Source organism: Enterobacter sp. HG048 (assembly GCF_024702055.1).
Lineage (GTDB): Bacteria > Pseudomonadota > Gammaproteobacteria > Enterobacterales > Enterobacteriaceae > Enterobacter > Enterobacter dykesii.
On sequence record NZ_JANLIZ010000001.1, the window covers coordinates 1 to 56,145 of the forward strand.

The window sequence follows — 56,145 nt, forward strand, 5'->3', positions numbered from 1 at the left end:
CGCTGGGTGGGCTGGTGAAAGAGGAGATGGGGGCAACCGCCGGGGTGATTGCGCTGGTGGCGACCTTTATGATCATGGTGATCATCCTCGCGGTGCTGGCGATGATCGTGGTGAAAGCGCTGACCCACAGCCCGTGGGGGACCTATACCGTTGCCTTCACCATTCCGCTGGCGCTGTTTATGGGGATCTATATTCGCTACCTGCGCCCGGGCCGCATTGGTGAGGTGTCGGTAATTGGCCTGGTGTTCCTGGTGTTCGCCATTATCTCCGGCGGCTGGGTGGCGGAAAGCCCGACCTGGGCGCCGTTCTTCGACTTTACCGGCGTCCAGCTGACCTGGATGCTGGTGGGCTACGGCTTTGTGGCGGCGGTGCTGCCGGTATGGCTGCTGCTGGCTCCGCGTGACTATCTCTCTACGTTCCTGAAAATCGGCACCATCGTCGGGCTGGCGATCGGCATTCTGATTATGCGCCCGACCCTGACCATGCCTGCGTTAACCAAATTCATCGACGGTACCGGCCCGGTCTGGACCGGAAATCTGTTCCCGTTCCTGTTTATCACCATCGCCTGCGGCGCGGTGTCGGGCTTCCACGCGCTGATCGCCTCCGGGACCACGCCGAAGATGCTGGCGAATGAAAATCAGGCCTGCCTGATCGGCTACGGCGGCATGCTGATGGAATCCTTTGTCGCCATCATGGCGCTGGTCTCTGCCTGTATCATCGACCCGGGCGTGTATTTCGCGATGAACAGCCCGATGGCGGTACTGGCACCGGCTGGCACCGTTGACGTGGTGGCGTCCGCCGCGCAGGTGGTGAGCGGCTGGGGCTTTGCGATTACTCCTGATACGTTGACGAGCATCGCCAGTGAAGTGGGCGAGCAGTCGATTATCTCCCGTGCGGGCGGGGCGCCGACGCTGGCGGTCGGCATGGCGTATATTCTTCACGGCGCGCTGGGCGGGCTGATGGACGTGTCGTTCTGGTATCACTTCGCCATCCTGTTCGAGGCGCTGTTTATCCTGACGGCGGTGGATGCGGGAACCCGTGCGGCGCGCTTTATGCTGCAGGACCTGCTGGGGGTGATCTCCCCGAACCTGAAGCGTACCGATTCGCTCCCGGCTAACCTGCTGGCGACGGCGCTGTGCGTGCTGGCGTGGGGCTATTTCCTGCACCAGGGCGTGGTCGATCCGCTGGGCGGAATTAACACCCTGTGGCCGCTGTTTGGTATCGCCAACCAGATGCTGGCGGGCATGGCGCTGATGCTCTGCGCGGTGGTGCTGTTCAAGATGAAGCGCCAGCGTTACGCCTGGGTGGCACTGGTGCCAACCGCGTGGCTGCTGATCTGTACCCTGACGGCGGGCTGGCAGAAAGCCTTCAGCCCGGACAACAAGGTGGGCTTCCTGGCGATCGCCAACAAGTTCCAGGCGATGATCGACAGCGGTAAGATCCCGGCGCAGTACACCGAGTCGCAGCTGTCGCAGCTGGTGTTTAACAACCGTCTGGATGCCGGGCTGACCATCTTCTTTATGGTGGTGGTCGTGGTGCTGGCGTTGTATTCTCTCAAGACCGCGCTGGCGGCGTTGAAAAACGATAAGCCAACGGCGAAAGAGACGCCGTACGAGCCGATGCCTGAAAACCTGGAAGAGATTGTGACCCAGGCGAAAGGGGCGCATTAACCTGTGTGCCGGGTGGCGGCTTCGCCTTACCCGGCCTGCATTTCTTCTCGGCCCTCTCCCTCCGGGAGAGGGCCGGAAACAAAAGAGAAACTGATTATGTTCGACACCCTTTCCAAAGCAGGTAAGTACCTGGGCCAGGCCGCCAAAATGATGATTGGCGTGCCGGACTACGACAACTACGTCGAGCATATGCGCGTCAATCATCCGGACCAGACGCCAATGACCTACGAAGAATTTTTCCGCGACCGCCAGGATGCCCGCTACGGCGGCAAGGGCGGAGCGAAGTGCTGTTAACCCTCTTTCGGTAAATAGAGGCTGATCTGCTCCTGCTTGCAGCCGTAGATAGCCGCCAGCTTTTCACGGGTGCGCTTTTGCGGACGGGAGTCCAGCGCTTCCAGCTGTGACACGGCGGACTGGGTGATGCCGAGTTTTTCAGCTACCTCCTGCTGGGATAATCCGCGCAGGATACGCCACGCGGCCTGCAGGCTGACGTTCTGCCATGTCATGATGCTGCATACTTCTCCCGGCAATTCCACGTCATCCAGACTATCGTGTTCGACTTCAATATCCTCCAGATCGTCGTCGGTTTCGTCGTCAATTTCTGCCATCTGTAAGAGCATACGAAAATATTCGTGATAGGGAATAACGACGTACTGCGTTTTCCCGTTATCGTCCTTGATTAGCTGTACAGCCATAGTTGGCACTCTCCTCATGCAGGTAAGTCGTTGAAGTTCTGCGCTTGACGGCCAAAACATAACAATGGTCATCGGGATCGTCCCGAAGCGTATAGACGATACGGTAATCGCCTACGCGAAGCCGGAAATGATTTTCTGTCGTCGATATTTTTTTGATATCGGGCCGGGGAGCCGAGCGGTCATCCAGCTCAGCAAGCTTTACCTCAATGCGACGCTGATACCGCTCGTCAATCTTTGAAAACGCCTTCTTTGCACCATTTGACCAGACAATCTTCATCCGTACCTCCACTGTACGCCCACACAAAGTATAAGAAAATAATAAGGCTATTAGATAAATTCCGAATTTCTAATGGGGTACTGTAGAGCGGTGAAATAACCGGAGAAAGCGGCAAAACGCGAACCGTCGAGGGCGATCGGAAACGCCTCTGCCAGGCGACAGAGGCTTGCAGTGAGATTGCGATCAGGCGTTCAAACCGCCGTCCACGTCCAGACCGGTACCGGAGATCTGCCCGGCCGCCGGGCTGGCAAGGAAGGTTACCGCCGCCGCGACGTCTTCCGGCTGACCGTAATGACCCAACGCAATAAGCTGACGCTGAGAGTCAGCCTGTTCCCCGTCTTCCGGGTTCATATCGCTGTTGGTGGGCCCGGGATGTACCAGGTTAACGGTAATGCCGCGCGGCCCTAAATCACGGGCCAGCCCGCGGGTGAGGGAGTTCAGCGCCGATTTGGTCATCGAGTAAACGGCAATGCCCGGCTGCGCCACGCGGTTTGCCAGGCAGCTGCCTATATTGATGATGCGCCCGCCGTCGGACATGTGGACCAGCGCTTCCTGAATGGCGATCACCACGCCGCGGATGTTGACGTTGATAAGGGCGTCAATATCCGCCAGCGTCATGGACTCCAGCGGGCCGCCGCGCGCGATCCCGGCGTTGTTGACCAGAATGTCCAAGCCGCCAAGGGAACGCGCCGCATGGGTAACGGCATCCTGAATCGCCTGCGCGCTGGCGCTGTCGGCCTGCACGGCTTCGCCGTGTCGCCCCAGCGCCTTAATCTCATCGGCGACCGCCTGGGCCTTATCGGCAGATTTTTCATACGTAATAATCACATCCGCACCGGCGCGCGCCAGCGACAGGGCAATCGCACGACCCAACCCGCGGCTGGCACCGGTAACCAGCGCCTTTTTACCTGTTAAATCGATCTGCATGATGACCTCGTTACGAGAGTGGTAAGAATCATCATTAGGTATAGTCGGTCAGGGCAATTAACGGCTGAAGGATTCCACCTTCTCAAACGCGGCGCGCAGAACGTCAGGCGTTAACGTAACAGGTAAATAGTGAATCGACTCCACCGGGCGCAGGGTGTGGGCGATGACCCGATCCAGCTCGTCGCGGTTATTGATGTCGACGTCCAGCTCGCGAAGCGTGGTCGGCAGGTTAAAACGCTGGTACGCCGCGACCAGCTGTGCCAGCACGTCGTCCTGGCCGAGCAGGGCGCTTTGCACCAGAATGCCGTAGGCCACCTTGGTGCCGTGCAGGTATTTTTCCGTCTGCGGCAGCACGGTTAAGCCGTTGTGCACCGCATGCGCCGCCGCCACGCGGGTATAGCGTTCGCCCAGGCCACCGACCATCCCGCCGCCGGCGATAATCGCATCCACCACGTCCCGGAACGCCTGCGTCTGTTCGCCGCGCTGCTGGTCGGCCAGCGCCTCTTCGCTGCGCGCCAGCAGCACGTCGCGGATCGCCAGCGCGCCGTTGATGCCCAGCCGCACGGTCAGCGGCAGGTTCTCCGGCTCAGGTGCCAATACCACGGCTTCGTACCACTTCGCCAGCGTATCGCCGATGCCCGCCAGCAGATATTCCGCCGGGGCGTTAAGGACGATCTGCGGCTCCACCAGCACCAGGAAGTTGGCGTCGTCGAAGATCTCAAAATGCAGCGCCTGACCGGCATCGTTGTACCAGACGGAGAGCGGGGTCCACGCCGCACAGGTAGCGGCAATAGTGGGGATGCCCACGAACGGCACCCCTAAGCGGCGCGCCACGGCCTTGACGGTGTCCATCACCGCGCCGCCGCCGACGCCAATCACCAGGCTGGCGTCGCTGCCGGATTCATTCACCAGATGGGTGACGTCGCGCTCGCTGCAGTGGCCTTTAAACAGCAGGCGTTTCGCCCCCGGCGCGTTAAAGCTCTCCGGCAGGAAAGGGCGCGCGCCTTCGATAGCGCGCTCGCCGTAAATCCACACCGCGCGGGAAAGCTGCTCCGGGGTAAAGAAGTTATCCAGCTGCGCAAGGCTTCCGGGATGAGAGAAGTAGTTCGCCGGGCCGGGCACGACGCGGATATCGGTGTTGCTCATGATGGTGTCCTTTTTGCGGAAGCGCTAACCCGATGTTATGTCTGGACATCCGGATGGCTAATAATATTTCGCTTTAACTTATGCCTTTTCCGTCGTTGTCAGTCAACCGGAGCTGTGAAAAATTCGATAAATCAGAAGAGTAATGAAGGATTTACGCGGATGGTTTCCAGTCGCCTTGAGATGCGCGGTATCAGCCTGGCCTTTTCCGGCTTTCAGGCGCTGTCGCGCGTGAATTTCACCTTAACCGGCGGGTCCGTACACGCGCTGACCGGCGCCAACGGCGCGGGGAAATCGACCCTGATGGCGGTGCTGTGCGGCACGCACGACCACTATGAGGGCGAGATCAGCATTAACAACCAGCCGGTGAGCATCCGTGAACCGCTCGATGCCAAACGGCTGGGGATCCACCTTGTGCAACAGGAAGTGGACGTAGCGCTGATCCCGGGGTTAAGCATCGCTGAGAACATCATGCTCGACCAGCTGGCGCAGCCGGGGCATCGCTTCAGCTGGCGCGCGATCCGCCAGCAGGCGAGACAGGCGCTGGCGCAGCTCGACGTGACGCTGGACGTTCGCCGTTCCATCGACGGCTGTTCGCTGGCCGAAAAGCAGCAGATTTTGCTGGCGCGGGCGCTGTCCCACCACTGCCGTTTTTTGATTCTTGATGAACCTACCGCGCCGCTGGACGCGCATGAGAGCGAGCGCCTGTTTGCGGTAGTGAGACGTTTAAAGCAGCAGGGCATCGGCGTGGTGTTTATCTCCCACCGCATTCACGAGCTGAAGGCCATCTGCGACACCCTGACGGTGCTGCGCGACGGCAAGCTGATCGAGTCCGGCCCGATGGCCGATCTCAGCGGTGAAGCGATCGTCGAGAAGATGCTCGGACACGTGCTGAGCGATATCTATCCGCCCGCGCGTCCGCCGCACGGCGACGAGACGCTGCTGCGGGTGGAAGGTCTGCACGATGACGCGCTGCTGAAAGATATCTCCCTGCACCTGCGCAAAGGCGAAATTCTCGGGATTGCCGGGCTGGCGGGCGCGGGAAAAACTGAACTCTGCAAGGCGCTTTTTGGCGCCAGCAAAAGCCGCGTGGCGCGCGGTGAGCTGAATCATCAATCCTGGCAGCCGCGCGATCCGGTGGATTCCGTGCTGCGCGGTCTGGCGCTGGTGCCGGAGGAGCGGCGCAAAGAGGGCATTTTTATCGACGAGCCGGTGAGCATGAACCTGGCGGTCACGGCAGATAACAGCTTTTCGCGCTGGAGCCTGTTCGGCCATCGTCAGGCGTGGCGCTGGGCGGAAGAGGTGATTGCCCGCGTCGGCGTGCGTACGCGCGGGCCAGGGCAGGTGCTGCGCCGTCTGTCTGGCGGCAACCAGCAGAAGGTCGCCATCGGCAAATGGCTGCGCAATGACGCCAGCGTGCTGATATTCGACGAGCCGACCAAAGGCGTGGACGTGAAGGCCAAAACCGATCTGTTCCAGCTGATTGACGGCCTGGCGCGCGAGGGCAAAGGGGTGATTTACGCCTCGGGCGAGTTTGCCGAGCTGGTCGGGCTATGCGACCGCATCTGCGTGCTGTGGGACGGGCGCATCGTGGCGGAAATCGCCGGGGCCGAGGCCCGCGAAGAGACACTACTTTATTATTCAACCGGAGGAACGGCGTCGTGAGCAAGGCCCTTTCAGTGAACGCGGCGGCGTCTGGCCGCCAGCAGATTTTCGATTTTCTCTACAGGTGGGGCATGCTGTTAACCGTCGTCGCGCTGGTGGCCGTCTTTGGCCTGGCGTCGGACAGCTTCCTCGATCCGAACAACATCATCAATATTCTGCGCTCGATTGCCATCGTGACGGTGATTGCCATTGGCGTGTCGATTTCGTTGACCATCGGCGGGTTCGATCTGTCGGTCGGATCGACCGCCTCGCTGGCGAACGCGCTGGTGATTTCGCTTTTCGTCTGGCACGGCTTTGGTACCACCGAGTCGATTCTGATCACCCTCGCGCTCTGCACGCTGGTGGGGCTGTTTAACGCTTTTCTGATCGTCATCCTGCGTATTCCGGACATGCTGGCGACGCTTGCCAGCCTGTTTGTGATCCAGGGCGTGGCGATGACTTACAGCTACGGCGGGTCGATTACCGAGAATATGGTGCTGCCGAGCGGCGACATGGCGGAAGGGACCATTCCGGCGGCGTTCAGCCTGCTGGGGCAGGTGCCGACCATCGTGATCGTCATGCTGGTGGTGACCGTTCTGGCGCAGCTGGGGCTGTCGCTGACCACGCACGGGCGCCGGATGTACGCGATCGGCGGCAACCCCGAAGCCGCGCGTCTCTCCGGCATTCGCACCACGCGCTACAAGGTGGCGGCCTACGTGATTGCCTCTCTGCTGGCGGGACTGGGCGGGATTTTGCTGGCTTCGCGCATCGGTTCGTCGCAGGTGAATGCGGGCGGCGGCTACCTGATGGATGCGGTGGCGGCGGCGTGGATTGGCTTCTCGCTGGCCGGATCCGGCAAGCCGAACGCGCTGGGAACCCTGGTCGGGGCGGTGATTCTCGGCGTGCTGTCGAACGGGCTGGTGATGCTCTCCGTGCCGTATTACGCCATGGACATTATAAAAGGGCTGGTGCTCGCGGTAGCGCTGGCGATTACCTACATACAAAAACGCTGACAACACAACGGGATAAAAAATGAAAAAGATTGCACTCTCTTTGGTGGCATTAGGGTTATTCACTGCTCTGCCTGGCTTCGCGGCTACGCCCGCACCGCTTCCGGCGGCCATTGCGAACCATGACGGCCCGATCCGCATCGCGGTGATCCGTAACCTCGGCTCAGACGACAACACCACGCAGTTTATTGCCGGGGCAATTCAGGAAGGGAAAAAGCTCGGCTTTAAGGTCAGCACCTTTTTAAGCAACGGGGACGACGCCAAATTCCAGGACTTTGTGAACCAGGCGATCAGCCAGAAGTATGACGGGATTATCCTGTCCCAGGGGCGCGATCCTTACTCCACCGCGCTGGTAAAGAAAGCGGTGGATGCCGGTATCAAAGTCTCCGTCTTTGATACCGCGGTTAACGGCGAGATCCCGGGCGTGACCGTCACGCAGCAGGACGATGCCTCCCTGACGAACCTCTCCTTCGGCCAGCTGGCGAAAGATTTCAACGGCAAGGCCAATATCGTCAAGCTGTGGGTGGCGGGCTTCCCGCCGATGGAGCGTCGTCAGGCGGCCTATAAAGAGCTGCAAAAGCAGTATCCGGACATCAAAGAGCTGGAGTCTATCGGCGCCGTCTCCTCTGACGTGCAGGGCGATACCGCCAACAAGGTGGGCGCGATCCTGGCGAAATACCCGAAAGGCAAAATCGACGCCATCTGGGGAACCTGGGACGCCTTCAGCCAGGGCGCGTATAAGGCTCTGAAAGAGAACGGCCGCACCGAGATCAAGCTCTACAGCATCGACATTTCCAACCAGGATCTGCAGCTGATGCGCGAGCCGGGCAGCGCGTGGAAGGTGAGCGTGGCGGTGGATCCGAAGCTGATTGGCGCGACGAACGTGCGTCTGGTGGCGAACAAGATTGCCGGGGAAGCGACGCCTGCGACCTACGATTTTAAGGCGGCGGCTATTCCTCAGGCGCTGCTGACCGCCCAGCCGGGCCCGGTGAACGTGGCGTCGCTGGGGAAAATCATTCCGGGCTGGGGCCAGACGGAAGATTTTATCGCGCCGTGGTTTGCGACGCTGGAAGCGAAAAATAAATGAGCGTGCTCCCTACGCCTGAATACAGCCGCAACATGCGGCTGATTGGCCATAGCGATCAGGGCGGTCGCCCGGATGGCGTGCAGTTGATGGTGCATCGCGGTTTCGCCTGGATCGGCCATATGGTGTCGCAGGGCTTTTCGATTGTGGACGTGCGCGACCCGAAAAACCCGAAAGCGGCGGGCTACGTGCCCGCGCCGCCCGGCACCTGGAACGTGCACCTGCAGGCGCATGACGACCTGCTGCTGGTAATTAACGCTCGGGATCTGTTTGCCGATGCCCGCTTTGCCGACGAGAAGGTCTATTACACCCGCCAGGTGGGGGAGACCGTCAGCGACGTGCAGGACAAAGGCTGGAGCGCCGGACTTCGCGTGTTTGATATTTCCACGCCCGACAGGCCGCGCGAAATCGGCTTTCTGTCGCTGAGCGGCATCGGCATTCACCGCATCTGGTACGTCGGCGGACGCTGGGCCTACGTTTCAGCGCTGATTGACGGCTTTACCGACTACATCTTCCTGACCATCGATCTGGCCGATCCGCGTAAGCCCGAAGTGGCGGGGCGCTGGTGGCTGCCGGGGATGAACCAGGCCGAAGGGGAGAAGCCGAACTGGCCGGAAGGGAAACGCTACGCGCTGCACCACGCGATTATCGCGGGCGATACCGCCTACGGCAGCTGGCGCGACGGCGGCCTGACGCTGCTGGACGTGAAGGACCGCACCCGGCCGAAGCTGATTAGCCACCGCAACTGGAGTCCACCGTTTGGCGGCGGGACGCACACCGCGCTGCCGCTGCCGGACCGCGATCTGCTGGTGGTGCTGGACGAAGCGGTGCTGGATAACCAGGAGGACGGCGTAAAGCTGATCTGGCTGTTTGATATCCGCGAGCCGTCGAACCCGGTCAGCATCTCGACCTTCCCGCAGCCGGATGAAACCGACTACGTGGCGAAAGGGGCGCATTTTGGCCCGCATAACCTGCACGAGAACCGGCCGGGGAGCTTTGTCAGCTCGACGCTGATTTTTGCGACCTATCAGAACGCGGGCGTGCGGGCGTATGACATTTCCAATCCGTATCGACCGGTGGAAACCGGGGCACTGGTGCCCGCCGCGCCGGAGAGAATGATGGACACGCGGCCGAATCGCCCGCAGGTGATCCAGTCGTGCGACGTGTTTGTGGATGCGCAGGGGATTATTTACAGCACGGATTATAACGGCGGGCTGTCGGTGATTGAGTATCTGGGGTGAGTGCGGTTTTCTCCCTCTCCCACGGGGAGAGGGAGAAAACCAAATGCACTCAGCTGTACTGACGCACCCGTGCCACCAGATCTTCGGCGCTGTCGATGCGGTCGGCAATGACAATCAGCGCTTTGCCGAGCGTTATTGCGTGGCGCAGGCACTCGTGGCGCATCGCCTCGTCCTGTATGGTGTCGATATCCGCGACGTGGGAAAGCCCGACGCTGCGGCGAATGAGCTCGGTGCCGCAGAAGCCGATGGCGTCATGCCAGACCTTTTTCAGGAACGCGGAGGCATAGCCCGGCGCGCCGAGCGCGGCGTCGCGCGCTTTCTCGTTTGCCAGCGCCTGGAAGCGTTCCGCGAAGGTGTTCCATAGCTCCTGAATATCGGTCAGGCGCTGCTCGCGCGCGGCAGCGGCATCGCGAATGCCCAGGTGCCCCGGCAGGCCGCAGAAGTTCAGCAGCAGGTTGCCGATGGCGGTGCCGACGTCAAAGCCAATCGGGCCAAAGTAGCCGAACTCGGCGTCGATGGCCTTCAGGCTGCCGTCGGCCACAAAAATCGAGCCGCTGTGAATATCGCCGTGCAGGAGCGCTTCGGCGTGCGAGAAGAAGCGGTGCTTCAGGGAGGCCACGGCAATTTTTAGCTGGGCGTCGTCGCGCAGGGCCGCGACTTCACTTTCCAGCTCGGCCGGGTAGCTGTTGCGCTCGTGGATCTGGTACGGATCGTTGAAGAACAGATCTTCGGTGATCTCGCACATCTCCGGGTTGATGAATTTCGCTACCTGCGCTTTTTTGGCGTGCGGGTGTAGATAGAAATCGCTGGTGTGGAACAGCGCGTGCGCGAGGTATTCGCCCAGCTGCTGCGCCGCCTGCGGGTAGTAGATGTTGTTGATCAGCTCGCCGCGCCAGATGCGATGGCTGGAGAGATCTTCCATCACCATCACCGCCAGCTCCGGGTCAAAGTGGTGGATTTTCACGGTGTGCTGCGGGCTGTGCTGGTAGTGCTCGACCAGTGTTTGCGCTTCAAGGCGGGCGCGGTCCAGCGTCAGCGGCCAGGATTCGCCGACGCAGCGGACGTAGGGCAGCGCCTGCTTAACGACGATGCGGCTTACGCCCGCGCTGTCGAAAATTTTAAAGACCAGATTGAGGTTGCCGTCGCCTACTTCCTGCGCCTCTACCAGCGATGAAGGATCGTCAAGTCCGCCAAACTGCCTGGCATACTCCACGGCGTCCTGAGCGGTAAAGGTACGGTATTGCGACATGGCCAGCTCCTCACGAGTTTTCTAATTAAGACATGTAGACGTCTATACATCTGGATTTCATCCTGACACAATGTGCTACAACAACGCAACAGGGAATTAACGACATGCAGACATTACAGACGACCAGCCTGCGGGTGGCGGATAATCAGCTCTTTATTCTCGATCAGCAGGCGCTTCCGCAGGAGAAATGCTGGCTGGATGCCTCGACGGTCGAGGCGCTGGTCGGGCATATCCACGCCCTGCGCGTGCGCGGCGCGCCGCTGATTGGTCTCTCTGCAAGCCTGCTGCTGGCGCTGCTGGCGGAAAACGGCAAAAGCCGCGACGAGCTGGCGGCGGCGCTGGAAACCCTGCGCGCCTCCCGCCCGACGGCGGTGAACCTGATGAACAATCTCGACCGCATGAAGATTGCGCTGTGGCAGGAAGAGTATGTTCCGGCGCTGGTGGCCGAAGCGCTGCGCCTGATTGACGAAGACAAACGGCTTTGCGACGCGATTGCCAAAGCCGGCAGCGCGCTGGTGAAGCCCGGCAGCCGCCTGCTGACCCACTGCAATACCGGCGGGCTGGCAACGGCGGGCGTCGGCACCGCATTGGGCGTGATTGCCCGCGCGCATCAGGAGGGTAACGTCAGCAACGTCTGGGTGGATGAAACCCGTCCGCTGCTGCAGGGCGGCAGATTGACCGCGTGGGAGCTTGGCGAGCTGGGCGTGCCGTATCAGCTGATTACCGATTCCATGGCCGCCAGCCTGATGGCAAAAGGGCAGGTGGACGCCGTGTGGGTGGGCGCAGATCGTATTGCCGCCAACGGCGACGTGGCGAACAAGATCGGCACCTATTCTCTGGCGGTGCTGGCGAAATTCCACGGCATTCCGTTCTACGTGGCCGCGCCGCAAACGACCCTCGATCCGGACTGCCCGAACGGTGACGCGATCCCGATTGAGCAGCGCGCCGCCAGCGAGGTGACGGGCGTGGCCGGAAGCTTTGGCGCGGTGCAGTGGGCGCCGGAAAACGCGCAGGTTTATAACCCGGCGTTTGACGTTACGCCTGCCTCACTCATTAGCGGCTGGGTGCTGGATACGGGCGTGGTCACGCCGGAAGCGGTGGCAAACGGGAAATTCGCCTGAGTCCGGCTATCCTTTAATGGGTTCCCTTAAGAGGACACTATCGTGACGCTGGATCCTGAAACTGACTTAAAACTGGAGCGCGTGGTGGATGCCCCGCGCGACCTGCTGTGGCTGTGCTGGACCACGCCGGAACACATCAAAAACTTCTTCATTCCTGCTCCCCACAAGGTGACCGAATGCGACCTCAACCTGCGCGTGGGCGGGCGGTTCAACACCGTGTTTGAGGTTGACGGTCAGCGGATGGATAATCGGGGCGTATTTCTTGAAATCGATCCGGGTCAAAAGCTGGTCTTTACCGACGGCTATACCGAAGGCTGGAAACCGGCCGAGAAGCCGTTTATGACGGCGATCCTGCTGCTGGAAGATGTGGGTGAGGGCAAGACCCGCTACACGGCGATTGCGCGTCATCCGACGAAGGAAATCCGCGAGCAGCATGAGCAGATGGGCTTCCACGAAGGGTGGGGGATTGTGCTGGATCAACTGGTGGGGTACGCAAAAGGGCTTAACGCGTAGCGCGCGCTGATGCCCTCACCCTGACCCTCTCCCACAGGGAGAGGGAGAAAAGATTATGCTAACCGTGGATACGCATCCGCGATGGCATCGCCCGTAAACTGCGCCACCCAGCCTTCCGGGTTATCGAAAATACGGATCGCCGTAAAGTTCGGTTCCGAGCCCATATCAAACCAGTGCGGCGTGCCCGCGGGAACGGAAATCAGGTCGTTTTTCTCGCACAGTACCTGAAACACCTCATCGCCAATGTGCAGGCAGAACAGCCCCGCGCCTTCCACGAAGAAGCGCACTTCGTCTTCGCCGTGGGTGTGTTCGTTCAGGAACTTCGCGCGCAGCGCCTCTTTCTGCGGGTTGTCGGCGCGCAGGCTGATCACGTCCCAGCTCTGATAGCCTTTCTCTGCCACCAGTTTGTCGATCGCATGCTGATACGCCTCGATCACGGCTTCAGGTGCGGGATCGTGTCCTAAATCGCGATCCGCAGCCCAGCGTTCAAACCGCACGCCTTTAGCGTTGAGCTGCTGGGCGATCTCGGCGGCATCGGTGCTGTGCCACTGGTGTTGACTGGCGTCTTTATCGGAATAAATGGTCAATGCGCTCATGAAGGGATCTGCTCCGGATTAATCTCGTCAAACTGGTGGACCTGATGGTGATGGCTTGCGCCGTCATCATCACCGCGAATCAGCTGCAGGGTGCGAAAACCTGCCTGTTCAGCCGCGTCCAGCTCCTGATGAATATCGGACAGGAACAGGATCTGCGACGGGGCGATGCCCGTTTGCGCCGCAATGTTCTGATAGGACTGCACCTCGCGCTTGGCGCCGATGTGGGTATCAAAATAGCCGCTGAACAGATGAGTAATATCACCTTCGTCGCTGTAGCCAAATAACAGTTTCTGCGCGGCGACGGAGCCAGAGGAATAAACATAGAGATCAATCCCTTGCGCTTTCCATTTTTCCAGCGCAGGCAGTACGTCCGGGTAGAGGTGGCCGGTAAAGTCGCCGTTCACGTAGCCGTCATGCCAGATGATCCCCTGCAGGGCTTTGAGCGCCGTGGATTTGCGGTCCTCATCCATAAAGGCAAACAGGGCGTCGATAAGCTCGCTGACGCTGGCGTGCGGGTTAGCGATTTCATCACGCAGGTTGTCCAGAATGGATTTGACCGGCTCGGCGTACTGCTGCGCGGTCACGAAGGCCGCCAGCCGCTCACGCGCGTAGGGGAACAAAACATCATGGACAAAACGGATATCGCTGGTGGTCCCTTCAATATCCGTCACAATCGCGCGAATCATACTCTCTCCAGTTGTCGTAAACGCATTTCGCATTCAAATAAGAATTCTAATCCTTCCAGATGACGCCGGGCCTCGGCCACGTCGCGTCCCCAGCAGGTTAAGCCATGACCGCGCAGAAGAAAACCATAATTAAGCGGGCGTTCCTGTGCGTAATGGGCGATTCGGGAGGCGAGGGCGTCGATATCCTGGTCGTTATCAAAGACCGGGATAGCCACCGTATCCAGATGCGTGGTCTGCCCGGTGAGGGATTTTTGCATCTCAAAACCGCTGATGTTGAGCTCGGCTTCTTTGACCAGACGCGACAACACCGTGGCGTTGACGGTATGAACGTGCAGGACGGCGTTGGCTTCCGGGAACAGGCGATAAATCAGCGTGTGAAGACCGGTTTCCGCCGACGGCCTGCGGCCAGACGGCGCGCGGTTGGTGGCAATTTCAACCTGCAGAAAGTCCGCCGTTGTCAGGCTGCCTTTGTCTTTGCCGGATTCGCTGAGCCAGCAGAGGCGTTCGTCCTGACGCACCGACATATTGCCGCCGGTGGCGGGCGCCCAGCCTTTGGCGCCAATCCAGCGGCAGGCGTCGACAAGATGTGTGAGTTGCAGGTTGTCTGTCATTTCCTTTTACCCTCGCGGCCAGGAATATTTATATGGTTTAGACGTCTAAGCGTCTTGATTGCCAAAGACTAACATCGTGTTATAGTGGCAGCAACATAAGTATTACAAGCAGGCACAACACAATGAGCAATAACGCATTGATTCCGAAGAGTAAACTTCCCAATCTTGGTACTACCATCTTTACGCAGATGAGCGCTCTGGCGCAGCAGCACAACGCCATTAACCTTTCTCAGGGCTTTCCGGATTTCGACGGCCCGACCTATCTGCAGGAGCGCCTGGCGTACCACGTGGCGCAGGGAGCGAATCAGTATGCGCCGATGACGGGCGTGCAGGCGCTGCGGGAAGCCATTGCGGATAAAACGGCGGAGCTGTACGGCCATAAGCCCGATGCGAACAGCGATATTACGGTGACGGCAGGGGCGACCGAAGCGCTCTATGCGGCCATCACCGCGCTGGTGCGTACGGGCGATGAAGTCATCTGCTTTGATCCGAGCTACGACAGCTATGCGCCTGCGGTTGAACTCTCCGGCGGCGTGGTGAAGCGCGTGGCGCTTCAGCCGCCGCATTTTCGCCCCGACTGGCAGGCGTTTGCTGCGCTGCTGAGCGATAAAACCCGCCTGGTGATCCTGAATACTCCGCACAACCCGTCGGCGACGGCGTGGCAAAAGGCCGATTTCGCCGCGCTGTGGCAGGCGATTGCGGAACGTGAAATATACGTGTTAAGCGATGAAGTCTACGAGCACATCTGCTTTGCTGAAGAGGGACACGCCAGCGTGCTGGCCCATCCGCAGCTTCGCGAGCGCGCCGTCGCCGTCTCGTCATTCGGTAAGACCTACCATATGACCGGCTGGAAAGTAGGCTACTGCGTCGCACCGGCGGCTATCAGCGCCGAGCTGCGCAAGGTGCACCAGTACCTGACCTTTGCCGTGAACACGCCGGCTCAGCTGGCGCTGGCGGATATGCTGCGCGCCGAGCCGGAGCACTATCGCGAGCTGCCGCACTTCTATCGTGAACGTCGGGATCTGTTTGTGACGGCGCTAAGCAAAAGCCGTCTGGAAATTTTGCCCTCAGAAGGGACCTATTTCCTGCTCGCCGACTACAGCGCGATATCGGATCTGGACGACGTGAGTTTCTGCCAGTGGCTGACGAAAGAGGTGGGCGTGGCCGCCATTCCACTGTCGGTATTCTGCGCCGATCCCTTCCCGCATAAGCTGATTCGTCTTTGCTTTGCGAAGCAGGAATCGACGCTGCTGGCGGCGGCAGAGCGTCTTAACACGCTCTGATTATTTCACCGTCCAGGCTTCTGAGTAACGGCGGTCTGCAAACAGCTCCAGCAGACCGTTGATTTGCTTGAGGCGCAAGACTTCATCGCCGTCCATTCCCAGCTCCTTGCTTATTCTCTCGTCATTCCAGCCGAGCTGCACCAGCTCGCGAACGATCTCCGACATGGCGTTAATTTGGTGTCGACCCCGCGCCCGGTTGTGACGAATAGTGGCAGCCATACGGTCATGTTTATCCTGTCGGTCCTGGCGCAGGAAGGTGACGGGGAGATACCCCTTGAGCTGATGCTTCAACGCCGCCCGATTTTTACCGATTTCATGGCGATGAAAACCATCCACAATTTCGTAGTGTTGCGGTTTACTTTCTGTCACAACGATAGGTTGGGTGAATCCATCGAGCTCCAGCGACTTACTGAGCAGCCGTTTTTCTGGTGGCGCAACGTTATTGGGGTTGTAGTCGTTAGCGGTAATAGCGTCTTGTTTGATCCAGAGGACGCAGTCTATCGGTTGCTCACGAAACGGACTGTGTTGATGGATCGCCTCACGAAAAGCATTTATGGTGTTAATGCGATCCTCTTCGGGAAGTGACTCAAGGTACGTTTCTATCTCGTTGATTAGTCTTTGTCGCATAATATGCCCCACTCCTTGCGTTTCGCCTTCACTCTGTCGCTGTAGCGCTGATAATGTTTGGGTTTGTTTGGGCTGAACGATAGCGCCCTGCACCAGTAGTCGTTATTAAGGAGAACCTTACAAATACGGCGCCATGAGGGAATATCTTTGGCACCGATATCACCGTCCTGGGTATCGGGAATATCCTCCAGGCCTCTCTTCTGATACCAGTGCAGATAAATGGCGATTTTATTGCGGTAATGCTCAGCCGTATGTTGCGGCATGCTGTCGAGGAGCAGCATGGCATATTCCCGCCAGCACAGATGTTCGGGTTTCAGAATTTTTCGGTGACCATAAAAATGGTTATCGTGTCCGGCGTACATCCCCCCGCTGCGCGCACCGCTCACGCGCTCACACATGGCCGCCCAGCGATCGGGTTCAACAACGTGGTAAAGCCATAATCCCTGGCGCTGCTCCGGGCCAAAAGGTTCACAAATACGCATGTAGCGTAGCGGCACGCCAGCCTGAAACATCAGGTCATAGAGCGGGTTATAGCAACATCCCGATTTGGCGAACCAGGTCCATATATCGGCGGTTTTCCAGTCGTAGAGAGGGTAGATATACCAGGCATGTCCTCCCGGAGCGACGGTGGTCCAGGGCTTATCGTCGGCAAACCGCTGCTTGCGCGCCGACGCGATAGCCAGAAAACGGTTGTAAGACTCATCGGCGCGGATGCCAATCAGAACTGCTGCCGGGCGATTGCGAGAGAACCAGTCGGAGAAACTGCGGACAAAGGTTTCAAACGTCATGCCTGGCTGGTAGAAGGGAAAAAAAGCGGGATCGGTTATCGCATCGTCAGGTGGCTGGCGGACCCATCGGTTGCCGGGTTCCCAGCATTGCCATTCCGGCTGGAATTGCGAAAGTGAATTTTGCGTTGTCAGGGGAAGCGCGATCCACCAGAAATGGTCGATGACATCGCTGTACAGCTCGCGCATATGTTCCACATGGGTAATGGTATGGGAAAACTGCGCTTCCCAGTCGATAAAGAGCACATCTATTTTAATGTTCATCAGTCGCGCCTGTCGGGCAACCAGATGCAGCATGACGGTGGAGTCTTTACCACCTGAAAAAGAGACACAGGTTCTGGGTAAATTTTCGAGAGTCCATTTTATTCGCTCCCGGGCAGCAGTAAGTACATCCTGATTTATAGGGTATTTATAAAGTGACATGCTTATTCTCATCCTGAGGGATAAATACCTGACTGTAGCGTCAATACTAGAGAGCGGATTATAACAGTCAATCATTAATTGGATATGTAACGGATATGTCGCGTAATTTTATAACGGTGGTGAATGTTTTAACGGTGTGGTTCCCATTTTTTGCGAGAACCACAGAAATATCTCACGGTAAGGATATTTCTTCAATAAAGCTCGCGAATGCCGAGCTATTGAGCGCGGAACGATTGTACATCAGGTAAATATCAATACTGGGTAATTGAGTATCTGTTTCCACTTTGCGCAGGTTGAGGGCTGGCCCATATTGTTCGAAGGCCGGTGCGGGCACTAATCCTATGAGGTCGGACGAACCGATCGCCGACAGAAGGGATATAAAAGAGTCGCTACGATAGACGATATTTCTTTCGAATAACAGGTTATCGGCCTTTTCCTGATAGCCTTTGAAGTTGTTCTCATCGTTCAGCCAGGCGGTGAAGTTTTCATTCAGAATCTCTTCACGCGTAGGATTTTCGCTGAGACGGGGATGACCCTCCCGACAAACGAGAACGAAAGGAAGCTTATGGTAGAGGCTACAGGCGATAGAGTGACTGTTCGAAGAAGAAAACGAAAATATCAGGTCGGCTCTTCGGTAGGCTAAGAGATCTTCCGCAGAATCAGGAGAAAGAAAAACATCATGCAATTCAATTGAATAGTTATGGTTGTCCATGAGCAGTTTTATAGGGTCAAGCGTTGCTTTCGTACTCATAAAATGCGGGCAATAAATGACAAAGTTCTTCTTCAACCCGCTGCTGTGCATGATATTGATAGTCTGCTCCAGCTGGTTCAGGTTTTGTTCCAGATGATGATGCAAATTGACGCCGACGGTCGTGGGCGTGATCCCTTTACCGGAACGAATAAACAGAGGATCGTTAAGTTGTCCTCTCAGACGTTGCAGTGACTGGCTTACGGCAGAGGGGGTGATATACAGCGTCTCGGCGGCTTTACTGATACTAAGGTGTTGGTAAATGCACTCGAAAATGACTAACAGATTAAGATCGAATTTTTTAAGGTCATAGAGGTTTGCCATGTTTCGTCCTGAGGGTACTGCGTTTGCTGTGGTTATCATATAACTGATAACAATAGTTTGAGGCTAACCATTTATAACTCTTTTGGTTAGCTCTCTTAGTTTTAAATTAAAATCATCTTAATATATCACGGTGGCACATTATTGAAATGGCGCGTCAAAAGCGATTGAGATGATTTTATCTTAGAAAAAGGGTGCGATCATTTTAAATGACAATTGTCATTTATATATTGCGATGGTTTTATAATAAAAATCAATTGATAGCGCTCCGGAATGATGTTCGACACAACCTATCACAGCCATAGGCAGGAATGCCTCTCTTATGGATTGCTCAATCCCTGCGCGGGTGGTGTAATCAAACGGCTGTTACCGCCTTGATATAAAGGGTTGTAGAGCGCAACGCAACGCCAGTTTCGGCTGGCACTGAATGTACCTGCGGGGAATTCAGGTATCAGGGCCGCCCGTTGAGGCGGCCTTTTTACTTTCAGGCTTTCCTGTAAAAGGTTCACCTTGTTGTCTTGTCGACGTTGTAAGGTTTGGCTGATTGATTTGATAAAGCATACGCATTAGCCCCGATGAATAAAGTTGGTTACCTTACATCTCAACGAAAACACGGAGGAAGTACAGATGTCTTTGATTAATACCAAAATTAAACCTTTCAAAAACCAGGCGTTCAAAAACGGTGAGTTCATCGAAGTTACCGAGAAAGATACCGAAGGCCGCTGGAGCGTCTTCTTCTTCTATCCGGCTGACTTTACCTTCGTTTGCCCGACTGAACTGGGTGACGTTGCAGACCATTACGACGAACTGCAGAAGCTGGGCGTAGACGTTTACTCTGTCTCTACCGATACCCACTTCACCCACAAAGCATGGCACAGCAGCTCTGAAACCATCGCGAAAATCAAATACGCGATGATCGGCGACCCGACTGGCGCCCTGACCCGTAACTTCGACAACATGCGTGAAGATGAAGGCCTGGCTGACCGCGCCACCTTCGTTGTTGACCCGCAGGGCATTATCCAGGCTATCGAAGTTACCGCTGAAGGTATCGGCCGTGATGCTTCTGACCTGCTGCGTAAAGTGAAAGCCGCTCAGTACGTGGCTTCTCACCCAGGCGAAGTGTGCCCGGCGAAATGGAAAGAAGGCGAAGCAACGCTGGCTCCATCCTTAGATCTGGTTGGTAAAATCTAAGTTTTGCCCATCCGACAATCAATGGGCGCACCCGCGCCCATTTCATTCCAGCACCATGATGCAAGTTGCATTCAGGCCGCCCGTATAAGGCAGCTTGCATGATGACGTCTTAAGAGAGGGAAGAACAATGCTCGACACTAACATGAAAACCCAGCTCAAGGCCTACCTTGAGAAACTGACCAAACCCGTTGAGCTGATTGCCACGCTGGACGACAGCGCAAAATCGGCAGAGATCAAGGAACTGCTGGCGGAGATCGCCGAGCTGTCGCCGAAAGTGACCTTCAAAGAAGACAACGCGCTGCCGGTCCGTAAGCCCTCTTTCCTGATTACCAATCCAGGCTCCGATCAGGGACCGCGCTTTGCCGGCTCGCCTCTGGGTCACGAATTTACTTCACTGGTGCTGGCACTGCTGTGGACCGGTGGTCATCCGTCAAAAGAAGCGCAGGCGCTGCTGGAGCAGATCCGCGATATCGACGGCGATTTTGAGTTTGAAACCTATTACTCGCTCTCCTGCCACAACTGCCCGGACGTGGTGCAGGCGCTGAACCTGATGTCGGTCCTGAACCCGCGCATCAAGCACACGGCGATTGACGGCGGTACCTTCCAGAATGAAATCACCGATCGCAACGTGATGGGCGTTCCGGCGGTCTACATGAACGGCAAAGAGTTCGGCCAGGGGCGTATGACGCTGACCGAAATCGTTGCCAAAGTGGATACCGGTGCTGAAAAACGTGCGGCGGAAGCGCTGAACAAACGCGATGCCTACGACGTGCTGATCGTCGGTTCCGGCCCTGCGGGTGCGGCGGCAGCGGTGTACTCCGCGCGTAAAGGTATTCGTACCGGCCTGATGGGCGAACGCTTTGGTGGCCAGGTGCTCGATACCGTGGATATCGAAAACTACATCTCCGTACCGAAGACCGAAGGCCAGAAGCTGGCGGGGGCGCTGAAGGCGCACGTCAGCGACTATGACGTAGACGTTATCGACAGCCAGAGCGCCAGCAAGCTGGTTCCGGCCGCAGTAGAGGGTGGTTTACACCAGATTGAAACCGCGTCCGGCGCGGTGCTGAAAGCGCGCAGCATTATCATTGCCACCGGTGCGAAATGGCGCAACATGAACGTCCCGGGCGAAGATCAGTACCGCACCAAAGGCGTGACCTACTGTCCGCACTGCGACGGCCCGCTGTTTAAAGGTAAACGCGTGGCGGTGATCGGCGGCGGTAACTCCGGCGTGGAAGCGGCTATCGACCTGGCGGGGATTGTTGAGCACGTTACCCTTCTGGAGTTCGCTCCAGAGATGAAGGCCGACCAGGTACTGCAGGATAAAGTTCGCAGCCTGAAAAACGTCGATATCGTACTGAACGCGCAGACCACGGAAGTGAAGGGCGACGGCAGCAAAGTGACGGGCCTGGAATACCGCGACCGCGTGAGCGGCGACGTGCACAGCGTTCAGCTGTCTGGGATCTTCGTGCAGATTGGTCTGCTGCCAAATACCACCTGGCTGGAAGGGGCTATTGAGCGCAACCGCATGGGCGAAATCATCATCGATGCGAAGTGTGAAACCAGCGTGAAAGGCGTGTTTGCGGCGGGCGACTGCACCACCGTGCCGTACAAACAGATCATTATCGCCACGGGCGAAGGGGCGAAGGCGTCTCTGAGTTCGTTTGACTATCTGATTCGCACCAAAACCGCATAATAGAAGAAAGTAAGGCTACACCTGCAATAGCGAGAGGCCACCGAAAGGTGGCCTCTTTTTTTATCTTACGACCATCACCGGTATGTGAGTGTGGCGGATCACGCTGGAGGCGTTAGAGCCCAGCAGATGCGTGGTAATGGAAGGGTTGCGCGAACCGATGACCACCACGTCTGCTTTCAGCTCGTTCGCCAGTTCGTTTACCGCATCGCGTACGCTGCCGAATCTGACGTGCGTTTTGATGCGAGAAGGGTCGATGCTGAAGTGGCTGACCATGGTTTGCAGGCGAGTTTCCGCTTCATGCTGCAAATGCTCCTCGAAGCGGCGTACATCGGCGGCAAAGCGGTGCAGGCTCAGGCTGGCTGAGCCCGGCAGTACGTGCAAAAGATGGATAACACCGTCCTGCTGCGCCAGGAACTCCGCATGGCGAACGGCCTTGTCGCTCAGCTCCATCTCAAAAACATCAACCGGCATAATGATTCTCTGATACATACCCGTTTCTCCTTGTTTATAAACGCTGTACTCATTCAACCATAAAAAATAAATGGTTTCTGTAAGCGCTCCGTCAGTTTTCTTATCTCACCAGGATAAATCTCAAAAGCCCCGTATTCCGGGGCAGACCTTCAGGGATAGCTACCCTTATACACTTACCTGGAACCTTTCGGAGGTCGCATGAAAGCACTTACGTATCACGGTCCGCACCATGTTCGCGTCGAGAATGTACCCGATCCCATTATCGAACAGCCCGACGATATCATTCTGCGCGTCACGGCCACGGCTATCTGCGGCTCCGATTTGCATCTCTATCGCGGAAAGATCCCGAAGGTGCAGCACGGCGACATTTTTGGCCATGAGTTTATGGGGGAAATCGTCGAGTGCGGCGCAGAGGTGAAGAATTTGCAAAAAGGCGATCGCGTGGTGATCCCCTTTGTCATCGCCTGCGGAGACTGTTTCTTCTGTCGTCTGCAGCAATACGCAGCCTGTGAGAATACCAATGCCGGGCAGGGCGCCGCGCTTAACAAAAAGCAAATTCCCGCACCGGCCGCGCTGTTTGGCTACAGCCATCTCTACGGCGGCGTGCCGGGGGGACAGGCGGAATATGTCCGCGTGCCGAAGGGGAACGTCGGACCGTTTAAGGTCCCGCAGCTTCTTTCCGATGATAAGGCGCTGTTCCTGTCCGATATTTTGCCCACGGCCTGGCAGGCGGTAAAAAATGCGCAGATTGAAAAAGGCTCAAGCGTTGCGGTTTTCGGCGCCGGGCCGGTGGGGCTACTGACCATTGCCTGCGCGCGGCTGTTAGGGGCTGAGCAGATTTTTGTTATCGATCACCACCCGTACCGTTTGCGATTTGCCGAGGCGCGTTACGGCGCAATTCCCATCAACTTTGATGCTGATAACGACGCGGCGGAAAAAGTCATCGAACAGACCGCTGGCCAGCGCGGCGTTGACGCCGTGATTGATGCGGTAGGGTTCGAAGCGAAAGGTAGCACCACCGAAACGATCCTCAGCAATCTTAAAATTGAAGGCAGTAGCGGCAAAGCGTTGCGGCAGTGCATTGCTGCCGTTCGACGCGGTGGCGTAGTTAGCGTACCCGGCGTGTACGCCGGGTTTATTCATGGCTTCCTGTTTGGCGATGCCTTTGATAAGGGGCTGACGTTCAAAATGGGCCAGACGCACGTCCATGCCTGGCTGGGTGAACTGCTGCCGCTGATCGAAAAAGGGCTGCTTACCCCGGAAGAGATCGTGACCCATTATCTCCCCCTGGCTGATGCGGAACGCGCCTATAAGGTATTCGAAAAACGGGAGGAGGAGTGCCGGAAGGTGATTCTGGTCCCTGGTGCAGAAACACCCGAGGCCGCAGAGCAGAAAGTTAAGGGCCTGGTAAATGCTTTCCCCGGTGGGGTTGCATGAATACTCGCCTAGCTGTGGCGTTCAAGATAAAGCACGGCCATGACGATAATCGCCGCAATAATCAGAAAAATAAGTGTGATAGCCAGTATCTCACTCATGACCGTCCCCACGGCACCAAAACAGATTAAGCGTGGATTAAGGGCTTTTTGCGCGATATAAGAAAATGGGGTGAATTTACGGAAAGAGGATGCGGCTGCATCCTCTGTGCAAAGCGGGGGCGCTTGTTCAGAAGTGGTTAACGCAGGTAATCGCCCGCGGCTTCTGGCTGGTAGAGCAACGCCAGCACTTCAAGATGAGCAGAGGCGCCGCCCGGCAATTCCCAGTGGATGGTATCGCCCGTGCGCAGGCCCAGCAGTGCGGCACCCACAGGCGCAAGAACAGAAAGCTGTGCGCTGCTGTCGGTCATCTGAGCCGGGTAAACCAGCGTTCGGGTCAGCTCTTCACCGGTGGTAAGGTTGCGGAATTTTACCTGGCTGTTCATGGTGACCACGTCATGCGGCATCGTCTCAGGCGTGCACATCTGTGCCCGGTCGAGCTCCTCATTCAGGGCGTCGGCCACGGGAAGTGAGGCAAACTCTGCTTTTTCCAGCAGCCTGTCGATACGTTCTGCGTCGAGCTCATTGATGATAATTGTAGGTCTGGACATTTTTACTCCATGTCGTTAATGCTGCGTGTAACGCAGAAACCAATCCAAAAGAAAACCCTCGCCGTCTGGCAGCGAGGGTTTAACTCTCCCGATGATACTGGCTGAGCACGCAAGTTTGAAGTGATGAAGGTCACATTCATGGTCCATATGAATTTTCGCTGAAATTTATTCAGTCTTCATTCCGGGCGGAATACGTTACGCTGAGTGTCCTGAACCCGGGCGTTGCCCACCAACGAGAGAGAATTATGTACTTCTACCAACCGTCTCAGGGTCACGGCCTGCCGCACGATCCGCTGAACGCCATTATTGGACCGCGTCCGATCGGCTGGATCTCCTCATGCGATAAGGCCGGTCAGCTGAATCTCGCACCGTACAGCTTCTTTAACTGCTTTAACTATCGCCCGCCGATCATCGGTTTTTCCAGCAACGGCTGGAAGGACAGCGTGCGTAATATTAACGAAACAAAAGAGTTTGTCTGGAACCTCGCAACCCGCGATCTTGCCGAAGCCATGAACCAAACCTCTGCCATGCTTCCTCACGATCGGGATGAATTTAGCTTTGCCGGACTCACGCCGGCGGCGAGCCAGCTGGTTAACGCGCCGCGCGTCGCGGAAAGCCCGGTAAACTTTGAGTGCCGCCTGTCGCAGTGCATTCAACTGACCGGTGCCGACGGCACACCGGTTGATACCTGGCTGGTGCTGGGGGAGGTGGTCGGTATCCATATCGCCGAAACGCTGCTGGAAGAGGGGATTTACCAGACGGCGAAAGCGCAGCCCATCCTGCGTGCGGGTGGGCCGACGGCGTATTATGGCATCAGCGATGAAAACCGGTTTGATATGGTGCGCCCGGGTGCGGCTCAGTAGCCGGCTTTATCAATCACAAACTGTTTTCCGCAGTTACCTGGATGTGGCTGCGGGGCAAATGACGCCGCAGAAAGCGGGTTGTTAATGGTGTCCGCCTTAAGCGAAACCTGCATCTCGGTCAGATACGCCGGATTGCCGTTGCAGGTCAGCTTGATCGCTTTGATGTTTTCTTTGCCCCAGCTTTTGGCAACGGCAATGTCAAAGTCGCTGCGATTGACGGTTTTCCCGTAATTATCGGCGAGGAATTTACCAACCGCGCTGTTTTTAACTTCCTGATTCATCCGCACCATCGTGCCGAAATAGGCATCCGGATCGAAACCAAAGCAGACGCCATGTTTGGCATATTCATAACGTTCCAGGCAGGAATTACCGCCCGCGCCCGGCATCACGTCGTTGAGCTTTGCGGCCGCGGAAAGCGACAGTCCGGTTTCGGCTGCATTGCATTTGCGGCTGGCCTTCACTTCCGGCATGTTCGGGATAGGGCGCGTGGCGCAGCCAAAACGCATCCATCGACGCTCATCCACGCCGCGTGCGGCAATAGATTTCGGCAGGCCAGGCCATAGACCGTGAACGGTCAGAAAATCGGCTTTATTATCGCGCTCTTTTTGCAGGCGACATTCGTCAGGTTCATTGCGGTTGCGCTCGACCATGCTCTGGCAAAACCCGGTTTGCCAGGACAGGGCCAGCACATAACGATCGAAATCGCCATACTGTGTTGCCTTCAGCGGTTCCGCCTGAGCGGAGAAGATACAGAGAGCAAGCGCCATTGCGCCAGACGGGATGACGATATCCTTCCTGAACATATGATTTCCTGATCGAATGAGCACGATTTATTTCTGGAAGTTATTAAAGCACAAAAAGCGCCTGCAGGCGCTTTTTGGATATCCATAATTTAGCTTAGGCCGCGCCGGGAACCAGCACTTCGGTGGCGATAATCACGATAATCAGACCAACTATAACGGGCACTGAGGTGCGTTTTACCACTTCGAATGGCGAGATTTTCGCCATCCCGGCAACGGCGACGACCACGCCCGACACAGGCGAAATGGTACGACCCAGGTTTGACGCCTGCAGCATGGGAATGGAGAGGTAGGCCGGGTTAATACCTGAGGAGTGAGCCAGTTTCGGGATCATCTCAACGAAAGCGTAGAAAGGCGCATTACCGGAACCGGTGGTCATGGCTGCCAGCATGGTGAGCACCACCAGAACCAGCATCAGGATAATACTGGCCGAGCCGAACGAGGTGGCGATAGAAATCAGGCTCTGGATAAAGCCGATCGTGCTCAGACCCTGGGCAAAAACGCCCGCTGCAACCAGCAGGATCACCACGCCAGCGAAGGCATCCGCCATACCGCGATACGCAACTTCCAGACCCGAGAAGACTTTTTGCGTGTTAAAACCGCGTACAAACTCCAGCACGGCGGCCAGCAGCATACAGATGACCAGAATGGTGATGATGTGCAGCTGTGGACCCCATTTGCCGTCAAAAATCAGCACTCCGACGATCGGGGTGAACGGCAGAATGGCATAGAACGCGGGAGCCGTCGTGGTGATCTCACTCACGTCCATCATTTCATGGCTGATGTTTTCTTTCTTATCGAGATAGCGCTGCCAGAAGAAATGCGCGATCCCCATGCCCACGATGGCAACAATCGAGATTGGTAACGTGGTTTTAAAGGCGAAGTCGATGAGTGACATCTCCGCCGCCTTTGCCGCCAGCACGACGTCGCCGGAGGTCGGGGAGAGAATAATCGCTGCCGGAGACGCGCAAATTGCCGCGGCCGCGCCACGGCTGATACCGACGTTCACCATAACCGGGAACAGCGTCGCCATGAGCAGTACGCCAAGTCCGGTAGCTGACGAAACGGCCAGCGACATGAGGCAGGCGAGGAAATAGGCGGCGACCATCAGCAGATACGGCGAGTTGATGTATTGCAGGGGCTTGGAGGCAAGCTTAACGACCATGTCGTTGGCGCCGATGTGGGTCATGTAGGCTGCAAAACCGCACAGCATCATGATCATCATACCCAGGTCACCGCCGCGGCTCATGAGCAATATTTTAATGTATTCAACAATATCTGTAGCAGTGTAACCGGTACTGGTCGCGCTGGCAGGTAACACCTGGTGCCCCATTATTGCGCTGATAATCAGCAGCGTTAAACCGCCGACAAATAATACGCCCGTGGCCGAGTAGCCTTTAATGATGTAGCGTGCGACGCCGACAATGACGACGACTCCAATAAGGAGTTCGAATAACGTAAGCATGATTTCCCCTGTATCTCTGCTGCAATGGAGCACAAAAATCAATAAAAAAAGAAGGATGAAAATGTGCCGAATAAATGTTCTGTTCTTGCTGATTAAAATCAATAAACTGACGACTAAAGAACAGAACAACCGTGTTTTTGCCATGGTCCATACATTTATGTCATGAGGTCCTTGACCCTCAGAAACTGCGCAACATGTCATTAATAATGATAACAAATTGTTAATGCTTTGTGTGGTTTTACAAGTTACTGATTAACAATGCCAAATGGTAAAAGTCACACATCTTGTGGGCTTATTTGAACGTATCGTCGGCTTTCTTTAAGAATATTCCCGGGAAGTGGCCGAATAATTAGGAATAACGCCGATGCCGTTAAGCCTTTATTCAACTATGTTGTGGTAAACTTTGCCTCGAATACTAAGAATGGTAATTGCATTGTGATTGTACGTAATACATTTTTCTCTATTTTGTTGTTTATTTTTGGGCAGTTAACGTTTTCTTCTGTTGCACAGGCAGAAGAAACCGCGACGGATAAAGGCTGGTTTTCAACCTTTACGGATAATGTTTCCCAGACCTGGACGGCACCTGAACATTATGATCTCTATGTCCCGGCAATAACGTGGCATGCGCGTTTTGCTTATGACAAAGAGAAAACCGATAAATACAACGAGCGTCCGTGGGGCGCGGGTTTTGGCCAGTCCCGCTGGGATGAAAAGGGAAACTGGCATGGTATCTATCTGATGGCCTTCAAAGACTCGTTTAATAAATGGGAGCCGATTGGGGGATATGGTTGGGAAAAAACCTGGCGCCCGCTAGCGGACGAGAACTTCCATGTCGGTTTGGGCTATACCGCCGGGGTCACTGCACGTGACAACTGGAAATACATTCCAATCCCGGTGCTGCTGCCTTTGGCCTCTATTGGCTATGGTCCCGCAACGTTCCAGATGACCTACATTCCGGGTACGTATAACAACGGTAACGTTTACTTCGCCTGGATGCGTTTTCAGTTTTAACTGACAAAACGTTACATACTGGTGAAAAAACGCGCAGGCGCTGATTCATAAGCGATAAAAATCTGTCAGTGAAAATTAACGCGACTTTAGTCACTTTTTATCAAAGATCCGCTGGACAAAAGGTCCCACAATTGATGTACTGATAACCGACACAGCATTTGTGTCGTTTTTTAATGTAAAGGTAATTTTGATGTCTAAGATTAAAGGTAACGTTAAGTGGTTTAATGAGTCCAAAGGATTCGGTTTCATTACTCCTGAAGATGGCAGCAAAGACGTGTTCGTACACTTCTCTGCAATCCAGTCTAATGGTTTCAAAACTCTGGCTGAAGGTCAGCGTGTAGAGTTCGAAATCACTAACGGTGCCAAAGGCCCTTCTGCTGCTAACGTAATCGCTCTGTAATTCAGACGCGTCAGCAAGAATTTCAAAACCCGCTCACTGAGCGGGTTTTTTTCGTTTTGAATCAGCCTAGCAGATACATTTTCAGGAAGCTTGCAACGATCAGCACGCTCAACAACACCATTCCTGCGCTCATCAGACTCTGTTTCATTCTGTCACCCTCGTTGAGTATTGCATTCAGAGTGACAGAGAAAAATTAAGCCAACATTAACGGTTCGGCTGTTAATGCGCGCTTGCGGAAGAAAAGAGCCAAAATGCGATCCCCGTCATTGCAAAGGATCCGAGCATGTTAATCGCGATATTCATCAGCGCCCACCCGATACGGCCTTCCTGAAACAGAAAAACCGTTTCCGCAGAAAAGGTTGAGAAGGTGGTCAAACCGCCGCAGAATCCGGTGGTAATCAATACCTTCCATATTGGGTCGATGTGCGTCATTCGATTAAACCAGGCCAGCCCCATACCAATGATGAAAGCACCAATCAGGTTTGCGGCAAGCGTCCCCATGGGAATCGCCTGATGCAGGGGATTAAACCGCATACTCAAAAACCATCGCGCAACGCTACCCGTTCCCCCACCAATAAAAACGGCTAAAAGTAGTTGTAACACGCTTAATACCTGCTATTTGATGTGTAAGAGTAGCGAGTTTAACGCCGTTTATGATGAGGGGACAAATATGTATGTAGCGGTAGGGCAGTTTGCCGTCACGCCTGACTGGCATGTGAATGCGAAAACATGCGTCAACCTGATGATGCAGGCCCGACAGAAAGGCGCGTCGTTGTTGGTTCTCCCCGAGGCGCTGCTGGCCAGAGCTGATAACGACCCGGATTTGTCCGTGAAGTCCGCGCAGCCGCTGGATGGCGAATTCTTACAGCAATTGCTCGGCCAAAGCGCAGGCAATACGATGACGACGATCTTAACGATCCATGTTCCCTCCACGCCGGGTCGCGCGGTGAATACGCTGGTGGCGATTCGTGACGGGACCATCGTCGCACGCTACGCCAAGCTTCACCTCTATGATGCGTTCAGCATCCAGGAGTCGCGACGCGTTGACCCCGGAGACAATATCCCACCGCTGCTGGAGATTGACGGATTCAGGATCGGGCTGATGACCTGCTATGACCTGCGTTTTCCCGAGCTGGCGCTGCATCTGGCGCTGCAGGGGGCGGACGTACTGGTGCTGCCTGCCGCGTGGGTCAGAGGGCCGTTAAAAGAGCACCACTGGGCAACGCTGCTTGCGGCGCGCGCGCTGGATACCACCTGTTATGTCGTTGCCGCAGGAGAATGTGGCACGAAAAACATTGGGCAAAGCAGGGTAGTTGATCCGCTGGGGGTGACGATCGCCGCTGCCGCTGAAGCCCCGGATTTGCTGGTGGCGGAGATAAACTTAGAGAGAATTGCGCTTGCGCGTCAGCAATTACCCGTTCTTCGCAATCGTCGGTTTGCGCCACCGCAATTATTGTGATGTTTTTTTCAACAATGCTTGATTCACCTTGTTACAGATTGCTATTGTGTGCACGCGCTAAATGACCGTTAATACAGTCAGGTTTTGGCGCTGAATGCAGCCTGTTTTAAGTAAAGAAGGTATCTATGGGTGAGATTAGTATTACCAAACTGCTGGTGGTTGCCGCACTGGTCGTCCTGCTGTTTGGTACCAAGAAGTTACGCACGCTGGGCGGTGACCTGGGGGCTGCCATCAAAGGCTTTAAGAAAGCGATGAACGATGATGATGCAGCAGCGAAGAAAAGCGCCGAGGATGACGTCCCGGCAGACAAGCTTTCTCACAAAGAGTGACGGCAACGCCTGAGGGCTTGCGAAAAAAAACCGGCTCATGAGGCCGGTTTTTTTGTATTACTGTAAATGAATATTACAGCATTATTTAACTTCTTCGCCTTTAGCCTGCATATCGGCATGGTATGAGGAGCGAACGAATGGGCCGCAGGCAGCGTGGGTGAAGCCCATCGCCATCGCTTCGGCTTTCATTTCATCGAATTCGTCAGGGCTCACGTAGCGCTGTACCGGCAGGTGGTGACGGCTTGGCTGCAGATACTGGCCCAGGGTCAACATGGTCACACCGTGGCGGCGAAGATCGCGCATCACCTCGATGATTTCATCATTGGTTTCACCCAGACCCACCATCAGACCAGACTTGGTCGGAATATGCGGATGCGCTTCTTTGAAACGCTCCAGCAGCTTCAGGGACCAGTTATAGTCAGCGCCCGGACGCACCTGACGGTAGATACGCGGCACGTTCTCCAGGTTGTGGTTAAACACATCTGGCGGCGTTGCGGTGAGGATATCCAGCGCGCGGTCCATACGGCCGCGGAAATCAGGCACCAGCGTCTCGATTTTGATGTTAGGGCTTTTCTCGCGAATGGCCGTAATACAGTCGGCGAAGTGCTGAGCACCACCATCACGCAGGTCGTCACGGTCAACTGACGTGATAACCACATAACGCAGCGCCATGTCGGCGATGGTCTGCGCCAGTTTTTGGGGTTCGTTAGCATCAGGAGCGACTGGACGGCCATGAGCAACATCGCAGAACGGGCAGCGGCGGGTACAGATAGCACCCAGAATCATAAACGTCGCGGTACCGTGATTGAAACATTCAGCAAGGTTCGGGCAAGAGGCTTCTTCACAGACGGAGTGAAGGCCATTCTTGCGCATCGCCGCTTTGATCCCCTGGATACGCGAAGAGTCGGCCGGAAGTTTGATTTTCATCCATTCCGGTTTTCTTAACAGCGCCTCGCGCTCTGTAGCCACGTTTTTAACCGGGATAAGGGCCATTTTATCGGCATCGCGGTATTTAACACCGCGTTCCATCACAATGGGTTTACTCATAGCGTGCGTGTTCCAGTTGCGAATATCGAAGGAAAGCGTTTCAATTCAAGGGAATGTTGTATTTATCAACTATTTTTGAACGAACGACAGGCAGTATATCATTGAAACGGTCGTTAAAGCAGCCTGCCAGATCGCCAATTTGTAAAATAGTTGTTGTTTTGTGCCTTTTGCCCTGCGGGTTGCAGGGACTTGTGCTGGCTAAACCTGTCAGAAGGCCTGACGGATAATGCGGATGACGTTTTCCAGGACCGGATCGCGCAAACTCAGCTTGTTGTAATGCAGTGAAATCTCGATGGATTCCGCATTAAGCTGACTGAGCGGGATGCTTTCCAGCGGCCAGCATTTTTGTAGCAGGCTGTACAGGCGTGATGGCATAACGCACAGCATGTCGCTGCTGCCGATCAGGGATGCGGTGGTAAACATATTGTAACTGCTGAAGCTGATCTGACGTTCCGGGAAAATTTCATCAATACGCTGACGAAGTGCATGATTAGATTGTCCTTCGGTCATGAAAGATGAGTGGTCGTAGTTGCGCAGGTTTTCGATGGTTAACGGCTCGCTAAGAGCAGGATGCTGCTGGCGGCAAACCAGTACCAGGTTATCCGCATAAAGCACATTTTGCCCCAGAGCTCTGGCACTGAAGCTGCCGCTTTCAATAATCAGGTCCGTCTGGAACTGGGCAAGCTGAATGTCAGGTTCATTGAGAGGCACATTGCGTAGCAGAAGCTGCGGCGCATGCTCTTTAACGGCCTTAAAGATCGCAGGCATGACCAGCACCCCTACAGAAGGGGAACAGCCGATGGTGATGGTTCGCTGCTTATCATAGCTTCCGGTTAAATCAAGTGCGCCCAGAATCGACTCAAGCCCCTGGCTGATGTACTCATGAAGATGGGTAGCGTAAGCCGTCGGCGTTACCCCCTGGCCCTTACGGATAAATAACGGATCAGGAAATATAGCGCGAAGCTTTTGGATTGACTGACTTATTGCTGATGGCGTGAGATTAAGAATTTTCGCAGCGTTAACGATACCCTTATGGACATATACTGCCTCAAAAATAGTCAGTAAATTGAGATCAATATTACGTAAAGTCCGAAAAATTTGCGGCTTGTCTTCGCCACCGGGTTCATTCAGTCGTTTGGCCGGTAAATTATTATACTCCACGCTTTCACTCCGTATACATTCACAATATGAATGATAGTTGAATTTATTTATTATGCTTGTAGAGATTCGTAAAGTGTTGGTTTTGTTTCACTTGTTTATCAAAAACAAACAGTTGTGTGATAATTGCTCACATTACTTATGCCGTGTTTGCCATGCTTGCTGGAGGCTAAATAATATGTAGCGATAATATTCGGGCGCTTCGAAAATATAGAATCCGCGGATTATTGTAAAGCGCAAAAGCGGTAAATAAACAGCGGCCCGTCAAATTAGCGAGCCCTGTAGTATGATATATTAAGCAGGGATATATTCGTGCGGGGGATTGTTAAGTAGTGCTAACATATGCTTTAAAAGCACGGGACGAATATGTTCTGGCGTAGCGGTTTCAACCCACTGACACATTTGCGTCATTTCCATGCCGGCGTAGCCGCAGGGGTTTATGCGCTGGAAAGGCGCGAGATCCATATTAATATTCAAGGCCAGGCCATGGAATGAGCAGCCTTTACGAATACGCAGCCCCAGAGAACAAATCTTCATTTCCCCAACGTAGACGCCCGGCGCATCGGCGCGCGGATGCGCGTCAATACCATATTCTGCCAGGGTGTTGACGACAGTGTTTTCAAGTAAGGTCACCAGTTCACGCACGCCCAGCTTTCTACGCTTCAGATTGAGCAGGACGTACATCACCTGCTGCCCGGGCCCATGATACGTGACCTGACCGCCGCGATCGCTCTGAATAACCGGGATATCTCCCGTCATTAGCAAATGCTCTGCTTTACCCGCCTGGCCCTGCGTAAATACCGGCAGGTGTTCGACCAGCCAGATTTCATCTGGGGTGCTGTCATCGCGTGAATCGGTGAAGTCATGCATGGCCTGGGAGACAGGCTCATAAGGTTGCAGCCCGAGGTGACGGACCAGAATTTTATCCTGATACAAAACTGCGTCTCCGAAGACGAGGGACAAAAGGTGTGGGGGAGTATATCACAGCGGGGGAGAGGGGTTACCCGGCAAACCGGGTAACCGCAAAGGGACTACAGCACCATACGAACAATTTCGATATTGCCGAGCTCTTCGTACAGCGTTTCCACCTGCTCAATGTGTGTCGCAGTGATGGTAATAGAAACCGAGTGGTAGTTGCCCTTGCTGCTTGGTTTTACTGACGGAGAGTAGTCACCCGGCGCATGGCGCTGTACCACTTCAACCACCTGATCAACCAGCTCAGGTTTCGCCAGACCCATTACTTTGTAGGTAAATGAGGTAGGGAATTCAAGCAGTTCGTTAAGTTTGGTTTTCATGTCAGCTCCGGCGTAACGTCAAAAAATAATAACTCCCACGTCAGGTGGGAGTTATCAGGATACTTAGTATATGGGGATCAAAATCACACTTTCAAGTGTTCAATTTTTAACCAAACCAGTGATGGAACATCAATTTAATGTAATCAATGATTTTGCCGAAGAAATTGCCTTCAGGAATTTCCTGCAGGACAACCAGCGGACGCTGATCGATCGTTTTTCCATCCAGCTGGAAGTTAATCGTGCCCACAACCTGGTTTTTCTGCAGCGGGGCGTGCAGTTCGGTGCTGTTCAGAACGTAGCTGGCTTTCAGATCCTTCATACGACCGCGTGGAATGGTCAGGTAGAGGTCTTTATCAACGCCGAGTGAAGCACGGTCGTTGTCGCCGAACCAGACGGGTTCAGACGCAAACTCTTTGCCTGCTTTCAGTGGGTTCACGGTTTCGAAGAAGCGGAAGCCCCAGGTCAGCAGTTTTTTGCTTTCGGTTTCACGACCTTTAAAGGTACGGCCGCCCATCACGGCAGAGATCAGACGCATCTGACCTTCAGTGGCAGAAGCCACCAGGTTGTAGCCCGCTTTGTCGGTGTGGCCAGTTTTGATGCCGTCAACGTTCAGGCTGTTATCCCACAGCAGGCCGTTACGGTTGGTCTGACGAATACCGTTGAAGGTGAACTCTTTCTCTTTATAAATAGAGTATTCATTAGGGACATCGCGGATCAGCGCCTGACCAATCAGGGCCATATCACGTGCGGAGCTGTACTGACCGTCTGCGTCCAGGCCGTGTACGGTCTGGAAATGGCTGTTTTTCAGACCCAGCGCATTAACGTAGCTGTTCATCAGGCCCACGAATGCGTCCTGGCTACCGGCGGCGAAATCGGCCATTGCCACGCAGGCATCGTTACCCGACTGCAGGTTGATACCGCGAATCAGCTGGGAAACAGGAACCTGCATACCCGGCTTCAGGAACATCAGAGAGGAACCTTTGAATACAGGGTTTCCGGTTGCCCACGCATCGTTACCGATGGTGACCAGATCCGATTCTTTGAATTTACCAGCCTTCATCGCCTGGCCGATAACATAGCTGGTCATCATTTTGGTCAGGCTGGCCGGGTCACGGCGGGCATCGGCATTCTGTTCTGCCAGCACTTTGCCAGAGTTGTAATCGATCAGGATGTAGGATTCCGCGTCGATTTGCGGAACGCCAGGGATCATGGTCTTGATATTCAGGTCATCGGCGTGAGCTGCAGAGAGCGCAGCCGCGCAAAGGGCCGTGGTCAGCGCCATGCGCTGCACAAAACGAGCAGAAAAAGTGGTCTTCATGGTCAGAACTACGACATCCGTGATGGAATTAAAAAAAGTGCCTTACTATAGCAAATGCTATTCAGGCAGGCATCCGACTTTAAGCATGAGTTTGTGAATGTGTTTTACACAAACTGACAATTCGGATACCGCCGGTTAATTATTTCGCAACAGCGATAAATGACTGAAGTTGAGCTTCATTCTGCAGACGCTGCTGCAGGGACGCGGCCTGCGATTTGCTGGCAAACGGTCCCATCTGAATGCGCCAGACCGCGCCGTTCTGTTCAACGCGTCCCGGTACGCCAAACTGCTGGCTCAGACGCTGTTGATACTGTTTGGCCCGGGCCTGATCGCTCACTGCGCCTACCTGAACCATATAGCTGCCGCTGGCCGCTGTTGGAGCCGCCACCGCCGCACTTTGCGTGGCCGCTGGCGCCGTTACGGGAGCCGGCTGAGTTGCTGGTGCCGCAACGGGAGCAGGGGCTGGAGTCGGCTCACTGCCTTCCAGCACGCCTGAGGCTAAGGTCGTCGGTGCGCCAAGAAAACCGCTACTCTTTACCGGCGCGCCGGTAGAATCCTCGCTTTGCAGCGTGTCATTGCTGATCGGACGTATTTCTCCCCCCGGCTGAGCAGGCTCTGCCGGAGACGAGACGCTTCCCATCCCGCCGTCAAGATTTGGGCGGTCAGGAAGGGCATAGGTCTGTTTTGCCACCGTCGTACACGCGGTTCCCGGCCCGGAGAGCGAACCATCCTGCGCGACGATAATCGGATCAATACGGACCTTGGTGTTGTTTGAGGTGTTCAGGCGATCGGCAGACGCGCGCGACAGGGAAATCACACGGTCATTCCCGTACGGGCCGCGGTCGTTGATACGCACGACGATCATGCGGCCATTCGCCAGGTTGGTGATACGGGCGTAGCTCGGGATCGGCAGCGTCGGATGTGCTGCCGTCAGCTGCATTGGGTCGAACGCTTCCCCGGAAGCCGTCAGGTTACTGCCTGGCTCGGCATCATAAATGGCGGCAAAGCCCGCCTGACTGAAACGGGAAGGATCCTGAACAATTTTATAGCTTTTGCCGTCGCGCTCGTAATCCTGATTGGCACTGGCATTCAGCGGTTCATAAACGGGATCGGCACCGCTGATTTCAACGATCGGGCCATTACACACCGCAGGCTGCGGCGGCGCGACGGTTGCCTGTTGCTGACCATCATCACTTGTGCAGGCCGCAAGTAAACTTGCCGCGATGCAGATCCCCAGCCACTGCTTACGCATTCCGATCCCCTTATTTTTATACGCTTTTTGACAACATTTTTCTGTGGGTATGGATCGACATCACGATACCAAACCCGGCCATCAACACGATCAGTGCCGAGCCTCCGTAACTCACCAGCGGCAGCGGTACGCCTACCACCGGCAGAATACCACTCACCATACCAATATTTACGAAGACATAAACGAATAAAATCAGCATCAACCCGCCGGCCATGACGCGACCAAAGGTGGTTTGCGCGCGTGCTGCAATCCACAATCCCCGCATGATCAGCAGGACGTACAGCGCCAGCAATATTAAGATGCCAACCAGCCCCAGCTCTTCCGCCAGTACCGCAAAGATAAAGTCGGTGTGACGTTCAGGTAAAAACTCCAGCTGCGACTGCGTGCCGTGCAGCCAGCCTTTACCGCGCAGGCCGCCGGAGCCAATTGCAATCTTGGACTGAATAATATGATAGCCCGCGCCCAGCGGATCGGTTTCCGGATCGAGCAGCATCATGACGCGCTGGCGCTGGTAATCATGCATCAGGAAGAACCAGAGGATAGGAATGAACGCCGCAACCAGCACCACCGCGATACCAATCAGGCGCCAGCTCAGTCCCGACAGGAAAAGGACAAACAGGCCGGAAAGGGCGATAAGAATTGAGGTGCCAAGGTCAGGCTGCGCCGCAACCAGCAGCGTCGGCAGGAAAATAAGCACCAGCGCGATGGCGGTATTTTTCAGAGACGGTGGACAGACGTCGCGGTTGATAAAGCGTGCCACCATCAACGGAACGGCGATTTTGGCAATTTCCGAGGGCTGGAAGCGGACAACGCCCAGATCCAGCCAGCGCTGCGCGCCTTTTGAAATGGCGCCAAACGCATCTACCGCAACCAGCAAAATAATACAGAAGATGTAGAGATAGGGGGCCCAGCCTTCGTATACGCGCGGCGGGATTTGCGCCATCACTACCATAATGATCAGGCCCATGGCGATCTGGCCGATTTTGCGCTCCATCATGCCGATGTCCTGGCCGCTGGCGCTCCAGATAACCAGGGCGCTGTAAACCAGCAGAGCCAGCAGGATCAGCAGCATGGCTGGGTCGATGTGGATTTTGTCCCACAGCGATTTTTTATTTGGATTATCCGTCATGATTATTGGTCCTCCGCCGCAGCGGCGGCCGGGTTTTCAGCCGGCAGTTCGGTGTTGTTATCACCCAGCATAATGTGGTCAAGGATCTGGCGCATGATGGTCCCTACTGCTGGTCCGGCACCGCCGTTCTCCAGAATCATCGCTACCGCGACCTGCGGGTTATCATAAGGGGCAAACGCCGTCATCAGCTTATGGTCACGCAGACGTTCAGCAATGCGGTGCGCGTTATAGGTTTCGTTGGCTTTCAGACCAAACACCTGCGCAGTACCCGATTTTGCGGCTACTTTATACGGCGTACCGGCAAAGTACTTATGCGCGGTACCGTTCGGGCGATTTGCCACGCCGTACATACCGTCTTTCGCAATTTCCCAGAAGCCGGAATGAATGTCTCCCACCGGGGCCTCGTGCGGCTGATTCCACGGCACTTTTTTGCCGTCTTCAACCGTGCTCTGCAGCAGATGAGGCACTTTTACCACGCCGTCATTGATGAGGATCATCATGGCTTTGTTCATCTGAATCGGCGTCGCTGTCCAGTAACCCTGGCCGATACCCACCGGAATGGTGTCACCCTGATACCACGGTTTTTTAAAGCGCTTCAGCTTCCATTCACGCGTTGGCATGTTGCCAGAACGTTCTTCTGAAAGGTCAACGCCGGTGTAATGCCCGTAGCCGAATTTGCTCATCCACTCAGACAGGCGGTCGATACCCATGTCATACGCCACCTGATAGAAGAAGGTATCCGCGGATTCCTCCAGCGATTTGGTGACGTTCAGATGACCGTGGCCCCATTTTTTCCAGTCACGATAGCGCTTATCTGAACCCGGCAGCTGCCACCAGCCCGGGTCAAACAGGCTGGTATTACGGTTGATGACGCCGGCACTTAGCGCAGAGACCGCCACGTACGGTTTAACCGTTGATGCTGGCGGGTAAACCCCTTGCGTCGCGCGGTTCACCAGCGGCGTGTTCGGGTCATTCAGCAGACCGGAATAGTCTTTACTGGAAATACCGTCCACGAAGAGGTTCGGGTCATAGCTAGGCATGGAGACCATCGCCAGGATGCCGCCGGTACGAGGATCGGTGACCACAACGGCTGCACGGCTGCCCGCCAGCAGGGTTTCGATGTACTGCTGAAGTTTAAGATCGAGCGTCAGGTAGACGTCATGCCCCGCCTGAGGCGGCACTTCTTTCAGCTGGCGGATCACGCGGCCGCGGTTGTTAACTTCAACCTCTTCATAGCCGGTTTGCCCGTGCAGAACGTCTTCGTAGTAACGTTCGATCCCCAGCTTACCGATATCGTGCGTAGCAGCGTAGTTGGCCAGCTTGCCGTCTTTATCAAGGCGGTCGACGTCTTTGTCGTTAATCTTGGAAACGTAGCCAATCACATGCGTCAGCGCGGAGCCGTAGGGATAGTAGCGACGCTTATATCCCTTCACTTCCACGCCGGGGAAACGGTACTGATTCACCGCAAAGCGGGCCACCTGGACTTCCGTCAGATTGGTTTTAACCGGAATAGATGTGAAGCGGTGAGAGCGGGCACGCTCTTTTTTGAAGGCCGCGATATCGTCATCGTTAAGGTCGACAACGCTTTTCAGCGCTTCCAGCGTATCCTGAACATTGTCGACTTTTTCCGGCATCATCTCGATTTGATAGATGGTTCGGTTCAACGCCAGCGGTGTGCCGTTACGATCGTAAATAATGCCGCGGCTGGGTGCGATAGGCACCAGCTTAATGCGGTTTTCGTTTGAACGCGTCTGGTAGTCGGTAAAGCGGACAATTTGCAGATTATAGAGGTTGGCGATCAGCACGCCGGTAAGCAGCAAAATCCCGGTAAAGGCGACCAGCGCCCGGCGCACAAACAGCGCGGACTCAGCCGTATAGTCGCGAAAAGAATTCTGTAGTTTCATCCGCTGCTTAATCTACCCTGGTCAGTCATTACTCGCGGTGATAGGGGTGGTTGGTAGTAATGCTCCACGCGCGATACAGGCTTTCTGCCACCAGTACCCGAACGAGCGGGTGGGGAAGCGTCAGCGCGGAGAGAGACCAACTTTGTTCAGCCGCCGCTTTACAGGCAGGGGATAACCCTTCTGGTCCGCCAATCAACAGACTGACGTCACGACCATCCTGCTTCCAGCGCTCCAGTTCCTGCGCCAGCTGCGGCGTATCCCAGGGTTTACCTGGAATATCGAGGGTGACGATGCGGTTTTTGCCTGCGGCAGCCAGCATCAGTTCGCCCTCTTTATCGAGAATACGTTTGATATCAGCGTTCTTGCCGCGCTTACCGGCGGGAATTTCCACCAGCTCGAAAGGCATGTCTTTTGGAAAACGACGCAGATATTCAGTAAAACCGGTTTGTACCCAGTCCGGCATTTTGGTGCCGACGGCGACCAGCTGTAACTTCACGCATTAACCCCAGAGTTTTTCCAGCTCATACAGGCGACGGCTCTCGTCCTGCATGACGTGGACAATCACATCGCCGAGGTCGACTACCACCCAGTCAGCCGTCGCTTCACCTTCAACGCCCAGCGGCAACAGCCCTGCTGCACGCGATTCCTGAACCACGTGATCGGCAATTGAAACAACATGACGCGTCGATGTACCGGTGCAGATAATCATGCAGTCGGTAATACTGGATTTACCCTTAACGTCGATAGCGATGATGTCCTGACCTTTCAGGTCATCAATTTTGTCAATAACAAAATCCTGGAGTGCTTTACCCTGCAAGTTTTCCCCCTGGGGTGAATGAGATTGTAAAACTTTGAATTCGTAGCCAGACAGTATACCTGAACTCACGCCTGCGTCGGGACAAATGTCTCCGGCCGGGCTTTTGAAGGCGGGTATCATCCCACCCTCCGCCTGAGATTGCATTGCCATTTTTGTAAAACAATTTCTGTAAAGCAATGATCGGCGGGAAAGTCTGGCAGCGGAGAATAACAGTATGGCTTACCCTGTCAAGGCAGGATAAACAATAAGCCGCTTTTTATGCTCTCCGGCTATTCATCTGCGCTTTTCTGATACAAACCGTGCGCATGGATATAGGCCAGCACCGGGGTTGGCAGCAGATCGTCACACGCTAAACCCTGCTGTAAACGCTCGCGAATGAGGGTCGCAGAGATATCGAACCACGGCGTTTCCGCCAGATAGATCTTCCCGGCAGGCTGGTTGTGAAGATCTTCGACATTATCGGTGAGGTGATCTTCCAGCCACTGCTGGTACTGCTCTTCGCGCATGGTCAGCGGATAGCCGGGACGGCGGCAGACGAGCAGGTGGCTGTTCTCCAGGATGGTTTCATACTGATGCCACGTGGGGAAGTTCAGCAGGGAATCCTGGCCGATGATAAAAGCCAGAGGCTGGTCTGGCCCTTGTTCGGCGCGCCACTCCTGAAGCGTCTGCGAGGTCCAGGAGGGCGTGTCGCGACGCAGCTCACGCTCGTCAAGTCGGAACAGCGGTTTATCTGAGATGGCAAGGGCAAGCATCTCTTTTCGCTGCTCGCTGGTCGCCTCGGGCTGGGGACGATGGGGCGGGACATTATTGGGCATAATGGTGACGCGCTGAAGGCCGATCAGATTCGCCAGAATTTCAACCGGCTTCAGGTGCCCGTAATGGACCGGGTCGAAGGTGCCGCCATATAAGGCCTGTAAAGAATGCATGCTATCCATCAATAAAAACGTCTGCCAGCGCCTTGTGGCAGAGCAGCAGAGAAAGGCTTTCCAGCTCCGCCCAGACCGACTGGCCATAATCTTGTTTTAACGTGAGCTCAGCGCGCATCAGAAGCTGCACAGCCTGACGAAGCTGTTCATGGCTCAGGCGGTTGACGGCCTCGGTGGTTAAAGCCCGGCGATTTTGCCACACGCGGTGTTTATCAAACAGCGAACGCAGCGGCGTATGGGCAGACTGACGCTTGAGCGTAATCAGCAGCAGCAATTCGCGCTGCAGCGTACGCAGCAGAATAACCGGTTCGCTCCCTTCGAGACGCAGCTGTTGCAGAATATGCAGGGCGCGTTTGCTCTTCGCCGACAGCAGCGCGTCCACCCAGTGGAACGGCGTGAAGTGCGCCGCGTCGTTAACGGCCTGCTCGACGCGCGGTAAGGTCAGCTTGCCATCCGGCCAGAGCAGGGAGAGTCTGTCCAGCGCCTGCGTCAGGGCCAGCAGGTTACCTTCATAGCAGTAGCAGAGCAGTTGGTTCGCCGCATCATCCAGCTGAAGGTTGTTCTGCTTCGCTCTCGCTGCCACCCATTTTGGGAGATGCGCCTGTTCAGGCGTCTGACAGGTGACCTGCACCGCGTGGGCTGCGAGTTGGGTGAACCACGCCGCATTTTCCTGCGCTTTGGTGAGCTTGTTGCCGCGCACAATCAGCAGCAGATCGCTGTGAAGCAGGCTGACCAGCGTGGCCAGCTGTTCATTGATGGCCGCGTTAGGACCGTTCTCCGGCAGCAGGATCTGAATAGTCTGGCGTGACGCAAAAAGGCTCATCGCCTGACAGAGTGAGAAGAGGGCATTCCAGTCGGTGTTGTTATCCAGCTGGACGGTGTGGTGTTCATCGAAGCCCTGAGAGGTGGCCTCATGCCGCACGGCATCCAGGCTTTCCTGAAGTAATAACGGATCGTTTCCAAGAAGCAGATACGCCGCGCGCAGCCCTTCTTTGAGCTGCGCGCGGAGTTGTTCAGGATACAGCCTGATCATCATTTACCCAGAGAGTTAGCAGCAGGAAGCGTGCCAGCAACCGGTTTTTCAATAATGTCAGAGCCTTGTCGGGTAGACGCTGCAATGCCTGGCAGTTTACGAATCAGCTGTTCCGCCGCCTTGTCGTACATTTCGTTGATGATAATCTGCTGTTCGGCATCTTTTGCCAGCGCCGTCTGCGGGTTGTCGAAGAACGAACGGTACACTTTCGCGCTGATCGGGTAGATGTCTTTACCCGGGATCAGGACCGCTGCGTTGACCGTCAGCACCATCTGATATTCAGCTGTACGACCGTCCTGGAAGATAGAGGCCGTATCTCTCGACAGACCTCCTCCGATGATACGCAGAGACGGTACATCCTGGCGCAGCGTTTGTTTCTCAACAAGCTCAACGCCATTCAGACGCAGCTGATTACGAACTGCCCGGCTGAGTGGACCATTCGGATCTGATGAGTCGAAAATCATCGTTTTCATCTCAGCAGGCACCGCCGTGGTATTGCGCAGGTGCCAGCCACAGCCAGCGGTGACAAGCACCGCCAGTGATAAGAGTATTGTTGCCAGTTGTCGCACGTTTCCTCCCGCGCTTAGCCAACGACCAGATTGAGCAGTTTACCCGGTACGTAGATCACTTTACGTACGGCAACGCCCTCAAGATATTTTGCGACCAGAGGTTCCTGGCCCGCGCGCTCGCGAACCTGTTCTTCGGTTGCATCGACCGCCACGGTAATTTTACCGCGGACTTTGCCGTTTACCTGGACCACAACCAGCGTCGTGTTTTCCACCATCGCGGCTTCGTCAGCCTGCGGCCACGGCGCGTTGTCGATATCGCCTTCGCCTTTCAGCTCCTGCCACAGGGTAAAGCTGACGTGCGGAGTGAACGGGTTCAGCATGCGAACAACGGCCAGCAGCGCTTCACGCATGAGGGCACGATCCTGCTCACCGTCCTGCGGGGCTTTCGCCAGCTTGTTCATCAGTTCCATAATAGCCGCAATTGCGGTATTGAAGGTCTGACGACGACCAATATCATCGGTCACTTTTGCAATCGTTTTATGAACATCGCGACGCAGCGCCTGCTGATCTTCAGTCAGTGCGGCGGCGTTCAGCGCCGGGGCATCGCCCAGTGCAGTGTGTTCGTAAACCAGTTTCCAGACGCGTTTCAGGAAGCGGTTTGCTCCTTCCACGCCAGACTCCTGCCATTCCAGGGTCATGTCGGCCGGAGAGGCAAACATCATGAACAGACGCACGGTGTCCGCACCGTAACGCTCAACCATCACCTGCGGGTCGATACCGTTGTTTTTCGACTTGGACATCTTGCTCATGCCGGTATAGACCAGCTCATGACCTTCGGCGTCTTTCGCCTTAACGATACGGCCCTTCTCGTCGCGCTCGACGATCGCGTCAACCGGAGAAACCCAGTTACGCTCGCCGTTGGCACCGACGTAATAGAACGCATCCGCCAGTACCATGCCCTGACACAGCAGCTGTTTTGCTGGTTCGTCAGAGTTCACCATGCCTGCATCGCGCATCAATTTGTGGAAGAAGCGGAAGTAGAGCAGGTGCATGATGGCGTGTTCGATGCCGCCGATGTAGATGTCTACCGGCAGCCAGTAGTTCGCTGCTTTGGAATCCAGCATGCCGTCCTGATACTGCGGGCAGGTGTAGCGGGCATAGTACCAGGATGACTCCATAAAGGTGTCAAAAGTGTCGGTTTCACGCAGCGCAGGCTGACCGTTGACGGTGGTTTTTGCCCACTCAGGATCGGCTTTGATCGGGCTGGTGATACCGTCCATGACCACGTCTTCCGGCAGGATCACCGGGAGCTGATCTTCCGGCGTTGGCATCACGGTGCCATCTTCCAGCGTCACCATTGGAATTGGCGCACCCCAGTAACGCTGACGGGACACGCCCCAGTCGCGCAGACGGAAGTTAACTTTACGCTCGCCCACGCCCAGAGAGGCCAGCTTATCGGCGATGGCGTTGAAGCCCTCTTCGAAGCTCAGGCCGCTGAATTCACCGGAGTTAAACAGGGTGCCTTTTTCAGTCAGCGCTTGTTCGGACAGATCGGGTTCAGAACCATCGGCGGCCAGAATAACGGCTTTGATCGGCAGGCTGTATTTGGTGGCAAACTCGTAGTCGCGCTGGTCGTGTCCCGGTACGGCCATTACCGCGCCTGTACCGTACTCCATCAGCACGAAGTTCGCTGCCCAGACTGGAATCGCTTCGCCAGTCAGTGGATGCTTCGCATAGAAGCCTGTCGCGACGCCTTTTTTCTCCATCGTCGCCATGTCGGCTTCGGCCACTTTGGTGTTGCGGCACTCGTCGATGAAGGTTGCCAGCTCCGGGTTGTTTTCTGCCGCTTTCTGCGCCAGCGGGTGACCTGCGGCCACGGCCAGGTAGGTCGCGCCCATGAAGGTGTCCGGACGGGTGGTGTAGACGGTCAGGGTCTGGTCGTAGTTCTCAACGTTGAAGGTAATCTCCACGCCTTCAGAACGGCCGATCCAGTTGCGCTGCATGGTCTTAACGGTATCTGGCCAGTGGTCGAGGTTATCCAGATCGTTCAGCAGCTCATCAGCGTAAGCGGTGATTTTGATAAACCACTGTGGGATCTCTTTACGCTCAACTTTAGTGTCACAGCGCCAGCAGCAGCCGTCGATAACCTGTTCGTTCGCGAGAACGGTCTGGTCATTCGGACACCAGTTAACGGCAGAGGTCTTCTTATACACCAGGCCTTTTTTATACAGCTCGGTGAAGAACTTCTGCTCCCAGCGATAGTATTCCGGGGTACAGGTTGCCAGCTCGCGGCTCCAGTCATAGCCAAAGCCCAGCATTTTGAGCTGGTTTTTCATGTACGCGATGTTGTCGTACGTCCACGGCGCCGGCGCGGTGTTGTTTTTGACCGCCGCGCCTTCCGCAGGCAGACCGAACGCATCCCAGCCGATAGGCTGCAGAACGTTTTTACCCAGCATGCGCTGGTAGCGTGCAATCACATCGCCGATGGTGTAGTTACGCACATGGCCCATGTGTAGTCGACCAGAAGGATAGGGAAGCATCGACAGGCAGTAATACTTCTCTTTGCTCTCGTCTTCGGTTACTTCAAAGGTGCGCTTCTCGTCCCAGTGTTGCTGGACTTTTGATTCTATCTCTTCCGGGCGGTATTGCTCTTGCATGGCAGCCAGTGGTCCTGTTTTCAATACAGCTACAAATGTAGCCAATGGATGTGGTAATTCAGATCCGCATAGCATAGCCCAAACGCCCGCGTCAAAACAGCCTTTCGCACAAATGCGCTTTGCAGGAATTTACCGGGTCTGTGCTTCACCTGACAAAGCGGCGCTGAAATAAGGTCTATTATTAGAAATAGTTACTTACCCGGGAGGCAAAATGATGAACAAGGTTGCTCAATTTTACCGCGAACTGGTGGCGACACTGACGGAACGGCTGCGTAACGGCGAGCGAGATATCGACGCGCTGGTGGAGCAAGCGCGTGCCCGCGTGACGCAAACGGGTGAGTTAACGCGAACCGAAGTGGAAGAGGTGACGCGCGCCGTGCGTCGCGATCTGGAAGAGTTCGCGCGCAGCTACCAGGAGAGTCAGGAGGAGGTCACGGACAGCGTTTTTATGCGGGTGATTAAAGAGAGCCTGTGGCAAGAGCTGGCCGACATCACGGATAAAACGCAGCTGGAGTGGCGCGAGGTCTTTCAGGATTTGAACCATCACGGTGTTTATCACAGTGGTGAGGTGGTCGGCTTGGGAAATCTGGTGTGCGAGAATTGCCACCACCATATTGCGGTATATACGCCGGATGTCCTGCCGCTGTGTCCGAAATGCGGCCACGATCAGTTCCAGCGTCGTCCGTTTGAGCCCTAAATAAAAGCGCAGGTTTGCTCCCTCTCCCCTTGGGAGAGGGCCGGGGTGAGGGCATCAGGCCGCACTATAGTAAGCAAGTCTCTCCGCCAGTAAATCCACAAACGCCTCCCGGTCGATGTCCACCATCACCGTGGTATTCGGCTTATTCCCCGTCAGCGAGTAGTAATCCACAACAGTCATTCCCTGGGTGTATTTTCCCTGCGTCTCAACACCAACCCATCTGTCCACCGTGGTGAACATCTCCGGCTTCAGTAGCCAGGCAATGGTGCACGGGTCGTGCAGCGGCGCGCCGTGGAAGCCCCACTTCTCGGCTTTGTGATACTCCATAAAGAAGTCGAGCAGTTCGGCCACGGTTGTCGCAACCGGGTTGCCCACCGAGCGGAAGCGCTCAATATCGTCCGCTATAATCTGCGCGCGGTGGGTAACGTCCAGTCCCGCCATTACAATCGGTAAGCCGGACTGGAAGACAATTTCCGCCGCTTCCGGGTCGACAAAGATGTTGAACTCCGCCGCAGGCGTCCAGTTCCCCAGCCCCATGGCCCCGCCCATAATCACAATACGGGCAATTTTATTATGCAGCTCAGGATGACTGTTCAGCAGCAGCGCAACGTTGGTTTGCGGTCCGGTTGCCACCAGCGTTACCGGTTCTGCACTCTCACGTAGAACCTTCGCCATCAGCTCCACGGCGGTACAGTTTTGCGGCGTGAAACCCGGCTCCGGCAGTGCCGGACCATCCAGCCCGCTTTCACCATGAACGTTGTCGGCAATAATCAGCTCGCGCATCAGCGGCTTCACGGCCCCGCCGGCGACAGGAATGTCGGTGCGTTTGAGCAGCGTGAGCATACGCAGCACGTTGCGCAGGGTTTTGTCAGGCGTCTGATTTCCGGCGGATGAGGTGACGGCTTTTACCTCGAGTTCAGGGGAGGCAAGAGCGAGGACGAGCGCGATCGCGTCGTCATGACCCGGATCGCAATCGAGAATAATAGGCTGTGCCATAGCGTTCTCCACACGTAGCGTTATTTTGTGACAAGGTTAACGCTGCAATGTGACGCCGACGAGAGGAACTGAGTGAAAGCGTGAAGCAGTGCGCAATCCGCAGATTGCGCACCGGGAAGGTTAGTGCAGGATTTTCGCAAGGAAATCTTTCGCACGCTCGGATTTCGGGTTAGCGAAGAACTCTTCTTTCGGTGAGTCTTCGACAATTTTCCCTTCGTCCATAAAGATTACGCGGTTGGCCACTTTACGGGCAAAGCCCATTTCGTGGGTCACCACCATCATGGTCATCCCTTCGTGCGCCAGCTCGACCATCACGTCCAGCACTTCATTGATCATCTCTGGATCGAGCGCCGACGTTGGCTCATCAAACAGCATTGCCACCGGATCCATACACAGCGCGCGGGCGATCGCCACGCGCTGCTGTTGGCCGCCAGAAAGCTGTGCCGGGAACTTATCGGCATGCGCCGAGAGCCCAACGCGTTCCAGGAGCTTCAGACCTTTCTCGCGCGACGCTTTTTTATCACGCTTAAGCACTTTTACCTGCGCCAGCGTCAGGTTCTCAATAATGGAGAGGTGAGGGAACAGCTCAAAGTGCTGGAACACCATGCCAACGTGAGAGCGAAGCTGGGCGAGATTAGTTTTCTTATCGTTGACTTTGGTGCCGTTGACGACGATCTCACCCTGCTGCACCGGCTCCAGTCCGTTGACGGTTTTGATCAGCGTTGATTTACCGGAGCCGGACGGCCCGCATACCACCACCACGTCGCCTTTTTTGACTTCGGTGGAGCAGTCGGTCAGCACCTGAAAGTGCCCATACCATTTAGAAACATTTTTCAGGGAAATCATTATACCGTCCTTTTCTTCAGCCAGCTGACCAACAGCGACGCGCTTAAACTAATCACAAAATAGACCGCACCCGCAAAGAGCACCATCTCGACCTGCGTACCATCACGTTCACCGATGGTTGACGCGGTACGGAAGAAGTCTGCCAGACTCAGAACGTAGACCAGAGAGGTATCCTGGAACAGCACGATGCCCTGGGTCAGCAGGAGCGGAACCATGGCGCGAAACGCCTGCGGCAGAATAATGAGCTGCATGGACTGCCAGTGCGTCATCCCCAGCGCCAGCGCGGCGCTGGATTGCCCGCGGGAGATACTCTGAATGCCCGCTCGGATAATCTCCGAGTAGTAAGCGGCCTCGAACATTGAGAACGCCACCATGGCGGAGATCAGACGGATATCGGTTTTCGGCGACAGCCCCAGCACGTTCTGCAGGAAGCCGGGCACGATCAGGTAAAACCACAGCAGCACCATCACCAGCGGGATGGAGCGGAACACGTTAACGTAGGCGGTCGCAAACCAGGCGAGCGGCTTAAAGCTCGACAGGCGCATGACGGCCAGCAGGGTGCCCCAGACGATACCAATGATGATGGCAATAACGGTGATTTTTAAGGTAATCACCAGGCCATCAAGCAGGTAAGGCATGGATGGAACGATAGAACTCCAGTCAAATTCGTACATTATTTGCCCCCCAGATTGCCCGGCAGGCGGATTTTGCGTTCAACCAGGTTCATCACCAGCATGATGAAAGCGTTAATCAGAACATACGCGAGCGTGATCGCGGTGAAGGATTCCCACGCGTGAGCGGAGTAATCCAGCAGCTTGCCCGCCTGCGCGGCCATGTCGACCAGGCCGATAGTCGAGGCGATGGCCGAGTTTTTCACCAGGTTCATCATCTCGGAGGTCATCGGTGGAACGATAACGCGGTAGGCGTTAGGCAGCAGCACGTAGCGGTAGGTTTGGGGCAGCGTCAGGCCCATTGCCAGGCCCGCGTTTTTTTGTCCGCGCGGCAATGACTGAATGGCGGCACGCACCTGCTCGCAAACGCGCGCAGCGGTAAACAGCCCCAGACACATCATGGAGGAGACAAAGAACTGCACGTTCGGATCCAGTTCCGACTTGAACCACATGCCAATATTTTCCGGCAGCAGTTCCGGGATAACCAGATACCAGGTAAAGAATTGCACGATCAGCGGAACGTTACGGAACAGTTCCACATACAGGGTGCCAAGCGTTGAAAGAAAACGGTTAGGGACGGTGCGCAGAATACCGAACAGAGAACCGACAAGAAACGCGATAATCCACGCCGTTATCGATAATGCTACGGTGACCTGAAAGCCGCTCCACAGCCAGCCAAGATAGGTGGTGTTGCCGAACGGGGCTTGTTGCAGGAATATGCCCCAGTTCCAGTCTATTGACATAATAAACTCCAGAAAAAAAAGGGTAGCAGCGCTACCCTCGAAGATTGGTGAGAAGCTCATTTTTCGCGCTGAGTGGGGAACGACCACTCAACGTATAGTCTGTCCATGCTTCCCGACAATCGAGAGGGCAGGAGATCCCGCCCCTGTAGTTCTAATTAGTTAAGAGCCTTGTCATTTGGAGATTTGAACAGCGCTTTCATGTCGTCAGACAGTTCAAAATTCATGTTCAGGTTTTTTGGTGGAATCGGGTTCTTGAACCACTTGTCGAACCATTTCTCCGCTTCGCCGGAGGTCTGCACCTGAGCGATGGTGTCATCGATCAGCTTTTTGAACTGCGGATCGTCTTTGCGCAGCATACAGCCGTAGGCTTCTTTGGACTGCGCGGTACCGACGATATCCCAGTTGTCTGGTTTTTTCGCTTTCGCACGTTCGCCCGCCAGCAGGGCATCATCCATCATAAACGCGACGGCACGACCGCTTTCCAGGGTACGGAAGGAGTCGCCATGGTCTTTCGCGCTGATGATGCGCATATCCATTTTCTTCTCGTCGTTCAGCTTGTGCAGCAGCACTTCTGACGTGGTACCGGAGGTCACAACAACCGCTTTCCCTTTCAGGTCAGCGAAGTCTTTGATCTCACCGCCTTTCTTCGTCAGCAGACGGGTGCCCACGACAAAGATGGTGTCCGAGAAGGCAGCCTGTTTCTGACGCTCGAGGTTGTTGGTGGTGGAGCCACACTCGAAGTCAAAGGTGCCGTTTTGCAGCAGTGGAATACGGTTCTGTGAAGTGATTGGGATCAGCTTCACCTGCAGGTCCGGTTTGTTCAGCTTTTTCTTCACAGCTTCAACGATGGCGTTGGAGTAATCCTGTGAATAGCCCACGACTTTTTGCGTGTTGTCGTAGTAAGAGAACGGGACTGAAGATTCACGGTGGCCGACCACGATGACGCCGTTTTTGGCAATCTTGTCGAGAGTGCTGCCTGCTGCCGGAGCATCTTCAGCGTGAACCACGCCTGCAGACATTCCCATTACCAGCATTGCTGTGGCCAGTTTACGTAATTGCATACCCAACTCCTTTTTTATCAGCGCCAGCGACGCATTGATACCCATTGTGATGTTGTTATATCTCGCGCAGTGCGAGTGCAGTGTTATGCAAGCTTGTTAACATTTAGTCTGGCTTAATGTAAAGATTTTGCTGCGTTATTGTTTATTTTTGCGAAGCGCGCCGCACCAATCAGAGGCAAATATCTCCCGTTGCACCGTTTCGGTGCTACCGATGATCTACGCTGGTGCGACAAAGTTGCACGTTAAGCCAAACTGCGTTTACCTGAATAAACAAAGCAATAGGCGTGCCAATATGGGTGTCTGGAGAGAATTGTCGGGTGGCGGCTACGCCACCCGACAACAGAAGGGAAGATTATTTCCGACGCTGACGCAGGCTCATCAGCACTGCGCCAAAGCCGAACAGCGCGGTCAGTATCCACAGCGGCCAGTTGCCGGTGCGCGCGTATGGCGTCAGCCCCGTGGTTGGCGTGACTTTAGTGGTCAGCACCTCGCGGGTAAACTGCGGGATCATCGCCTGGATTTCACCCTGCGGTCCAATCACGGCGGTGATGCCGTTGTTGGTGCTGCGCAGCAGCGGACGCGCCAGCTCCAGGGAGCGCATACGTGCCATCTGGAAGTGCTGCCACGGCCCGATTGACTTACCAAACCAGGCATCGTTGGAGATGGTCAGCAGATAGTCAGTATTCGGGCGGAAGTTATCGCGCACCTGCTCGCCGAGAATGATTTCGTAGCAGATGGCCGCCGTCAGGGCAACGCCGTGCGCGTGCAGCTGAGGCTGTACGTACGGGCCGCGGCTGAAAGAGGACATCGGCAGGTCAAAGAACGGAGCCAGCGGGCGCAGAATCGACTCCAGCGGAACAAATTCACCAAACGGCACCAGGTGGTTCTTGTTGTACCGGTCAGTGGAGTGGTAGCTGTACTCGCTATCTTTCCCGAGCGTAATGATGCTGTTGTAGGTGTCGTAGCGGTTGTGCTGATTCAGACGCGCATCGACAATCCCGGTGATCAGCGTGCTGCCGCGCGCCAGCAGCAGGTCGTTCATCATGTTGAGGAACGGCTGCTGATTGAGCTCCAGATCGGGAATAGCAGACTCCGGCCAGATAATCAGCTGTGATTTTCCCATCACCTCTTCGGTGGCGTTGGCGTAGATCTTCAGCGTATTCAGCAGCTCCTTCTCGTCCCACTTCATGGACTGCGGAATATTTCCCTGCACCATGGAAACCTGCATGGCGCGATCGGGCTCGGGCGTGAACCACTGGATATAGCGCAGCGGGAAGGGCAGGGCGAACAGCACCAGCGCCACGGCAAGCGGCTTCCAGCAGCGCGTGACCAGCGCCAGTACCAGCAGGCCGCTCACCACCATCAGAAGGAAGTTAATAGCCTCAACGCCCATGACCGGCGCCAGACCCTTCAGGGGGCCGTCAATCTGGCTGTAGCCGAACTGCAGCCACGGGAAGCCCGTCAGCACCCAGCCGCGCAGGAATTCGGTTATTTGCCAGACCACCGGCGCGGCAATAGCGACGCGCAGCCAGGTGGTTTTTGGCCACAGGCGAGAAAGGATGCCTGCGAACAGACCGGTATAGAGCGAGAGATACGCGGCGAGCAATACCACCAGGAAGACGTTAACCGGGCCTGGCATACCGCCAAACTGGGCGATGCTGACATAGACCCAGTTGATGCCTGAGCCAAACAGCCCCAGCCCCCAGAAGTAGCCGATAGCCGCGGCCTGTACCGGACGACGATTCAGGGTCAGGCCCTGAAGCCCCATCAGGGAGAGAATGGCCGCAGGCCAGATATCGTAAGGAGAAAAAGCCAGCGTACCGCTGGCTCCGAGTAACAGCGCCAGCAGCAAACGGACGCGCTGGCGTTCAAGCAATGGGGCAAATGCCATTTACATTAATCTTCCAGTTTTGGCACCGGTGAGTCGTCCGGCGTTCTGACGTGAACCTGTATAATACGTCGGCTGTCGGCCATGGCTACTTTGAACTGGTAACCGTCGATGTCAACGGTCTCACCGCGCGCCGGGAGGTGGCCAAAGGCCTGCATCACCAGCCCGCCAATGGTATCGACCTCTTCATCGCTGAAGTGGGTGCCGAAGGCGTCGTTGAAGTCCTCAATCGAGGCCAGCGCGCGCACGGTCCAGGTGTGGCGGCTAAGCTGACGGAAGTCGATATCTTCTTCTTCGTCGTACTCATCTTCGATTTCGCCCACGATCAGCTCAAGAATATCCTCGATCGTGACCAGACCGGAAACGCCACCAAATTCATCAATAACAATCGCCATGTGGTAACGCTGAGAGCGAAACTCTTTCAGCATCCGATCCACACGTTTACTTTCCGGCACAACCACGGCCTGGCGTAACACTTTTTCCATGCTGAAGGCTTCGGCATCGCTGCGCATAAACGGCAGCAGATCTTTGGCCATCAAAATCCCTTCGATGTGATCTTTATCTTCGCTGATGACCGGGAAACGCGAGTGGGCGGATTCGATGATCACATCGAGGCACTCGTCCAGGGTCTGGTTACGTTTCAGGGTGATCATCTGCGAGCGGGGGATCATGATATCGCGAACGCGCTGGTCGGCGATGTCCATGACCCCTTCGAGCATTTCGCGCGTATCTTCGTCGATAAGGTCGTTCTGCCCGGAATCACGAATCAGCTCCAGCAGTTCATCACGGTTTTTGGGTTCGCCGTGGAAAAGCTGGTTCAGAATGAGGGAGAAAAATCCCTTTTTACTGGTTGTCGTGTCGCTACTGTGTGAATTGTCGTCGCTCATGGCGTTTGTTAAGGGTTCTCTTGTTAGTTCAACGTTTACCGCCACGCGATATCCTTTCGTGGCGGCATGTGAGTCAGTCAGATGACGGACTATTCTTTCTCGGCAATGTACGGATCCTCATAGCCCAGAGCAAGCATTATCTCTGTCTCGAGGGACTCCATCTCTTCCGCTTCGTCATCTTCAATGTGATCGTAGCCGAGCAGATGCAGGCTGCCGTGTACCACCATATGCGCCCAGTGGGCCTCAAGCGGCTTTTGCTGCTCTTTGGCTTCCTGCTCGACCACCTGACGGCAGATGATCAGATCGCCCAGCAGCGGCATCTCAATGCCCGGAGGCGCTTCAAACGGGAAAGAGAGCACGTTGGTCGGCTTATCTTTCCCGCGATAGGTCAGGTTAAGCTCATGGCTTTCTGCTTCATCCACCAGGCGAATCGTAACTTCTGATTCTTCCTGAAACTGAGGAATAACGGCATCCAGCCATTTCTGAAACTGTGCCTCATCTGGCATGCCGGAATTGTTTTCACAGGCCAGCTGTAAATCGAGGATCACCTGACTCATTTCTGTTCTTGCTCCTGCGCTTCGCGCTTACGTTCTGCGGCCAGTTCGGCCTTACGCTTCTGATCCGCCTCTTCCCAGGCTTCATAGGCGTTAACGATACGCGCGACCACCGGGTGGCGTACCACGTCTTCACTGTGGAAGAAGTTAAAGCTGATTTCGTCGACCTCGGCCAGCACCTCAATGGCGTGGCGCAGGCCTGATTTGGTGCTGCGCGGCAGGTCGATCTGGGTGACGTCACCGGTAATGACCGCTTTCGAGTTAAAGCCGATACGCGTCAGGAACATCTTCATCTGTTCGATGGTGGTGTTCTGGCTCTCATCAAGAATGATGAACGCGTCGTTCAGCGTACGACCGCGCATGTAGGCAAGCGGAGCAACTTCGATTACGTTACGCTCAATGAGCTTCTCGACCTTCTCAAAGCCGAGCATCTCGAACAGCGCATCGTATAAAGGGCGCAGATACGGGTCGACCTTCTGGCTCAGATCGCCCGGCAGGAAGCCCAGTTTTTCACCGGCCTCAACGGCAGGACGGGTCAGCAGAATACGGCGGATCTCCTGGCGTTCCAGCGCATCGACCGCAGCGGCAACGGCCAGATAGGTTTTACCCGTACCCGCCGGACCCACCCCGAAGGTGATGTCGTGGTCGAGGATGTTGGCGATGTACTGCGCCTGGTTTGGCGTACGCGGCTTAATGACGCCACGTTTGGTCTTGATATTGATTGCCTTACCGTAGTCCGGCACGCTTTCCGCGCTCTGCTCAAGCACACGCGCCTCTTTAATGGCGAGGTGAATTTGTTCCGGTTCGATATCCTGAATTTCGCCGCGCATCGGGGAGGTATCGACATACAGGCTACGCAGAATGTCCGCAGCGGCGTTGACGCAGATAGGGCGTCCGGTAAGTTTGAAATGATTATCGCGACGATTGATTTCGATACCCAGACGTCGCTCCAGTTGTTTGATGTTGTCATCAAACGGCCCGCACAGGCTCAGCAGGCGAGCGTTGTCTGCTGGCTCAAGGCTAATTTCACGCGTATCTATATTCAAACTGTTCCTCTTTAATTGGTTAACTGACCCATTGCGATAGGGCGTAATAAAACGGTCATTACCGAAATTATTCACGCCACAGAATAAAGGCGCAAGCGTTGCGGAAGATATTGGGGACGATGAGAGGAAATACAAGGCCTGCCGGAAAGGCAGGCCAGGAGGATTAAGGCTGGTAAATCCCCACGCCAGAATCGTTTTCTTTACGGGTACGAGAGATCACGGATTCCGGAGACTCGGCAATACGCAGGCCCATTTCGTCCTCGGTGCGTACCAGCTTCGCGCGCAGCGAGTTGGTCAGCACTTCGACAATCTCGACGTCCACGAATTTACCGATCATATCCGGGGTGCCTTCGAAGTTCACCACGCGGTTGTTTTCGGTACGACCGGAGAGTTCCATAATGCTCTTGCGGGAGGTGCCTTCCACCAGAATGCGCTGAACGGTGCCGAGCATACGGCGGCTCCACGCGTTGGCCTGCTGGTTAATACGCTCCTGCAGAATATACAGACGCTGCTTTTTCTCTTCTTCCGGCACATCGTCAACCATATCGGCCGCAGGTGTTCCAGGACGCGCAGAGAAGATGAAGCTGTAGCTGACGTCAAAATTCACTTCACCGATGAGCTTCATGGTGCGCTCGAAGTCATCAGCGGTTTCGCCAGGGAAGCCGACGATAAAGTCGGAGCTGATCTGGATATCCGGACGCGCTTCACGCAGCTTGCGAATGGTGGACTTGTACTCCAGCACCGTATGCGGGCGGCCCATCAGGTTCAGCACGCGGTCAGAGCCGCACTGAATCGGCAGGTGCAGGAAGCTCACCAGCTCTGGCGTATCGCGATACACGTCGATGATGTCGTCGGTAAACTCCATCGGATGGCTGGTGGTAAAGCGAATGCGGTCGATGCCGTCAATCGCGGCGACCAGACGCAGCAGCTCGGCAAAGCTGCCGGTGGTGCCGTCGTAGTTTTCCCCGCGCCAGGCGTTTACGTTCTGGCCCAGCAGGTTTACTTCGCGAACACCCTGTGCGGCAAGCTGCGCGATTTCAAACAGAATATCGTCTGCCGGACGGCTGACTTCTTCACCGCGGGTGTAAGGCACCACGCAGTAAGTGCAGTATTTGTTGCAGCCTTCCATGATGGAGACGAAGGCAGTCGGGCCATCGGCGCGCGGCTCTGGCAAACGGTCAAACTTTTCGATCTCCGGGAAGCTCACGTCAACGACCGGACTACGGTTGCCGCGAACCTGATTGATCATCTCCGGCAGGCGGTGCAGGGTCTGAGGGCCAAAGACAATATCC

Annotated in this window: 59 protein-coding genes (1 of these 59 only partly in view); 18 read left to right on the plus strand and 41 right to left on the minus strand. The window is 55.6% G+C overall.

Annotated features, from left to right (window positions below; translation table 11 throughout):
• A partial coding sequence (gene cstA / locus NUX24_RS00005; protein WP_257829077.1) for a pyruvate/proton symporter CstA occupies window positions 1-1,670 on the plus strand: 1,670 nt, incomplete at its 5' end.
• Window positions 1,671-1,766: 96 nt separating this feature from the next.
• Window positions 1,767-1,964, plus strand: coding sequence for a YbdD/YjiX family protein (locus NUX24_RS00010; protein WP_006809671.1), 198 nt, complete (start codon window positions 1,767-1,769; stop codon window positions 1,962-1,964).
• Here the strand turns inward: NUX24_RS00010 and NUX24_RS00015 are convergent.
• The 4 genes from NUX24_RS00015 to NUX24_RS00030 all read right to left on the minus strand — a co-directional run bounded on the left by NUX24_RS00015 (window position 1,961) and on the right by NUX24_RS00030 (window position 4,715).
• Complete coding sequence (locus tag NUX24_RS00015) at window positions 1,961-2,365, minus strand: helix-turn-helix domain-containing protein (RefSeq protein WP_047650548.1); 405 nt, start codon at window positions 2,363-2,365, stop codon at window positions 1,961-1,963. The genes NUX24_RS00010 and NUX24_RS00015 overlap by 4 nt on opposite strands.
• Complete coding sequence (locus NUX24_RS00020) at window positions 2,337-2,642, minus strand: type II toxin-antitoxin system RelE/ParE family toxin (RefSeq protein WP_126329025.1); 306 nt, start codon at window positions 2,640-2,642, stop codon at window positions 2,337-2,339. Before NUX24_RS00020 ends, NUX24_RS00015 begins: the two co-directional genes overlap by 29 nt.
• Before the next feature lie 183 nt (window positions 2,643-2,825).
• Window positions 2,826-3,569 (minus strand): SDR family NAD(P)-dependent oxidoreductase, encoded by a 744-nt coding sequence (locus tag NUX24_RS00025; protein WP_032638782.1) that lies wholly within the window; start codon window positions 3,567-3,569, stop codon window positions 2,826-2,828.
• Between the two features lie 57 nt (window positions 3,570-3,626).
• On the minus strand, window positions 3,627-4,715 hold the full coding sequence (locus tag NUX24_RS00030) for an oxidoreductase (RefSeq protein WP_257829086.1): 1,089 nt from the start codon (window positions 4,713-4,715) through the stop codon (window positions 3,627-3,629).
• A gap of 159 nt (window positions 4,716-4,874) precedes the next feature.
• Between NUX24_RS00030 and NUX24_RS00035 the strand changes: the two genes are divergently transcribed.
• From NUX24_RS00035 to NUX24_RS00050, 4 genes are read left to right on the plus strand one after another with little or no spacing between them, the layout of a single operon-like run.
• Window positions 4,875-6,377 (plus strand): sugar ABC transporter ATP-binding protein, encoded by a 1,503-nt coding sequence (locus tag NUX24_RS00035; protein ID WP_257829088.1) that lies wholly within the window; start codon window positions 4,875-4,877, stop codon window positions 6,375-6,377.
• Complete coding sequence (locus tag NUX24_RS00040; protein WP_023334863.1) at window positions 6,374-7,369, plus strand: ABC transporter permease; 996 nt, start codon at window positions 6,374-6,376, stop codon at window positions 7,367-7,369. The genes NUX24_RS00035 and NUX24_RS00040 overlap by 4 nt, the downstream gene beginning before the upstream one ends.
• A 19-nt stretch (window positions 7,370-7,388) precedes the next feature.
• On the plus strand, window positions 7,389-8,453 hold the full coding sequence (locus NUX24_RS00045; protein ID WP_047650553.1) for a sugar ABC transporter substrate-binding protein: 1,065 nt from the start codon (window positions 7,389-7,391) through the stop codon (window positions 8,451-8,453).
• The gene (locus NUX24_RS00050; protein WP_257829091.1) at window positions 8,450-9,691 is read left to right on the plus strand and encodes an LVIVD repeat-containing protein; all 1,242 of its coding nucleotides are present in this window, start codon (window positions 8,450-8,452) and stop codon (window positions 9,689-9,691) included. Before NUX24_RS00045 ends, NUX24_RS00050 begins: the two co-directional genes overlap by 4 nt.
• A gap of 49 nt (window positions 9,692-9,740) precedes the next feature.
• Here NUX24_RS00050 and mtnK read toward each other — a convergent pair whose 3' ends face one another.
• Window positions 9,741-10,940: an S-methyl-5-thioribose kinase gene (mtnK, locus tag NUX24_RS00055; protein ID WP_257829094.1), complete on the minus strand. Its 1,200-nt coding sequence runs from the start codon at window positions 10,938-10,940 to the stop codon at window positions 9,741-9,743.
• A gap of 104 nt (window positions 10,941-11,044) precedes the next feature.
• Between mtnK and mtnA the strand changes: the two genes are divergently transcribed.
• On the plus strand, window positions 11,045-12,061 hold the full coding sequence (gene mtnA / locus NUX24_RS00060; RefSeq protein WP_257829096.1) for an S-methyl-5-thioribose-1-phosphate isomerase: 1,017 nt from the start codon (window positions 11,045-11,047) through the stop codon (window positions 12,059-12,061).
• 42 nt (window positions 12,062-12,103) lie between these two features.
• Window positions 12,104-12,574: an SRPBCC family protein gene (locus NUX24_RS00065; RefSeq protein ID WP_257829097.1), complete on the plus strand. Its 471-nt coding sequence runs from the start codon at window positions 12,104-12,106 to the stop codon at window positions 12,572-12,574.
• A gap of 53 nt (window positions 12,575-12,627) precedes the next feature.
• Here NUX24_RS00065 and NUX24_RS00070 read toward each other — a convergent pair whose 3' ends face one another.
• The 3 genes from NUX24_RS00070 to NUX24_RS00080 are packed head-to-tail and all read right to left on the minus strand — an operon-like array spanning window position 12,628 to window position 14,467.
• Window positions 12,628-13,170: an acireductone dioxygenase gene (locus NUX24_RS00070; protein ID WP_193804848.1), complete on the minus strand. Its 543-nt coding sequence runs from the start codon at window positions 13,168-13,170 to the stop codon at window positions 12,628-12,630.
• Window positions 13,167-13,856, minus strand: coding sequence for an acireductone synthase (gene mtnC, locus NUX24_RS00075; protein WP_008501009.1), 690 nt, complete (start codon window positions 13,854-13,856; stop codon window positions 13,167-13,169). Before mtnC ends, NUX24_RS00070 begins: the two co-directional genes overlap by 4 nt.
• Window positions 13,853-14,467 carry a methylthioribulose 1-phosphate dehydratase gene (locus tag NUX24_RS00080; RefSeq protein WP_033144913.1) on the minus strand — a complete coding sequence of 205 codons (615 nt, stop codon included), beginning with the start codon at window positions 14,465-14,467 and terminating at the stop codon, window positions 13,853-13,855. Before NUX24_RS00080 ends, mtnC begins: the two co-directional genes overlap by 4 nt.
• A gap of 122 nt (window positions 14,468-14,589) precedes the next feature.
• Here NUX24_RS00080 and NUX24_RS00085 point away from each other — a divergent pair, with 122 nt between their 5' ends.
• Entirely contained in the window at window positions 14,590-15,750 is a 1,161-nt protein-coding gene (locus NUX24_RS00085) for a pyridoxal phosphate-dependent aminotransferase (protein WP_257829106.1), read from the plus strand.
• Here the strand turns inward: NUX24_RS00085 and NUX24_RS00090 are convergent, their stop codons facing one another.
• The 3 genes from NUX24_RS00090 to NUX24_RS00100 all read right to left on the minus strand — a co-directional run bounded on the left by NUX24_RS00090 (window position 15,751) and on the right by NUX24_RS00100 (window position 18,657).
• Window positions 15,751-16,377, minus strand: a complete 627-nt coding sequence (locus NUX24_RS00090) for a ParB/RepB/Spo0J family partition protein (RefSeq protein WP_257829109.1) — start codon at window positions 16,375-16,377, stop codon at window positions 15,751-15,753.
• Complete coding sequence (locus NUX24_RS00095; protein WP_126329015.1) at window positions 16,362-17,585, minus strand: phosphoadenosine phosphosulfate reductase; 1,224 nt, start codon at window positions 17,583-17,585, stop codon at window positions 16,362-16,364. Before NUX24_RS00095 ends, NUX24_RS00090 begins: the two co-directional genes overlap by 16 nt.
• A gap of 172 nt (window positions 17,586-17,757) precedes the next feature.
• The gene (locus NUX24_RS00100) at window positions 17,758-18,657 is read right to left on the minus strand and encodes a LysR family transcriptional regulator (protein WP_257829113.1); all 900 of its coding nucleotides are present in this window, start codon (window positions 18,655-18,657) and stop codon (window positions 17,758-17,760) included.
• Window positions 18,658-19,281: 624 nt separating this feature from the next.
• On the opposite strand from NUX24_RS00100, the gene ahpC reads away from it, so the two are divergent.
• Together ahpC and ahpF are read left to right on the plus strand one after the other, a co-directional pair.
• Entirely contained in the window at window positions 19,282-19,845 is a 564-nt protein-coding gene (ahpC, locus tag NUX24_RS00105; RefSeq protein WP_008501015.1) for an alkyl hydroperoxide reductase subunit C, read from the plus strand.
• Window positions 19,846-19,972: 127 nt separating this feature from the next.
• Window positions 19,973-21,538 carry an alkyl hydroperoxide reductase subunit F gene (ahpF, locus tag NUX24_RS00110; protein WP_047650564.1) on the plus strand — a complete coding sequence of 522 codons (1,566 nt, stop codon included), beginning with the start codon at window positions 19,973-19,975 and terminating at the stop codon, window positions 21,536-21,538.
• 60 nt (window positions 21,539-21,598) lie between these two features.
• Here the strand turns inward: ahpF and uspG are convergent, their stop codons facing one another.
• A complete protein-coding gene (gene uspG / locus NUX24_RS00115) occupies window positions 21,599-22,027 on the minus strand; it encodes a universal stress protein UspG (RefSeq protein ID WP_023310731.1) in 429 nt (142 codons plus the stop codon).
• Between the two features lie 180 nt (window positions 22,028-22,207).
• On the opposite strand from uspG, the gene NUX24_RS00120 reads away from it, so the two are divergent.
• On the plus strand, window positions 22,208-23,446 hold the full coding sequence (locus tag NUX24_RS00120; RefSeq protein ID WP_257829118.1) for a zinc-dependent alcohol dehydrogenase: 1,239 nt from the start codon (window positions 22,208-22,210) through the stop codon (window positions 23,444-23,446).
• An 8-nt stretch (window positions 23,447-23,454) separates the two neighbouring features.
• On the opposite strand, the gene yldA is transcribed toward NUX24_RS00120, so the two are convergent.
• Together yldA and rnk are read right to left on the minus strand one after the other, a co-directional pair.
• A complete protein-coding gene (yldA, locus tag NUX24_RS21815; protein WP_274518173.1) occupies window positions 23,455-23,544 on the minus strand; it encodes a small membrane protein YldA in 90 nt (29 codons plus the stop codon).
• 137 nt (window positions 23,545-23,681) lie between these two features.
• Entirely contained in the window at window positions 23,682-24,092 is a 411-nt protein-coding gene (gene rnk / locus NUX24_RS00125; RefSeq protein ID WP_023310734.1) for a nucleoside diphosphate kinase regulator, read from the minus strand.
• 245 nt (window positions 24,093-24,337) lie between these two features.
• On the opposite strand from rnk, the gene NUX24_RS00130 reads away from it, so the two are divergent.
• Window positions 24,338-24,955 (plus strand): flavin reductase family protein, encoded by a 618-nt coding sequence (locus NUX24_RS00130; protein ID WP_257829121.1) that lies wholly within the window; start codon window positions 24,338-24,340, stop codon window positions 24,953-24,955.
• Here NUX24_RS00130 and rna read toward each other — a convergent pair.
• Both rna and dcuC read right to left on the minus strand, forming a co-directional pair.
• Window positions 24,949-25,722 (minus strand): ribonuclease I, encoded by a 774-nt coding sequence (rna, locus tag NUX24_RS00135; RefSeq protein ID WP_374693099.1) that lies wholly within the window; start codon window positions 25,720-25,722, stop codon window positions 24,949-24,951. The two genes, NUX24_RS00130 and rna, sit on opposite strands and share 7 nt — an antisense overlap.
• 130 nt (window positions 25,723-25,852) lie before the next feature.
• Entirely contained in the window at window positions 25,853-27,220 is a 1,368-nt protein-coding gene (dcuC, locus tag NUX24_RS00140; protein WP_023310737.1) for an anaerobic C4-dicarboxylate transporter DcuC, read from the minus strand.
• 435 nt (window positions 27,221-27,655) lie between these two features.
• Between dcuC and pagP the strand changes: the two genes are divergently transcribed.
• Together pagP and cspE are read left to right on the plus strand one after the other, a co-directional pair.
• Entirely contained in the window at window positions 27,656-28,231 is a 576-nt protein-coding gene (gene pagP, locus NUX24_RS00145; RefSeq protein ID WP_126329010.1) for a lipid IV(A) palmitoyltransferase PagP, read from the plus strand.
• A gap of 190 nt (window positions 28,232-28,421) precedes the next feature.
• The gene (gene cspE / locus NUX24_RS00150) at window positions 28,422-28,631 is read left to right on the plus strand and encodes a transcription antiterminator/RNA stability regulator CspE (protein ID WP_002439184.1); all 210 of its coding nucleotides are present in this window, start codon (window positions 28,422-28,424) and stop codon (window positions 28,629-28,631) included.
• A 219-nt stretch (window positions 28,632-28,850) separates the two neighbouring features.
• Here cspE and crcB read toward each other — a convergent pair whose 3' ends face one another.
• Complete coding sequence (gene crcB, locus NUX24_RS00155; RefSeq protein WP_257829125.1) at window positions 28,851-29,234, minus strand: fluoride efflux transporter CrcB; 384 nt, start codon at window positions 29,232-29,234, stop codon at window positions 28,851-28,853.
• Between the two features lie 67 nt (window positions 29,235-29,301).
• Here crcB and NUX24_RS00160 point away from each other — a divergent pair, with 67 nt between their 5' ends.
• A complete protein-coding gene (locus tag NUX24_RS00160; protein ID WP_257829127.1) occupies window positions 29,302-30,090 on the plus strand; it encodes a deaminated glutathione amidase in 789 nt (262 codons plus the stop codon).
• A gap of 125 nt (window positions 30,091-30,215) precedes the next feature.
• Window positions 30,216-30,419, plus strand: a complete 204-nt coding sequence (tatE, locus tag NUX24_RS00165; protein ID WP_023310742.1) for a twin-arginine translocase subunit TatE — start codon at window positions 30,216-30,218, stop codon at window positions 30,417-30,419.
• 81 nt (window positions 30,420-30,500) lie between these two features.
• Here the strand turns inward: tatE and lipA are convergent, their stop codons facing one another.
• The 14 genes from lipA to leuS form a co-directional block, all read right to left on the minus strand.
• On the minus strand, window positions 30,501-31,466 hold the full coding sequence (lipA, locus tag NUX24_RS00170; protein ID WP_028019480.1) for a lipoyl synthase: 966 nt from the start codon (window positions 31,464-31,466) through the stop codon (window positions 30,501-30,503).
• Window positions 31,467-31,673: 207 nt separating this feature from the next.
• Window positions 31,674-32,627, minus strand: coding sequence for a YbeF family transcriptional regulator (locus NUX24_RS00175; protein ID WP_257829132.1), 954 nt, complete (start codon window positions 32,625-32,627; stop codon window positions 31,674-31,676).
• A 291-nt stretch (window positions 32,628-32,918) separates the two neighbouring features.
• Window positions 32,919-33,560 carry a lipoyl(octanoyl) transferase LipB gene (lipB, locus tag NUX24_RS00180; RefSeq protein ID WP_126329007.1) on the minus strand — a complete coding sequence of 214 codons (642 nt, stop codon included), beginning with the start codon at window positions 33,558-33,560 and terminating at the stop codon, window positions 32,919-32,921.
• Between the two features lie 95 nt (window positions 33,561-33,655).
• Complete coding sequence (gene ybeD / locus NUX24_RS00185; RefSeq protein WP_006177135.1) at window positions 33,656-33,919, minus strand: DUF493 family protein YbeD; 264 nt, start codon at window positions 33,917-33,919, stop codon at window positions 33,656-33,658.
• Window positions 33,920-34,025: 106 nt separating this feature from the next.
• Complete coding sequence (dacA, locus tag NUX24_RS00190; RefSeq protein ID WP_032638844.1) at window positions 34,026-35,237, minus strand: D-alanyl-D-alanine carboxypeptidase DacA; 1,212 nt, start codon at window positions 35,235-35,237, stop codon at window positions 34,026-34,028.
• Between the two features lie 139 nt (window positions 35,238-35,376).
• Entirely contained in the window at window positions 35,377-36,489 is a 1,113-nt protein-coding gene (rlpA, locus tag NUX24_RS00195) for an endolytic peptidoglycan transglycosylase RlpA (RefSeq protein WP_047650573.1), read from the minus strand.
• A gap of 16 nt (window positions 36,490-36,505) precedes the next feature.
• Window positions 36,506-37,618, minus strand: coding sequence for a peptidoglycan glycosyltransferase MrdB (mrdB, locus tag NUX24_RS00200; RefSeq protein WP_047650574.1), 1,113 nt, complete (start codon window positions 37,616-37,618; stop codon window positions 36,506-36,508).
• 2 nt (window positions 37,619-37,620) lie between these two features.
• The gene (gene mrdA, locus NUX24_RS00205) at window positions 37,621-39,522 is read right to left on the minus strand and encodes a peptidoglycan DD-transpeptidase MrdA (protein WP_023310747.1); all 1,902 of its coding nucleotides are present in this window, start codon (window positions 39,520-39,522) and stop codon (window positions 37,621-37,623) included.
• 28 nt (window positions 39,523-39,550) lie between these two features.
• A complete protein-coding gene (gene rlmH / locus NUX24_RS00210) occupies window positions 39,551-40,018 on the minus strand; it encodes a 23S rRNA (pseudouridine(1915)-N(3))-methyltransferase RlmH (protein WP_023310748.1) in 468 nt (155 codons plus the stop codon).
• Window positions 40,019-40,021: 3 nt separating this feature from the next.
• Complete coding sequence (gene rsfS, locus NUX24_RS00215) at window positions 40,022-40,339, minus strand: ribosome silencing factor (protein WP_023334893.1); 318 nt, start codon at window positions 40,337-40,339, stop codon at window positions 40,022-40,024.
• A 269-nt stretch (window positions 40,340-40,608) separates the two neighbouring features.
• Complete coding sequence (nadD, locus tag NUX24_RS00220) at window positions 40,609-41,274, minus strand: nicotinate-nucleotide adenylyltransferase (RefSeq protein ID WP_047650575.1); 666 nt, start codon at window positions 41,272-41,274, stop codon at window positions 40,609-40,611.
• A complete protein-coding gene (gene holA, locus NUX24_RS00225) occupies window positions 41,267-42,298 on the minus strand; it encodes a DNA polymerase III subunit delta (protein WP_257829964.1) in 1,032 nt (343 codons plus the stop codon). Before holA ends, nadD begins: the two co-directional genes overlap by 8 nt.
• Entirely contained in the window at window positions 42,298-42,867 is a 570-nt protein-coding gene (lptE, locus tag NUX24_RS00230) for an LPS assembly lipoprotein LptE (protein WP_257829141.1), read from the minus strand. Before lptE ends, holA begins: the two co-directional genes overlap by 1 nt.
• A 14-nt stretch (window positions 42,868-42,881) precedes the next feature.
• A complete protein-coding gene (gene leuS / locus NUX24_RS00235) occupies window positions 42,882-45,464 on the minus strand; it encodes a leucine--tRNA ligase (RefSeq protein WP_257829142.1) in 2,583 nt (860 codons plus the stop codon).
• Between the two features lie 214 nt (window positions 45,465-45,678).
• On the opposite strand from leuS, the gene NUX24_RS00240 reads away from it, so the two are divergent.
• Window positions 45,679-46,161 carry a zinc ribbon-containing protein gene (locus NUX24_RS00240; RefSeq protein WP_032661386.1) on the plus strand — a complete coding sequence of 161 codons (483 nt, stop codon included), beginning with the start codon at window positions 45,679-45,681 and terminating at the stop codon, window positions 46,159-46,161.
• Window positions 46,162-46,215: 54 nt separating this feature from the next.
• On the opposite strand, the gene rihA is transcribed toward NUX24_RS00240, so the two are convergent.
• The 10 genes from rihA to miaB form a co-directional block, all read right to left on the minus strand.
• Window positions 46,216-47,157, minus strand: a complete 942-nt coding sequence (gene rihA, locus NUX24_RS00245) for a pyrimidine-specific ribonucleoside hydrolase RihA (RefSeq protein ID WP_257829143.1) — start codon at window positions 47,155-47,157, stop codon at window positions 46,216-46,218.
• A gap of 120 nt (window positions 47,158-47,277) precedes the next feature.
• Window positions 47,278-48,003, minus strand: coding sequence for an amino acid ABC transporter ATP-binding protein (locus NUX24_RS00250; RefSeq protein ID WP_014883001.1), 726 nt, complete (start codon window positions 48,001-48,003; stop codon window positions 47,278-47,280).
• A complete protein-coding gene (gene gltK / locus NUX24_RS00255; protein ID WP_014883002.1) occupies window positions 48,003-48,677 on the minus strand; it encodes a glutamate/aspartate ABC transporter permease GltK in 675 nt (224 codons plus the stop codon). The genes NUX24_RS00250 and gltK overlap by 1 nt, the downstream gene beginning before the upstream one ends.
• Entirely contained in the window at window positions 48,677-49,417 is a 741-nt protein-coding gene (locus tag NUX24_RS00260) for an amino acid ABC transporter permease (RefSeq protein WP_023310756.1), read from the minus strand. Before NUX24_RS00260 ends, gltK begins: the two co-directional genes overlap by 1 nt.
• A gap of 155 nt (window positions 49,418-49,572) precedes the next feature.
• A complete protein-coding gene (locus NUX24_RS00265) occupies window positions 49,573-50,478 on the minus strand; it encodes an amino acid ABC transporter substrate-binding protein (protein WP_008501049.1) in 906 nt (301 codons plus the stop codon).
• A gap of 352 nt (window positions 50,479-50,830) precedes the next feature.
• Window positions 50,831-52,369, minus strand: coding sequence for an apolipoprotein N-acyltransferase (lnt, locus tag NUX24_RS00270; protein ID WP_257829149.1), 1,539 nt, complete (start codon window positions 52,367-52,369; stop codon window positions 50,831-50,833).
• 5 nt (window positions 52,370-52,374) lie between these two features.
• A complete protein-coding gene (corC, locus tag NUX24_RS00275) occupies window positions 52,375-53,253 on the minus strand; it encodes a CNNM family magnesium/cobalt transport protein CorC (RefSeq protein ID WP_021242574.1) in 879 nt (292 codons plus the stop codon).
• Window positions 53,254-53,342: 89 nt separating this feature from the next.
• Window positions 53,343-53,810: an rRNA maturation RNase YbeY gene (gene ybeY, locus NUX24_RS00280; protein ID WP_061715754.1), complete on the minus strand. Its 468-nt coding sequence runs from the start codon at window positions 53,808-53,810 to the stop codon at window positions 53,343-53,345.
• Window positions 53,807-54,853, minus strand: a complete 1,047-nt coding sequence (locus NUX24_RS00285) for a PhoH family protein (RefSeq protein ID WP_008501053.1) — start codon at window positions 54,851-54,853, stop codon at window positions 53,807-53,809. Before NUX24_RS00285 ends, ybeY begins: the two co-directional genes overlap by 4 nt.
• Window positions 54,854-55,016: 163 nt before the next feature.
• Window positions 55,017-56,145, minus strand: the 3' portion of a protein-coding gene (miaB, locus tag NUX24_RS00290; protein WP_032641703.1) for a tRNA (N6-isopentenyl adenosine(37)-C2)-methylthiotransferase MiaB. It continues 296 nt past the right edge of the window; 1,129 of the gene's 1,425 nt are visible here — the last part of the coding sequence; its start codon lies off the right edge, out of view — the gene reads right to left on this strand; it ends in the stop codon at window positions 55,017-55,019.

Coding starts and splice junctions, on each gene's coding strand:
- NUX24_RS00010 (WP_006809671.1), top strand. CDS start 1,767: ATGTTCGACACCCTTTCCAAAGCAGGTAAGTACCTGGGCCAGGCCGCC.
- NUX24_RS00015 (WP_047650548.1), bottom strand. CDS start 2,365: ATGGCTGTACAGCTAATCAAGGACGATAACGGGAAAACGCAGTACGTC.
- NUX24_RS00020 (WP_126329025.1), bottom strand. CDS start 2,642: ATGAAGATTGTCTGGTCAAATGGTGCAAAGAAGGCGTTTTCAAAGATT.
- NUX24_RS00025 (WP_032638782.1), bottom strand. CDS start 3,569: ATGCAGATCGATTTAACAGGTAAAAAGGCGCTGGTTACCGGTGCCAGC.
- NUX24_RS00030 (WP_257829086.1), bottom strand. CDS start 4,715: ATGAGCAACACCGATATCCGCGTCGTGCCCGGCCCGGCGAACTACTTC.
- NUX24_RS00035 (WP_257829088.1), top strand. CDS start 4,875: ATGGTTTCCAGTCGCCTTGAGATGCGCGGTATCAGCCTGGCCTTTTCC.
- NUX24_RS00045 (WP_047650553.1), top strand. CDS start 7,389: ATGAAAAAGATTGCACTCTCTTTGGTGGCATTAGGGTTATTCACTGCT.
- NUX24_RS00050 (WP_257829091.1), top strand. CDS start 8,450: ATGAGCGTGCTCCCTACGCCTGAATACAGCCGCAACATGCGGCTGATT.
- mtnK (WP_257829094.1), bottom strand. CDS start 10,940: ATGTCGCAATACCGTACCTTTACCGCTCAGGACGCCGTGGAGTATGCC.
- mtnA (WP_257829096.1), top strand. CDS start 11,045: ATGCAGACATTACAGACGACCAGCCTGCGGGTGGCGGATAATCAGCTC.
- NUX24_RS00070 (WP_193804848.1), bottom strand. CDS start 13,170: ATGAGCGCATTGACCATTTATTCCGATAAAGACGCCAGTCAACACCAG.
- mtnC (WP_008501009.1), bottom strand. CDS start 13,856: ATGATTCGCGCGATTGTGACGGATATTGAAGGGACCACCAGCGATATC.
- NUX24_RS00080 (WP_033144913.1), bottom strand. CDS start 14,467: ATGACAGACAACCTGCAACTCACACATCTTGTCGACGCCTGCCGCTGG.
- NUX24_RS00085 (WP_257829106.1), top strand. CDS start 14,590: ATGAGCAATAACGCATTGATTCCGAAGAGTAAACTTCCCAATCTTGGT.
- NUX24_RS00090 (WP_257829109.1), bottom strand. CDS start 16,377: ATGCGACAAAGACTAATCAACGAGATAGAAACGTACCTTGAGTCACTT.
- NUX24_RS00095 (WP_126329015.1), bottom strand. CDS start 17,585: ATGTCACTTTATAAATACCCTATAAATCAGGATGTACTTACTGCTGCC.
- NUX24_RS00100 (WP_257829113.1), bottom strand. CDS start 18,657: ATGGCAAACCTCTATGACCTTAAAAAATTCGATCTTAATCTGTTAGTC.
- ahpC (WP_008501015.1), top strand. CDS start 19,282: ATGTCTTTGATTAATACCAAAATTAAACCTTTCAAAAACCAGGCGTTC.
- ahpF (WP_047650564.1), top strand. CDS start 19,973: ATGCTCGACACTAACATGAAAACCCAGCTCAAGGCCTACCTTGAGAAA.
- uspG (WP_023310731.1), bottom strand. CDS start 22,027: ATGTATCAGAGAATCATTATGCCGGTTGATGTTTTTGAGATGGAGCTG.
- NUX24_RS00120 (WP_257829118.1), top strand. CDS start 22,208: ATGAAAGCACTTACGTATCACGGTCCGCACCATGTTCGCGTCGAGAAT.
- yldA (WP_274518173.1), bottom strand. CDS start 23,544: ATGAGTGAGATACTGGCTATCACACTTATTTTTCTGATTATTGCGGCG.
- rnk (WP_023310734.1), bottom strand. CDS start 24,092: ATGTCCAGACCTACAATTATCATCAATGAGCTCGACGCAGAACGTATC.
- NUX24_RS00130 (WP_257829121.1), top strand. CDS start 24,338: ATGTACTTCTACCAACCGTCTCAGGGTCACGGCCTGCCGCACGATCCG.
- rna (WP_374693099.1), bottom strand. CDS start 25,722: ATGGCGCTTGCTCTCTGTATCTTCTCCGCTCAGGCGGAACCGCTGAAG.
- dcuC (WP_023310737.1), bottom strand. CDS start 27,220: ATGCTTACGTTATTCGAACTCCTTATTGGAGTCGTCGTCATTGTCGGC.
- cspE (WP_002439184.1), top strand. CDS start 28,422: ATGTCTAAGATTAAAGGTAACGTTAAGTGGTTTAATGAGTCCAAAGGA.
- NUX24_RS00160 (WP_257829127.1), top strand. CDS start 29,302: ATGTATGTAGCGGTAGGGCAGTTTGCCGTCACGCCTGACTGGCATGTG.
- tatE (WP_023310742.1), top strand. CDS start 30,216: ATGGGTGAGATTAGTATTACCAAACTGCTGGTGGTTGCCGCACTGGTC.
- lipA (WP_028019480.1), bottom strand. CDS start 31,466: ATGAGTAAACCCATTGTGATGGAACGCGGTGTTAAATACCGCGATGCC.
- ybeD (WP_006177135.1), bottom strand. CDS start 33,919: ATGAAAACCAAACTTAACGAACTGCTTGAATTCCCTACCTCATTTACC.
- dacA (WP_032638844.1), bottom strand. CDS start 35,237: ATGAAGACCACTTTTTCTGCTCGTTTTGTGCAGCGCATGGCGCTGACC.
- rlpA (WP_047650573.1), bottom strand. CDS start 36,489: ATGCGTAAGCAGTGGCTGGGGATCTGCATCGCGGCAAGTTTACTTGCG.
- mrdB (WP_047650574.1), bottom strand. CDS start 37,618: ATGACGGATAATCCAAATAAAAAATCGCTGTGGGACAAAATCCACATC.
- mrdA (WP_023310747.1), bottom strand. CDS start 39,522: ATGAAACTACAGAATTCTTTTCGCGACTATACGGCTGAGTCCGCGCTG.
- nadD (WP_047650575.1), bottom strand. CDS start 41,274: ATGGATAGCATGCATTCTTTACAGGCCTTATATGGCGGCACCTTCGAC.
- holA (WP_257829964.1), bottom strand. CDS start 42,298: ATGATCAGGCTGTATCCTGAACAACTCCGCGCGCAGCTCAAAGAAGGG.
- leuS (WP_257829142.1), bottom strand. CDS start 45,464: ATGCAAGAGCAATACCGCCCGGAAGAGATAGAATCAAAAGTCCAGCAA.
- NUX24_RS00240 (WP_032661386.1), top strand. CDS start 45,679: ATGAACAAGGTTGCTCAATTTTACCGCGAACTGGTGGCGACACTGACG.
- rihA (WP_257829143.1), bottom strand. CDS start 47,157: ATGGCACAGCCTATTATTCTCGATTGCGATCCGGGTCATGACGACGCG.
- NUX24_RS00250 (WP_014883001.1), bottom strand. CDS start 48,003: ATGATTTCCCTGAAAAATGTTTCTAAATGGTATGGGCACTTTCAGGTG.
- gltK (WP_014883002.1), bottom strand. CDS start 48,677: ATGTACGAATTTGACTGGAGTTCTATCGTTCCATCCATGCCTTACCTG.
- NUX24_RS00260 (WP_023310756.1), bottom strand. CDS start 49,417: ATGTCAATAGACTGGAACTGGGGCATATTCCTGCAACAAGCCCCGTTC.
- NUX24_RS00265 (WP_008501049.1), bottom strand. CDS start 50,478: ATGCAATTACGTAAACTGGCCACAGCAATGCTGGTAATGGGAATGTCT.
- lnt (WP_257829149.1), bottom strand. CDS start 52,369: ATGGCATTTGCCCCATTGCTTGAACGCCAGCGCGTCCGTTTGCTGCTG.
- corC (WP_021242574.1), bottom strand. CDS start 53,253: ATGAGCGACGACAATTCACACAGTAGCGACACGACAACCAGTAAAAAG.
- ybeY (WP_061715754.1), bottom strand. CDS start 53,810: ATGAGTCAGGTGATCCTCGATTTACAGCTGGCCTGTGAAAACAATTCC.